We start from the raw sequence: 54,727 nt of genomic DNA, 5'->3' as shown, positions 1-54,727 counted from the left end.
TCCGTACCAGGGGTCTGCCCGCACAATAGATGCGATGCCGGAATACGAATTCATCGACGTGTACGTGCCGCGCGGGGTGTCCCGCAAGGAGGCGGCCCGCCTGCTGACCGACCATGCCGAGTACGGGCACTGGGAGTTGGACCGGCTGACGCTGCGCCGTGACGGCAGCCGCCGGGTGCGGCTGCGCCGCCGCATCATCCGCCAGCTCCGGCCCACCTGGTAGGACGGAGCGGGTTCCGCGCGCGCGGAACCCGCTCGTCGTGCCGATGGCGCCGTGCCGATGCCGTCGTGCCGCTATGCGGCGCCGCGCGAACGCCGGTACAGGACCGTGCCCGCACCTGCGAGCATCAGGCCCGCGCTCGCCGGAATGAGCAGGCCGAGGCCGCCCCCACCGGTCTGCGCGAGCTGCTCGCCCGGCACGAGCTGGGTCTCGGGAGCGGGGGGCGCGTCCGGGGTGACCGGCCGCTCGGGGGTGTGCGGCGTCTGCGGCACGACGGGCGGCGGGGCTGTCTCCGTGTCGTTCTCGCAGGAGTTGCCGAAGACCGGGTTGAGCAGTCCGCCGACGGTGACGCTGTTGCCGCAGAGGTTCAGGGCGATCTCCACCGGGACCTGCACCTGGTTGCCGGAGAGGATCCCGGGGGAACCGGTGGTCTCCGCCTGGGCCGAGGTGCCTGAGGCGCGGTGCCTGCCCGTCCCCGCCCCGCCGTCACGCCCGCCGTCGTGCCCGGACGCGTGGCTGCCCGATCCGTCGTGCCCGGACCCGTGACCGCCGTGCCCGCGGCCGGACTCCTCACGGCCGGAGTCGTGCCCGGACGAGGAGCGGTCGTCCGAGGTGTGTCCTCGGCCGGAGTCCGAAGATCCGTTTCCGCAGTCGTTTCCGCTCGTGGGGTTGAGCAGACCGGCAACGTCCACGGAGTTTCCGCACACGTTGACGGGTACATCGATCGGGACCTGGATCGAGTTCCCCGAGACCACGCCCGGTGAACCCGACGCGGCGCCGGCCGCGCCCGCGTCGGCGTGCGCGTAGCCGCTACCGAGCGCGAGCACTCCGCCCGCCGCTGCCATGGTGATCAGGCCTTTACGTGTGACCTGTCGCATAGGTTGTCTTCCTGCCTTCTGCATACCGAAATGCCCCGGACACAGCGGTGAGGGGGCCGAATGCCCAGAGGCCCCGGAGTGCATGGCGCGCACTCCGGGGCCGACCGGACTCACACCCTTACGGGTTGGTGCTCAACGTCAGTCGTTGACGCAGGCGTTGCCGAAGGCGGGGTTCAGCAGCCCGATCACGGAGATCGTGTTGCCGCACACGTTCACCGGAACGTGGACCGGAACCTGGATGACGTTGCCCGAGAGCACGCCGGGGCTGCCGATGGCGGCACCCTGGGCACCGGCGTCGGCGGAAGCCATACCCGCACCCGCGAGCACGAGACCACCGGTAGCAGCCGCGATTGCGACGACCTTCTTGATCATTATTCCTCCTGGTTGGAAAGTGCGGTCCCAGCCGCGGACCGCATCACCTGTAACGAGGAGGGAGTGCCGGGGCTACGAGTGCGTGATCGCTTTCACCCTTTCCGGTGAGGTCCGTACAGGCTGGCGATTCCGGCCGTGCGTGGGGTCAGGAGTGATCGATGAACCGGTCGAGCACCCGGGCCCCGAACTTCAGGCCGTCCACCGGCACCCGCTCGTCCACGCCGTGGAACATGCCGGCGAAGTCCAGCTCCGGCGGCAGCTTCAACGGGGCGAAGCCGAAGCAGCGGATGCCGAGGTCGTCGAAGGACTTCGCGTCGGTGCCGCCGGAGAGCATGTAGGGCACGGCTCGCGCGATGGGGTCCTCCGCCTTCAGCGCGAGCTGCATCGCGTCCACGAGGGACCCGTCGAAGCTGGTCTCCAGGGCCTTGTCCCCGTGCACGTCCTCGCGCTTGACCCGCGGGCCGAGGATCCGGTCCAGATCGGTCAGGAACTCGTCCTCGAAGCCCGGCAGGAAACGGCCGTCCACATGGGCGGTGGCCTGCCCCGGAATCACGTTCACCTTGTAGCCGGCGCCGAGCATCGTGGGGGCGGCGGAGTTGCGCAGGGTCGCGCCGATCATCTTGGCGATCCCGCCGAGCTTGGCGAGCGTCGCTTCCATGTCCTCGGGGTCGAGCGGGGTGCCGAGCGCGTCGGAGAGCTCGTCGAGGAAGGACCGTACGGTCTTGGTCACCCTGACCGGCCACTGGTGGCGTCCCAGCCTGCCCACGGCCTCGCAGAGCTCGGTGATGGCGTTGTCGGTGTTGGTCATGGAGCCGTGCCCGGCGGTGCCGTCCACGGTGAGCCGCATCCAGTGCATGCCCTTCTCCGCGGTCTCCACCAGATAGAGGCGCAGGTTCTCGTTGACCGTGAAGGAGAAGCCGCCGACCTCCCCGATCGCCTCGGTGACGCCGTCGAAGAGGTCCCGGTGGTTGTCGACGAGGTGACGTGCCCCGTAGGTGCCGCCCGCCTCCTCGTCGGCGAGGAAGGCCAGCACGATGTCGCGCGGCGGTTTGCGGCCGCTGCGCATGCGGTCGCGCACGACCGCGAGGGTCATCGCGTCCATGTCCTTCATGTCGACCGCGCCGCGTCCCCATACGCAGCCGTCCGCGATCTCCCCGGAGAACGGGTCGTGCGTCCAGTCCGCCGCGTTGGCCGGGACGACGTCGGTGTGCCCGTGGATCAGGAGCGCCGGCTTGGAGGGGTCCTCGCCCTCGATCCGGGCCACGGTGGAGGCGCGCCCCTTGTGGGACTCGATGATCTGCGGCTCCAGCCCGACCTCGGCGAGCTTCTCGGCGATGTACTCGGCCGCGGCCCGCTCCCCCGGCCCCGAGTGGTCGCCGTAATTGCTGGTGTCGATCCGGATCAGGTCACGACAGAGGTCCACGACCTCGTTCTCGGCGGTCCCGCCGATGCCGGCCCGGGCCGTGTTGGTCTCGCTCACGCTGCTTCCTTCCACTGACGCGGTGGTGCTCCCCCTCATCCTCGCGCGCCCGCCCCCGCGCACCCAAGACCGCCCGTACCCGTCATGCGCCTTTCACATGTCCGGCCGGCCGGGCGGCCGGACCGGGGGCGTGATCGAGCACCCCCGAATGTTTGCTATGGTTTTCCACGTCGGAACGGGCAGGGCCCAGACGACAGACACCCGGTCCGGGTGGCGGAATGGCAGACGCGCTAGCTTGAGGTGCTAGTGCCCTTTATCGGGCGTGGGGGTTCAAGTCCCCCCTCGGACACAGCGGAAAACCCCCAGGTCACCCACCCTGGGGGTTTTCGCTTGTTCAGGCCTTACTCCTTACCTGTGCCCGGACCGGCCGGTACGCGCCCTCACGGGTGCACGGGGGCTCCGAGGCCGGGAGTGCCGTCCGCTCGCCGGCCGAACGGCTGGACGCGGGTGCGGCGGTCGGGTCGTGCGGCGGATCGCCGGTGATCTCCTCGTACGGCCGGGCGTGGTGGACGAGCACGTCGGCACGCCCGTCCTCGGCGACGGTGAAGGAGTTGCGGCCGGGGCCCCTCAGCACGGTCCTGCGGCTGGGCACTTCGGCTCGACGCATGAGTACCGCTTTCAGCGGTGAGTCCGGCGTGAAGCGGGACTCACCGGACCGCGCGCGCCGGGACCAGCCCCTGCGCCCGCAGTTCGCCGAGGACGAGCGCGGCGTACTCGTCCGCGCCGCGTGCCGAGGTGTGGGTGTTGTCGCGCTTCTCGTCGTAGAGGTAGAGAGCCTTGGACCCCTCGGGGCCGAGCTCCTCGACCCGTGCCCTGGTGAGGGCGGTGAGGTCGACGACCGGGGTGTCCTGCTCGGCGGCGAGGCCGCGCATCTCGGCGGGCAGGTCCACGCCCAGACCGTTGACGATCAGTGCGGTGCCGTTGTCGAGCGTGCCGTCGGCATTGAACCAGCGGCGGACGACCGGGGTGACGAGCACGGGGCGCCCGCCCTCGGCGCGCACGTCCTCGATCATCGCGGTGAGGTTGGCCCGGTAGGTGTCGCGGTCGGTCTGCTTGTCGTTGTGGGCGAGCTGGATGAGGACGAGGTCGCCGCGGTGGATACGGGCCCGGAGGGCGGGGAACAGGGCCGGGTCGTCCCGGAAGGTCTGCGAGCTCTCCCCGGAGTCGGCGTAGTTGGCGACGGAGAGCCGGTCGGTGAGGTATTGCGGAAGCTGCTGACCCCAGCCCGAGTAGGGGTCACCCGGCTGGTCGCAGACGGTGGAGTCGCCGGCGAGCAGGATCTGCGGCACCCGGGCACGCTCGATGTGCAGCGAGGCGAGCTGCGGGGCGGCGCCACCGAAGGTGAGGTCGAGTCCCGGGCTGCCGGTGGCACCGGTGGGCTCGCCCTCGGGGTCGCGCACGTCCACGGTGAAGGTGCGGCGGACGGTCCCGCCGGGGGCGTTCGGGGTCTCGGCGAGCACGGATCTGCGGGACTCCGCGGTGACCGCCGTGGAGCCGGCCTCCGCACCGCCCCCGAGGACGGCCCGGACACGGTAGGTGCCGGGGGCGACGTCGAAGTGGCAGACGACGGGGGCGGTACCGGTGCAGTGGTCCGGCCCGGCCGCGACGCGGCCCTCGGCTCCGGCGGGAGCGGCCGCCAGGGTGGTCAGGGCCGCGGCGGCGGTGCAGGCGGCCAGCAGTACGGATCCGGCTCGGCGCATGGCGGGTCTCCCGGGTTGAATGGATTCAGCGGGGCCAGACCATACGCGTTCCCGCAAGCGCTTTCTACGGGGCGGACGTCTTTCTCCGCACCCCTTGACGGGGGTCGTCGGCAGCCCTAGCGTCGGTCCGATTCCACGAACGCAGCCCGGCATTTCGAACGAGCCGCTGGGGAGAGTCATGCGCCCGCACCTCACCGGAAGAGCCTTCGGCCCTCTGCTCGCGGGACCTCACGTCCCCCTCGTACGAGTTCGTCGCCGACTGCGTGGGCAAGGGCTCGGTCGACCGCGGCGAGGGCCCGGCGGTCTTCCGTTCCGACACAGAGGAGAAGTGGTATCTCCTCATCGACGAGTTCGGCGGCCGGGGCTACGTGCTGTTCGAGACCGACGACCTCGGCTCGGGGAAGTGGACGGTGTCGGCGGAGTACGAGCTCCCGCCGGGCGCCCGGCACGGGTCGGTGCTCCCGGTCACGCAGGAGGAGTACGAGCGTCTGCTGGGGGCCTACGCGATGGGATGATGGAGGGCCCTGCCCGTCCTTTCCGGGCCCCTCCGGCGACAAGGACCGACGCGATGAGAGGACGGGCGAAGCCTCCCGCCGCCCCGCTCCCCCAGCGCGCGGGCGTCGACCCGGTGCGAGTGCGGCTCCCGGCGGACCCGGAGGGGGTGTGGGCGACCGTCGGGGACCATCTGCTGGACCGGTTCGCCGGGGCGGTCGGCGCCGCGCGGGTGGGCACCATGCTGGCGGAGGGCAGGTTCGTCGGGGCGGACGGCGGCGCCGTGCGGGCGGACGAGCCGTACACGGCCGGGCGCCACCTCTGGTTCCACCGGGATTTCGCGCCGGAGGAGCCGGTGCCGTTCCCGGTCGGTGTGGTGTACCGGGACGAGCACCTCGTGATCGCGGACAAGCCGCACTTCCTCGCGACGACTCCGCGCGGCAGGCACATCACCGAGACCGTGGCGGCCCGGCTGCGCAGGGAGCTGGACCTGCCCGAACTGCAGCCCGCGCACCGGCTGGACCGGCTGACGGCGGGCCTGGTGCTCTGTGTCGTACGGGCCGGGGACCGCGGCGCCTACCAGACGCTGTTCCGGGACCGGCTGGTGCACAAGGAGTACGAGGCGGTCGCTCCGTACGATCCGGAGCTCACGCTCCCGCGCACCGTGCGGAGCAGGATCGTGAAGGAGCGCGGGGTCATCGCCGCGCGCGAGGAGGCGGGGACCGCGAACAGCGAGAGCCGGATCGAGCTGCTGGAGCACCGCGGCGGCACGGGCCGCTACCGGCTGTCGCCCGCCACCGGCCGGACCCATCAGCTGCGGGTCCACATGAACACGCTGGGGCTGCCGTTGGTGAACGATCCGGTCTATCCGGTGGTGGAGCCCGAGCCGGAGCACGCGGACCACCGGCGGCCGTTGCAACTGCTCGCGAAGGTCCTGGAGTTCACCGATCCGGTCACGGGTGAGCCGCACCGCTTCGAGAGCGGGCTGCGGCTCTCCGCGTGGCCGGACCGGTGAGCCCCTCCGAGGTCAGTGGCCGCGGTTGATCCAGTCCTCCAGCTGCGGGGCCTCCGCGCCGATGGTGGTGGAGTCCCCGTGACCGGTACGGGCGGTGGTCTCCGGCGGGAGCGCCAGCAGCCGGTCCCTGATCGAGTCGATGATCGTCGGGAAGTGGGAGAACGACCGTCCCGTGGCACCGGGGCCACCCTGGAAGAGGGTGTCGCCGGTGAAGACGGTACCCAGCTCCGGGGCGTAGAGGCAGACGGCTCCGGGCGCGTGGCCCGGGGTGTGCAGCACCGTCAGACGTGTCCCGGCGACCTCGATCTCCTGGCCGTCGGCCAGTTCGGCGTCGGGGGCCCGGTGGGGGTGGGTCTGCTTCCAGAGCGGCAGGTCGTCCGGGTGCAGCAGGATCGGCGCGCCGGTCGCCTCGGCGAGGGCGGGGGCCGCGTCGATGTGGTCGTTGTGCGCGTGGGTGCAGATGATCGCGCGCAGCGTACGGCCGCCGAGTGCCGCCTCGATCGCGGCGGCGTCGTGCGCGGCGTCGATGACGACCGCCTCGGTGTCGTCGCCGACGATCCAGACGTTGTTGTCGACGTCCCACTCGCCGCCGTCGAGGGCGAAGGTGCCGGAGGTGACCAGGTGGTCGATGCGGGCGGCCATCAGAAGACCACCACCGAGCGCAGGACGTCGCCGTCGTGCATCCGGGCGAAGGCCTGCTCGATCTCGCCGAGCCGGATGGTCTCGGTGACGAAGGCGCCCAGGTCGAGGCGGCCCTGCTGGTGCAGATCGACCAGCATCGGGAAGTCGCGCGAGGGCAGGCAGTCGCCGTACCAGGAGGACTTGAGCGAACCGCCGCGGCCGAACACGTCGAGCAGCGGGAGTTCGAGCCGCATCTCCGGTGTGGGGACGCCGACGAGGACGACGGTGCCGGCGAGGTCGCGGGCGTAGAAGGCCTGCTTGTACGTCTCCGGGTGGCCGACCGCCTCGATGACGACGTCGGCGCCGTTGCCGTCGGTCAGCGCGCGGATCGCCTCGACGGGGTCGTCCGAGCGGGAGTTGACGGTGTGGGTGGCGCCCATCTTCTTCGCCGTCTCCAGCTTGCGGTCGTCGATGTCGACCGCGATGATCTTCGCCGCTCCCGCGAGCCGGGCACCGGCGATCGCCGCGTCGCCGACGCCGCCGCAGCCGATGACGGCGACGGAGTCGCCGCGGCCGACCTGGCCGGTGTTGATGGCGGCACCGATGCCCGCCATGACTCCGCAGCCGAGCAGCCCGGCGACGGCCGGGGAGACCTCGGGGTCGACCTTGGTGCACTGGCCGGCGGCGACGAGGGTCTTCTCGGCGAAGGCGCCGATGCCGAGCGCCGGGGAGAGCTCGGTGCCGTCCAGCAGAGTCATCTTCTGCTTCGCGTTGTGGGTGTCGAAGCAGTACTGCGGGCGTCCGCGCAGACAGGCACGGCACTGGCCGCACACCGCACGCCAGTTGAGGACGACGAAGTCGCCCGGCGCGACGTCGGTGACGCCGTCGCCGACGGACTCCACGACACCGGCGGCCTCATGGCCGAGCAGGAAGGGGAAGTCGTCGTTGATCCCGCCCTGCTTGTAGTGCAGGTCGGTGTGGCAGACGCCGCACGCCTGGATCGTGACCACGGCCTCGCCGGGTCCGGGGTCCGGAATCACGATGGTCTCGACCCGTACCGGCTCGTTCTTTCCCGGAGCGATGACCCCTTGTACGTGCTGCGGCATTCCCGTGGACTCCCTTTCCCGACATTCCTCTGAGATCGATCACCGACAACCGTACGCCGTGCGGGGCGGCCGCGGTGGCGCACCACGGGTGGCGGCTCCCCCCGCCGTGCACGCCGTGTTGCCCAGGTCCCCTTGCACCCGGCGGCCACCCGTGTCAGGCCGGCCCGGATGCCGCCGGTGTCGTCCAGGTGGTTCGCGTACGCCGAGCCGGACGGGTACGCGGTGAGCGCTTCGGCCGGGGGACGCGCCGGTCAGGGAGGAAGGCGAACGCGCCACCGGGCGCGACGCGGCGGCCGGGGCGGCTCGGAGTCCGCGCCGACGCGGCGGCCGGGGCGGCTCGGAGCCCGCGTACGGCCGGCCGCTGAGGGCCCGTCAGGGCGCGAGCACGTCCAGTTCGTGCAGCGCGCCGACCGCGATCTCCGTCGTCAGTCTTTCCGCACCCGCCGCGTCCCCCTCGCGCACGGCTTCGGCGAGCCGGACGTGGAGCGTGACGGCGGCGGGATCGGGGTCCTCGAACATCACCTGGTGGTGGGTGCGCCCGGCGAGGACCTCGGCGACGACGTCACCGAGACGCGCGAACATCTCGTTGCCCGACGCGTTGAGCACGATGCGGTGGAAGGCGATGTCGTGCCGGAGGTAGCCCTCCAGCTGCTGGCCTCGCGAGGTCGCCACCATGCCGAGGGCGCATTCCGTGAGCGCGGCGCACTGCTCGGCCGTGGCGTGCCGGGCCGCGAGTCGTGCGGCGACGGGTTCGACGGCGGACCGCAGCACGGTCAGGGAGCGCAGCTGCCGTGGCCTGTCGGCGCCGGCGAGCCGCCAGCGGATGACCTGGGGGTCGTAGACGTTCCACTCCTCGGTGGGCCGCACGGTCACGCCGACCCTGCGCCGGGACTCGACCAGGTGCATGGACTCCAGGACGCGGACCACCTCGCGTACGACGGTGCGGGACACGTCGAAGCGCTGGGCGAGCTCGTCGGTGCGCAGGACCAGGCCGGGCGGGGACTCCCCCGCGGCGATCTCCAGGCCCAGGGTGTCCAGCACATGGGTATGGAGGCCCTGGGCAGGTGTGGTCATGCCCACAAGCCTACGGGGAGGCCTTGGGGAACAAAAAGTACGACGTTTATGTCACAGCCCCTTGAATAAGTCATATGTAATGGGTTTCAGTAGCGCGACGGACCGATGTCGCGGACCGATGTCGATGAAGACAGCGAGGCACCAATGAGCACCCCCCACGTCGTCGTGGTGATGGGCGTAGCAGGGACCGGCAAGACCACGATCGGCCCCCTGCTCGCCGACGCCCTGGGCGTCCCCTACGCCGAGGGCGACGACTTCCACCCGCCGGCCAACATCGCGAAGATGTCCGCCGGCACGCCCCTGGACGACGACGACCGCTGGCCCTGGCTGGACGCGATCGGGCAGTGGGCACACGGCCGGGCGGGGCTCGGCGGCGTCGTCAGCAGCTCGGCTCTCAAGCGCGCCTACCGCGACCGGCTGCGGGCCGAGGCCCCCGGTGCCGTCTTCCTGCATCTGACCGGCGACCGGTCCCTCATCGAACGCCGCATGGCGGACCGTAAGGGCCACTTCATGCCGACCGCGTTGCTCGACTCCCAGTTCGCCACCCTGCAGCCGCTGCAGGAGGACGAGGCGGGCGTCGCCGTCGACGTGTCCGGCACCCCCGAGGAAATCACCGATCGGGCCGTCGCCGCGCTGCGCCGGCTCGCGAACTAAGGATCACCACCGTGACCGGTCTCAGCGTCGAGATGCTGGCAGCGGACGCCGTCGAACCCATCACTTCGGCCGGTAACGCACAGCTGGGCATCGCCGTCCTGGCGGGCATCGCCGTCATCGTCCTGCTCATCACCAAGTTCAAGATGCACGCGTTCCTCGCGTTGACCATCGGCTCGCTGGCGCTCGGCTCCTTCGCCGGGGCCAACCCGGCGAAGACCATCGCGAGCTTCACCGCGGGCCTCGGTTCGACCGTCGCGGGTGTCGGTGTCCTCATCGCCCTCGGCGCCATCCTGGGCAAGTTGCTCGCCGATTCCGGCGGCGCCGACCAGATCGTCGACACGATCCTCGCGAAGGCGAGCGGGCGTGCGATGCCGTGGGCGATGGTCCTGATCGCCTCGATCATCGGGCTCCCGCTGTTCTTCGAGGTCGGAATCGTGCTGATGATTCCGGTGGTGCTGCTGGTCGCCAAGCGCGGCAACTACTCGCTGATGAGGATCGGCATCCCCGCGCTCGCCGGTCTCTCCGTGATGCACGGGCTGATCCCCCCGCACCCCGGCCCGCTGGTCGCGATCGACGCGCTGGGCGCCAACCTGGGTGTCACGCTGGCCCTCGGTGTGCTGGTGGCCATCCCGACCGTGATCATCGCGGGTCCGGTCTTCTCCCGCTACGCCGCCCGCTGGGTGGACATCCAGGCGCCGGAGAAGATGATCCCGCAGCGCCCGTCCGAGGACCTGGACCGCCGCCCCAGCTTCGGCGCGACCCTGGCGACGATCCTCCTGCCCGTCGTGCTGATGCTGATCAAGGCACTCGTCGACATCGTGGTGGACGACCCGGAGAACCACGTCCAGCGGGTCACCGACGTCATCGGCTCGCCCCTGATCGCCCTGCTCGCCGCCGTGATCGTCGGCATGTTCACCCTGGGCCGGGCGGCCGGCTTCACCAAGGACCGGCTCGCCGGCACCGTCGAGAAGTCGCTCGCCCCGATCGCGGGCATCCTCCTGATCGTGGGCGCCGGCGGCGGGTTCAAGCAGACCCTCATCGACGCCGGTGTGGGCCAGATGATCCTGGAGTTCTCCGAGAACTGGTCGATCCCCGCCCTGCTGCTCGGCTGGCTCATCGCCGTCGCGATACGCCTGGCGACGGGCTCGGCGACGGTGGCCACCATCTCGGCGGCCGGTCTGGTCGCCCCGCTGGCGGCCGACCTGTCGACCTCGCACGTCGCGCTGCTCGTCCTCGCGGTCGGTGCGGGCTCGCTCTTCTTCAGCCACGTCAACGACGCGGGGTTCTGGCTGGTGAAGGAGTACTTCGGCATGGACGTCCCGCAGACGATCAAGACCTGGTCGGTGATGGAGACGATCATCTCCGTCGTCTCGCTGGGCTTCATCCTGCTGCTGTCGCTGGTGCTGTAGGCGGGGCTACTCCTCCGGCTCCCGCCACAACGGGTGCTCGGAACGGGCCCAGGGGCGCTCGACCGACCCGGTGCGCATGCCACGGCGTGCCTCCGGGTCGGCGAGCGCCTTCGCCATGTGCCCGGCGAGGACGATGCCGATCGCGAGCGCGAGCCAGTCGTGCACGAAGGTCGCTCCCGTACGCCACGCCAGCGGGGCGAGCCCGGTGAACCACATCAGCAGTCCGGTGCCCAGCATCACGAGCACGGCGCCCGCGATCCACGCGGCGTAGACCTTCTGGCCCGCGTTGAACTTCCCGGCCGGCCGGGAGCCCGGTGTGCGGTCGCGGCGCAGCGCGGCACACAGCCACTGGCGGTCGTGCGGACCGAAGCGGTTGAGCCGCGAGAGGTCGGCGCGCAGAGCCCGCGAGACCAGCCCCGCCAGGAGCGGTACGGGGATCAGGAGCCCGGACCACTCGTGCACGGTCACCACGAGGTGGCGGCGGCCGACGAGTTCGGCGAGCTGGGGGACGTACAGGCAGGCCGCCGTGGCCACGCAGAGCAGCACCAGCCAGGCGGTGGTGCGGTGCACCCAGCGTTCGGCGGCCGTGAAGCGCCGGACCCTCGGTCCGTGTTCAGGCAGTAGGGGTGTCGTCCCGTCCGTTGGAACGGCCCACCCAGGCGTCGACGTCATAGCCGAGTTCCTCCCAATAGCCGGGGCGCACGGAGTCGGTGACGGTGATCCCGGAAAGCCATTTCGCGGACTTGTAGAAGTACATGGGGGCGACGTAGAGCCGGACCGGGCCGCCGTGGGCGTGGGCCAGGTCCTTGTCCTGCATGCGCAGGGCGACCAGGACGTCGGGCCGGCGGGCCTGTTCCAGGGTGAGGCTCTCGCTGTAGGCCCCGTCGAAGCAGGTGAAACGGATCGCCTTCGCTCCGGGCCGTACCCCTGCCGCGTCCAGCAGCGCCGAGAGCGGGACGCCCTCGAACGGGGTCTCGGGCACCCGCCAGCCGGTGACGCACTGCACGTCCCGTACGAGGCGGGTCTGCGGCAGCGCCTTCAGACCGTCCAGTGTGTACCTCGCCGGGTGGTCGACCAGGCCGTCCACGGTCAGCTCGTAGTCCGCGGAGGTCCTGCGCGGCACCGAGGAGGTGACGGAGTAGTAGCGGAAGCCTCCTCCGTTGGGCAGCAGGCCGCTGAGCCCGGTGGGGTCCTTGTCGGCGACGGCGCCCAGGCCTCTCTCGACCGCCCCCTGCAGGAGGGGGGCCGCCGCCACGCCGGCGGCGCCGAGGCCGAGCATGGTGAGGACCAGACGGCGTCCGACGGGCGTGCCGCCGGCGTCGGGAGGGGGTCCGGGAGGGGGACTGTTCACCCGCTCATTCGAACACCCGCGGCCGCCCTTCACCAGGGGCCGCGGGTGCGCGTCATGCTTCGGTAAGAATCGGGACGTCAGCGGGGCGCGGTCGTGCCCTCCGCGGCCTTCTCCAGCTGGAACGCCTCGTTGCCGAGACCGATCCGCGCGTGGACCTCCGGCCTGGTGCGGCGCAGCACCGCCCCGTAGGCCAGGCCGCCGGCGAGGGCCAGGACGATGACACCGGGCAGCAGCCAGTTCAGCGAGGATCCGGGTCCCGAGCCGACCAGGACGTCGAAGTCCCGGACGGTGAGGACGGCGATGGCCAGCAGCGCCAGGCCCGCGAGACCGGAGGCCACCAGGCGGGGCGCCTGGACCCGCCCGGCGCCGCGTCGCACGAAGAACGCGATGACGGCGAAGGAGGCCGCGGCCATCAGCACGATGACCCCGAGCGCGCCGACGTTGCCCATCCAGGTGAACAGGTGCAGGACGGGCGCGGTGGGGTCGCCGGCCGGGTTGTCGTCGGTGAGGGCGAAGGCGAGCACGATCACGGCGGACAGCGCGGACTGGAGCATCGAGCCCGTGGCGGGGGCGCCGCTCGCCTTGTTGGTGCGGCCGAAGGCCGCGGGCAGCAGTCCTTCGCGGCCCATGGCGAACGCGTAGCGGGCGACCACGTTGTGGAAGCTGAGCAGTGCCGCGAACATGCCGGTGACGAAGAGGACGTGCAGGACGTCCGTGAAGGTGGCGCCGAGCCGCTCCTCGGTGAGGCCGAAGAGCATGCCCGGCCCCTCCTTGAGCGACAGGTCGGCGATGGAGGAGGGGCCCGCCGCGACCGTCAGGGCCCAGGAGCTGACGGCGAGGAACAGCGCGGCGTAGCCGACGGCCAGGAACATCACGCGGGACACGACGACCTGCGGGCGGCTGGTCTCCTCGGCGTACACCGGGGCCTGCTCGAAACCGACGAACGCGGCGATGCAGAAGCAGAGCGCGGTGCCGAGGCCCGCCCCGGTGAGGGTCTCGGGGTTGAACGCGTGGAAGGACAGGCCTTCGGGGCCGGGCTTGCCGACGGCGGCGATGTCGAAGATCACGACCAGGGCGCACTCGATGACCAGCAGCACGCCGAGGACCTTGGCGTTGAGGTCGATCTTCAGCCAGCCCAGCGCGCCGACGACGGCCACGGCGAACAGGGCGGGGATCCACCACCGGAGGTCGATGTCGAGGTAGGTGGCGAAGAGGCCGGAGACCTCGAATCCGAGGATGCCGTAGATCCCGACCTGCATGGCGCTGTAGGCGACCAGCGCGACGAACGAGGCGCCCGCGCCGGCCGTGGCGCCGAGGCCGCGTGCGATGTACGCGTAGAAGGCCCCGGCGTTGTGGACGTGCCGGCTCATCTCCGCGTAGCCCACGCCGAACAGCATGAGGACGACGCCGAGGATGACGTAGAGCAACGGCTGCCCGACGATGCCCATCACGCCGAAGACCGTCGGCATCACCCCTGCCACGACCATCAGGGGGGCGCTCGCCGCGAGGACGGAGAGGAGCAGTCCGGGGGTGCCCAGCCGGTCGGCGCGCAGGGCGCGTTCCTCACCCTTGTAGGTATGGATCCCGCCGGTGTCGCCGGTCGTCCCGGTGGTGCCGGTCTCGCTCGTATCTGTTCTGCCCGTCGACATGGCGGGGATGGTCCCTTCGTCGATAACAACGTGCGTCAGGGGGCACCGAGCGCGAGGCCGCGCGCGGCGAGGAATGCGGGGTAGGGGTCGCGGCCCGCGTACGACCACGGCGCCTCGGTCGCGTGGGAGCCGATGCGGTGGAACAGCGCGGCGGCCTCCGCGGGCCGGCCCTCGCAGGTCTTGGCGTGGGCGAGGAAGTTGAGGTCGGCCCGGTGGCGGGGGTGGTCCTCGCGTTCCCATTCGAGCCACCAGTCGAAGGCGGCCTTCATCACCTGTCTTGCCCGGCGTCCCGACCAGTGGCCGGAGGCCGCCGGGTCGTCGGACACGGCGCCGGCGGCGGCCAGGACGCGGTAGCGCTCGGCGTGGGCGACGACGGGGAGGACGGCGAGCGGCGAGTCCGCCGGGGCCTGTTCGGCTGCCCACGCGGCGAAGTCGTAGACCTCGTGCAGCGGATCGCTCTCGGGGCGGGCCTCGGCGAGCGCCGCCGTCATGAGGTGGTGGGCGTGGTGGTGCTCGGGGTGGCGCGCCCGGATCTCCTCGAAGTGCCTGGCGGTCTCCTCGGGGGTGCCGTGCGTGCGCTCCAGGGCCATCAGACCGAGCCAGGGCGTGGGGTCGGCGGGGTGCAGCGCGGCGGCGGCCAGGCAGGCCTCGCGGGCCGGTCCGGTCTCGTCGGCGGCGGCCTTGGGGCGCTGGGCGCGCGCGACGGTGGCGCAGGCGAGGAGCGTCGTGGCGTCGGGACTTCCGGGTTCGGCGAGCAGCCAGTCGCGGGCCCAGCCCGCGGCGGACGGGACGGCGGCGAGCGCGAGGACCCGATGCCCCCGCCGGTCCCAGTCCGCACCCGTCGCGACGAGCAGGGAGCGGGCCCGGGTCCAGCGTCCCTGCGCGAACTGGTCGCGGACGTCGATGAGTTCGGTGTCGTCGAGAGCCGGGTCGAAGGCGTGGTCCGAGCGACCGCCCTTGCGGCGGGAACGGCCCAGAGGCGGCGGAGGCGGAGACATCCGCGGGCTTCCTTTTCGACTTCGGCATGAGATCGGCACATTTCGATGCCCTGTGCGAGCAAACGATCGCGCACAGCAAAGCGGTAGGCATGGCTCTCCGTCAAGCGGCACCCGGCCCCAACTGTGTTCACATTGCAGGCAGTTGGCCGCCCCGGAGGGCTTCCCGCACGATTCACGCAGTTCGCGTACGCGCTACGGGAGTGGCGCCTGAGGGAAGAGTGACGCGTGCCACACTGCCGCCATGGAGAACCGCGAACCGCTCAAGCCCTTCCTCCTCGCCTTCCCCGGCCCTCTGCGCGACCGGCTGGTGGCCGCCGTGCTCTCGGGCGAGAAGGTCTCCACGTCCGGGCTGCTCCTGGAGTACGAGGTGGAGCGCGAGGAGCTCCCGCCGGTGGGCGAGCGGTCCGCGCTCATCGACTCCGCCGGACGGGAGGTCGCCGTGGTCGAGCTCACGGAGGTGCGGGTACTGCCGCTGGGGTCGGTGGACCTGCGGCACGCGCTCGACGAGGGCGAGGGACACGCGTCGGTGGCCGAGTGGCGGGCGGGGCACGAGGAGTTCTGGCACAGCGAGGAGATGCGGGAGGCGCTCGGGGACCCGCTGTTCACCGTGGACGACTCGACGATGATCGTCGCGGAGCGGTTCCGGGTGGTGGAGCGGCTCACCTGACAGCGCCTCAGGGTTTGGGGAGCGCCTGAGCGTCCGCACGGGCTCCTCGAACAGCACCTCGGGGTCCGGGGAGCGCCTGGGCGTCCGCACGGGCTCCTCGCACCTGGAGCGGGACGCCCCGTTCCGCTCCGGCGGCCCGTCGGGGGACCTTCAGCCGATGGCCTTCGCCGCGGCCCGGCCCGCCGCACGGCCCGAGAAGATGCAGCCGCCGAGGAAGGTGCCCTCCAGGGAGCGGTAGCCGTGCACCCCGCCGCCGCCGAAGCCCGCCGCCTCCCCCGCCGCGTAGACCCCGGGCAGCGGGGTGCCGTCCTCGGTCAGGACGCGGGAGGACAGGTCCGTCTCCAGCCCTCCGAGGGACTTGCGGGTCAGGATGTTCAGCCGTACGGCGATGAGCGGGCCCGCGGCCGGGTCGAGGATGCGGTGCGGCTTCGCCGTGCGGATCAGCTTGTCACCGAGGTAGGAGCGGGCGCCGTTGATCGCCGTGATCTGGAGGTCCTTGGTGAAGGGGTTGGCGATCTCGCGGTCCCGGGCCGTGATCTCGCGGCGCAGGTCCTCCTCGTCGATGAGCCCTTCACCGGTGAGCGCGTTCATTCCGCGCACGAGGGCGCCGAGGTCCTTCTCGACGACGAAGTCGACGCCCTTGTCCATGAACGCCTTCACCGGCCCGGGGACGTCGGCGCGGGCCCTGCCGATCACGTCGCGCACCGACTTCCCGGTCAGGTCGGGGTTCTGCTCGGAGCCGGAGAGCGCGAACTCCTTGCCGATGATCCTCCGGTCGAGGACGAACCAGGTGTAGCCGTGTCCGGACCCCATGATGTGTTCGAGGGTGCCCAGGGTGTCGAAGCCCGGGAAGAGCGGGACGGGCAGCCGCTTGCCGCGGGCGTCCAGCCAGAGGGAGGACGGGCCGGGGAGGATCCGGATGCCGTGCTTGTCCCAGATCGGACTCCAGTTCTCGATGCCCTCGGTGTAGTGCCACATGCGGTCGCGGTTGATGTGGTGGCCGCCCGCCTTCTCCGCGATGCCCAGCATCAGCCCGTCGACATGGGCGGGGACCCCGGAGAGCATCTTCTCCGGCGGGGTGCCCAGCCGCTCGGGCCACTGGGCGCGCACGAGGTCGTGGTTGCCGCCGATGCCCCCGGAGGTCACGATCACGGCCTGGGCCCTGAGCTCGAAGGTGCCGGTGACCTCGCGGCTGCTCGCGGTGCCCCGCTCCGCTCCGCTCTCCTCGAGGATCTCGCCGGTGACCGTGTCGACCGCTCCGGCCGAGCGGCCGAGGCCGGTCACCCGGTGGCGGAAGCGCGCCCGGACGAGACCCTTGGCCATGCCTTCGCGGACCCGCCGTTCGAACGGGGCGACGACGCCGGGCCCGGTACCCCAGGTGATGTGGAAGCGGGGGACGGAGTTGCCGTGGCCGTTGGCGTCGTAGCCTCCGCGTTCGGCCCAGCCGACGACGGGGAAGAACCGCAGCCCCTGGGCGTGCAGCCAGGACCGCTTCTCCCCGGCGGCGAAGTCGACGTACGCCTCCGCCCACTTCCGCGGCCAGTGGTCCTCGTCGCGGTCGAAGCCGGCCGTCCCGTACCAGTCCTGGAGGGCCAGGTCGTGGCTGTCCTTGATGCGGAACCGGCGCTGCTCGGGCGAGTCGACGAGGAAGAGCCCGCCGAAGGACCAGTGCGCCTGGCCGCCGACCGACTGCTCGGGTTCCTGGTCGAGCAGGATCACCGAGCGGCCCGCGTCGACGAGTTCGGCGGTGGCCACCAGCCCCGCGAGTCCTGCCCCGATCACGATCACGTCAGCGTCGTACGCCATGGGTTCCATCCTTCGGGGCGGTGCGGGGCAGCGCGGGCGGGGCGGGCGAAGTTACCTGTGGGTCAGATCTTCGGTACGGGCCGCGCCCACGTCAACCTTCCGGCGGCGGCGCCCTCACCGATCCTGTGCGGCCGCCGGGCTATCGTCGGAACGTGTCGGTGCTGGTAATCCTGCTGTCCGTGGGCGCCGCCTGCTGCCTGGGCTTCGGCTTCGTGCTCCAGCAGGACGCCGCCCGCCGTGCTCCCCTGAGCGACTTCCTCTCGCCCCGGCTGCTGCTCGACCTGATGCGGGTGCCGAGCTGGCTGGCCGGGCTGGGCCTGATGGTCTGCGGGATGGTCCTCGGGGCCCTCGCCCTCGGTCAGGGCGAGGTGTCCGTCGTGGAACCCCTCCTGGCGACCAATCTCCTCTTCGCGATGGCCCTCTCGCGCCACCGCACGGGCCAGAGCCTCGGGCGGCAGGGGTGGGGAGGGCTCTGCCTGCTGGCGGGCGGCGTCACCGCGTTCCTGCTGGCGGGCGAGCCGCAGGGCGGCGAGGCGGAGACGTCGTCCCTGAGGCAGTGGCTGGTGATCGGGGTGGTGGCGGGTCTGGCCCTGGTCCTGACCGCCTGCGCCAGACACCCCCGGACGCGGGGCACCCCGGTCTTCCTCGGCCTGGCGGCGGGTCTGCTCTACGGTCTGCAGGACGCCCTGACCCGGCTCAGCGGGGAGCGCCTGACGGACGACGGCTGGGACGCGCTGCTGACGAGCTGGTACCCGTACGCGGTCCTCGTCCTGGGGGTGACCGGGCTGCTCCTGGTCCAGAGCGCGTTCGAGGCGGGGCCGCTGCGGATGTCCCTGCCGGCGCTGACCGCCGCGCAGCCGCTGTCGGGGATCCTCTGCGGGATCGGCTTCCTCGGCGACCAGGTGCGCACCGACACCGGCGCCCTGGCCTGGCAGGCCGCCGGGCTCGCGGCGATCGTGGCCGGGATCGTGCTGCTGGGCCTGCATCCGGCGATGCCGGAGGGCAAGGACAGACACGGTTCCACCGCCGCGGACCGGTTGATGTTGGATGGGCCCCATGAATCCGGCTGACGAGATCCTGGACATGGTCGACGAGAACGACGAGGTGGTCGGGCAGACGTCCCGCGGCGAGGCCACCGCGCGCGGCCTGCGCCACCGCTGCGTCTTCATCGAGGCCAGGGACCCGGAGGGCCGGCTCTTCGTCCACCGCAGGACGGACACGAAGCTGGTCTTCCCCTCGCACCACGACATGTTCGTCGGCGGGGTCGTCGGCGCGGGCGAGTCGTACGACGAGGCCGCGCTGCGGGAGGCCGAGGAGGAGCTGGGGGTCTCCGGTCTCCCCCGCCCCACGCCCCTGTTCAAGTTCCTCTACGAGAGCCCGGCGCACAGCTGGTGGTCGTACGTGTACGAGGTGCGCTGCCCGGTGCCGGTGGATCCCCAGGCGGAGGAGGTCGCCTGGCACGCCTTCCTGACCGACGCCGAGGTGGAGGAACGTCTCGGCGCGTGGACGTGGGTGCCCGACGGGCTGGAGACCTACCACCGGCTGCGGGAGTTCCGGGCGGCGGGCGGGGCGGGTGCCGGCTCGTGAACGACTTCGTACGGGGTCTGCGGCTGTGGTTCGCGCCGGAGCGGATCCGCGAGGAGGGCGACACGCCCGACTACCGCTTCTCCCTCGCCAACGAGCGCACCTTCCTCGCCTGGATCAGGACGGCCCTCGCCCTCATCGGGGGCGGCTTCGCCGTCGACCAGTTCCTGCCCGGACTCGGCTGGGGCGTACGCGCCGGGCTGGCTCTCGGACTGCTGGCGGCGGGGGTGCTCTGCTCTCTGCGGGCCGTCAACCACTGGGTCCGGTGCGAGCGGGCGATGCGGCGCGGGGAGGACCTGCCGGCGTCACGCTTCCCCGCGCTGCTCAGCCTGGTGGTCGCGGTGGTGGCGCTCGCGATGGTGGTGGTGGTCCTGTTCGGCTGGGAGGGCCGGTGACCCCCGCGGAACGCGACCCCGGCCTCCAGCCCGAGCGGACGCGGTTGGCCTGGCGGCGCACCACCCTGTCGTGCACGGTGGTGGCCCTGCTCGCGGTGCGGCAGGCGCTGCACGGCGGAGCGACCATGGCGGGGATGATCGCGGTGGCGCTGAGCCTGCTGGCCTGGCTGGGCTTCCTCGCGGTGGCGCACCGCAGGGTGACCGGCATGGGCAGCACCGAGCCCGCCCCGCTGTCGGCGCGCCGGGCGCTGGCAGCGGCCGCGTGCACCGTGGCGCTCGCGGTGTTCGCCGCCGCGATGCTGTTCTGACCCGGCCACCTCTCCGGCGGGCCGGCTGCGGCTCTCAGTCCTCCCACTCCACGGAGACGACGATCTTGCCCCGGGTGCGGCCCTCCTGGTTGAGCCGGTAGGCGTCGGCGGCCTGTTCCAGGGGGAACACCCGGTCCACGTGGACGGAGACGATGCCCTGCTCGGCCAGGCCCGCGAGGTGGGCGAGGTCCGCGGCGTCGGGCCGTACGAAGGCGTAGCGCCCGCCGTAGGAGAAGACCTCGCCGTCGGCGATGGACGCGAGCCGGCCTCCGGGGGCGAGGGTCTCGGCGGAGATCCGGAGCGCCTCCCCGCCGACGGTGTCGAACGCCGCGTCGAAGCCGTCGGGGGCGAGCTCCCGCAGCCGGGCGGTCAGGCCCTCGCCGTACTCGACCGGTTCGCCGCCCAGCCGGCGCACGTAGTCGTGGTTGTGGGGCCCGGCGGTGCCCACGACCCGGCAGCCCGCGTGCCGGGCGAGCTGGACGGCGAGCGAGCCGACCCCGCCGGCGGCCGCGTGGACGAGGACGGTCTCGCCCTCCCGGATCTTCAGGGTGTGGTGCAGCACCTGGTAGGCGGTGAGGCCGCACAGCGGGAGGCCCGCGGCCTCCTCGAAGCCGATGCTCAGGGGCTTGCGGGCGAGGGTGCGTACGGGTGCGGCGACGTACTCGGCGAAGGTCCCGCGCGACAGGAAGTCCTCGCGGACGTAGCCGATGACCTCGTCCCCCACCGCGAACTCGTCCACGGCGGCTCCGGGCTGGACCACGACACCGGCCACGTCCCAGCCGGGGATGACGGGGAACACCGCTTCGAGCCCTGCCTGGAGATGGCCCTCACGGGCCTTCCAGTCGACGGGATTGACGGCGGCGGCCCGCACCTTCACCAGGACCGAGTCGGGGCCGACCTTCGGGTCGGGCCGTTCGCCGTACTCCAGGACGTCGGCCGAGCCGTACCTGCTGTAGCTGATCGCCTTCATCCTCCGACGATCGGCGCGCCCCGGGGTCCCCGCAACTCAGGCCGTGACCACGTCGTGGGCCGGCAGCGGCGTGCGCGGGTCGTGACCGGAGTGCCGGAGCCCGATGAGGAGGGCTGGGGTCGTCTCCCCCCTGTACGGCCGGGCGACGAGCCGTGTGCCGGGGAGGAGCCGGAGATCACTTCTCGGATTCCGGGCGGACACTGGACGACATACCGACTGGTCGGCATCATGGTGCCGACCGTTCAACCGCCCCGGAGGTGCGCCCCATGAGCCCAGTCCACCCGCCAGGTCTCGATCTCGACCTGCTGCGCGGCCATCTCGACCGCGAGCGGCCGGGGCTGGTGACGGGACCGCTCGACGCCCGGGTGATCGAGGGCGGCCGGTCGAACCTCACCTACATCGTCACCGACGGGACCGGGCAGTGGGTCGTGCGCAGGCCTCCCCTGGGCCATGTGCTCGCCACCGCGCACGACATGAAGCGCGAGCACCGGGTGATCAGCGCCCTGCACCCGACGGCGGTCCCGGTGCCGGAGACCCTTCTGCTCTGCGAGGACGACACCGTCATCGGCTCGCCCTTCTACGTCATGGAGTACGTCGAGGGAACCCCGTACCGCACCGCCGAGCAGCTCGCCCCGCTCGGCGCCGAACGCACCAGGGCCGTCGTGCTGGGGCTCGTCGACACCCTGGTGGACCTGCACGCCGTGGATCCGGCAGCGGTCGGCCTCGGCGACTTCGGGCGGCCGGAAGGTTTCCTGGACCGGCAGCTGCGGCGCTGGGGCAAGCAGCTGGACGCCTCCCGCAACAGGGAGCTCGCCGGGATCGACGAGCTGCACTCGGCGCTGGGCCGTGAGCTCCCCGTCTCCCCCGCGCCCACCGTCGTCCACGGCGACTACCGCCTGGACAACGTGCTGATCGGTCAGGACGACCGGATCAAGGCGGTGCTGGACTGGGAGATGTCCACGCTCGGCGACCCGCTGACCGATCTCGGCCTGCTGGTGATGTACAGCTCCGACCTGGACCTGCCCGCGTCGCCGGTCTCCACCACGAGCGGCGCTCCGGGCCACCCCAGCCCCGCCGAGCTGATCGAGCGCTACGCGGCCCGCTCCGGCCGCGACACCTCCGCCATCTCCTGGTACACGGCCTTCGCGTGGTTCAAGCTCGCCGTGATCCTCGAGGGCATCCACTACCGCTACACGCTGGGCCAGACCGTCGGCGCCGGCTTCGACCGCATCGGCGACCTGGTGCCCGTCTTCATCGCGCACGGCCTCACCACCCTCAAGGAAGGCTGATCCCCCCTATGGACTTCGCATTCGACGCCCGTACCGAAGAGCTGCGCACGAAGCTGCTCACCTTCATGGACGAGCACGTGTACCCGGCCGAGCAGGTGGCCGAGGAGCAGCGCGCGGCTCTGGCGTCGCCGTGGGACACCCCGCAGATCGTGGAGGACCTCAAGGCCGAGGCGCGCAGGCAGGGGCTGTGGAACGTCTTCCTCCCGGACGCGGAGTACGGCGCCGGGCTGACGAACCTCCAGTACGCCCCGCTCGCCGAGATCACCGGCCGCAGTCCGCATCTGGCGCCGACCGCCCTGAACTGCGCCGCCCCGGACACCGGGAACATGGAGGTGCTCTTCCAGTTCGGGTCGGACGAGCAGAGGAAGCAGTGGCTGGAGCCGCTGCTCGCCGGCGAGATCCGCTCGGCGTTCGCGATGACGGAGCCCGAGGTGGCCTCGTCGGACGCGACGAACATCGAGACGCGGATCACCCGGGACGGCGACGACTACGTCATCAACGGCCGCAAGTGGTACATCTCCGGGGCGATGAACCCGGACTGCGCGGTGTTCATCGTGATGGGCAAGACGGACCCGGACAGCGAGGACATCCGCCGCCAGCAGTCCATGATCCTCGTCCCCCGCGACACACCAGGGCTCGAAGTGCGCCGCGCGATGCGGGTGTACGGCTACGAGGACCACTCCCACGGCGGCCACGCCGAGGTGGTCTTCACCAACGTGCGCGTGCCCGCCGCGAACCTGATCGGCGAGGAGGGCGGCGGCTTCGCCATCGCGCAGGCGCGGCTGGGTCCGGGCCGGATCCACCACTGCATGCGGCTGATCGGGATGGCGGAGCGTGCGATCGAGCTGATGTGCCGCCGCGCCGTGGCCCGTACGGCCTTCGGCAAGCCGCTGGCCCAGCAGGGCGTGGTCCAGAACTGGATCGCGGACGCCCGGGTGACGGTGGAGCAGCTGCGGCTCCTGGTCCTGAAGACGGCCTGGCTGATGGACACGGTCGGCAACCGCGGGGCGCACACCGAGATCCAGTCGATCAAGATCGCCACCCCGCGCGCGGTCGTCTCCATCCTCGACCAGGCGGTGCAGCTGTACGGTGCCGGCGGTGTGAGCCAGGACTACCCGCTGGCCGAACTCTGGTCGTCGGCACGGACGCTGCGTCTGGCGGACGGGCCGGACGAGGTGCACCAGCGGTCGCTGGCCCGGCGCGAGATCAAGAAGTACCTCTGACCCCGGTGCGGGGAGGCGCCCTGAGGGCGCCTCCCCGGCGGGTCCCTCATGCAGGTCAGAAGGTGAGCTGCCAGCTGTCGATGTAGCCGGTGTCCTGCGCGGCGACATCCCTGACCTGGAGCCTCCAGGTGCCGTTGGCGGTCTCGCTCGACGCGTTGACCGTGTACGTCGCGATCACGTTGTCGGCGGAGTCGCTGCTGCTGGAGTTCTTCAGGCGGTAGGCGGTCCCGTCGGGCGCGAGGAGGTCGACGACGAGGTCACCGCGGTAGGTGTGCTTGATGTCGACGCCCACCTTGAGCGCGGAGGGGGCGTTGCCCGTGCGTCCGGTCACCGCGACCGACGAGGTCACCGCGGTGCTGTTGTCGGGCACGTTGACGTTGGTGGCGTTGCTGAAGACGGTCCCGGTGGGCGGGGTGACCGTCCCGGCGGACAGGGTCCAGACGGCGTGGGCGACCGCGTCGCTGTTGCGGTCCAGGGCCGTGTCGTTGATGTTCGACGTCGTGTCGCACGACGAGTGGTAGCAGCGGTCGAAGGACTGGCCCGCCGTGCCGCCCCACTTCTGCGCCTGGGCGCTGGACTTGGTGTTGCTCGCCCCGGTGAACAGGCCTCCGACGGGCACGCCCGCACTCTTGAAGGGGGCGTGGTCGGAGCGGCCGTCACCCTCGGTCTCTATCTCGGTGGGTACCGACAGGCCCGCGAAGTAGTCCTTGAAGGTCTGCTCGATGACCGGGTCGTCGTCGTAGACGAAGTAGCCGGCGTTGGGCGAGCCGATCATGTCGAAGTTGAGGTACCCCGCGAGCTTGGCACGCTCCGTGGACGCCAGGTTGTTGACGTAGTACTTCGAGCCGACGAGGCCCAGCTCCTCGGCTCCCCACCAGGCGAAGCGCAGGTGCTTGTCCGGGGCGAGCTGCGCCCGCGAGACCGCGAGGGCGGTCTCCAGGACGGCGGCCGATCCGGAGCCGTTGTCGTTGATGCCCGCGCCCGAGGTCACCGAGTCCAGGTGGGACCCGGCCATGAGGACCTGGTTCGGGTCACCGCCCGGCCAGTCGGCGATCAGGTTGTACCCGGTGGCGCCGCCGGAGGTGAACTGCTGGAGCGCGGTGGTGTATCCGGCGGCGTCCAGCTTGGCCTTCACGTAGTCGATGGACGCCTTGTAACCGGCCCTTCCGTGGGCCCTGTTACCGCCGTTGGCGGTGGCGATCGACTGGAGCTGGGTGAGGTGCGCCTTGACGTTGGCGAGCGGTATGTCGGGGGCTGCCGCGACCTTCGCGGGCGCGGCCTGGACGGCCGGCGCGGCGGTGGCCAGCAGGGCCGCGACGGCGAGTGCGGCGGCGGGCAGGGATCTGAGTCGGACGGTTCTCATATGGGGCTCCGGATTCCGTTCGGGGACTGACGGAACGTGCGGGGGGTCCCAGGGCAGTGCACGGCCCTGGACCTGGAGCGGTGGGGCTGGAAGCGCGCACCCGATGCTGGGGTAGATGACCGAGCACCGTCAAGGGTGGAATCCGGACAGCCGTGTTCGCTTACCGGACACCGCATCTCCTGGAGGCTGCTCACGCGTGTGCCGGAGCGCCTGACGGCAGGACACGCGCCGGGGGCGCTCGTTCGCGGTGTCCTGCCTGCTCAGAGCGATTCGCGCGCCGTGGTCCGGCCTCTTGGCGGGGTGTGCCGGTGGCCGCACACTCCGAAGGGGCTGCCGGCCGGGAGCCCCGCCCATGACGTCCACGTAGCGTGAAACGAGAGGTCCTCCATGCTCCCGCTCCGCCTGTCCGTCGCGTCCCTGACCACCGCGGCCCTCCTGCTGGCCGCCGCCTCCGCCACCGCGTCGGCCCACCCGCACGGCACGAGGGCGCACGACGCCCGGACGCACGACACGCAGACGCACGGCACGCAGACGCACACCACCGTGCCGGAGATCTCCGGCGGAGGTTTCGAGACGCCTGTCGTCCCGTCTCCGTCCCCCTTCACCAGCCACCTCGGCGGGCAGGCCGTCGGCCCCTGGACGGTCGGCGGCCACAGTGTCGACCTGACCTCCGACCGACTGTGGGACGCCGCCGAGGGCAGCCAGTCGCTGGACCTCAACGGCAGTTCGTCCGGCAGCGTCTCGCAGGAGATACCGACGCATCCCCTGACGTCGTACGTGGTCAGCTTCGAACTGGCGGGCAACCCCGCGTGGGCTCCCGCCCTGAAGACGGGTGAGCTCAGAGTCGACGGCGTCCCGGTGAAGACGTTCGCCTTCGACATCACGGGCCGCGGTTTCCGGAACATGGGCTGGACCCGGCAGACCGCCGTCTTCACCAGCCTCCTGAAGAACTCGGTCACCCTCACCTTCGCCGGCACCAGTCCCGGGGTCGGCGGCCCGGTCATCGACGACGTGCGGGTCCGGAGCTGCCTGCTGGTGCTCTGCCCGCCCGTTTCCTGATGCCGGACGCACGGGTGACCGACAGAGCCGTCCCGTAGGTTCCGGGCATGGGGAATTCTGGTGGATCAGTGACGACCCGGTCCGTGGCCGGCCTGCGCGGCCTCATGGAGTCGGCGGGTTTCACCGAGGTCGAGGAGCGGGAGTCACCGGCCGAGGGCTGGCAGGTGGCCGACTTCGCGGAGTGCGGCCGACGCAGCCTGACGGATCTCGTACGGGCAGCCGGCGCCCCGGCCCTCCTGGTGTCCTACCTGGACAGTGACGTCGGCTTCGTCGAGGCGGCAGCCCCGGGGAGTGGAGCCTGGCAGGCCGTGCTCAACCGCGCGACGGCCGAGGAGTACGGGATACCGCTGGAACACTTCCCGGTCGAGCGGGCCGTGAGGGAGGCGACAGCCTGGGCGGTCGCGGCCGGGCTGTCGCCTGACGAGGAGCGTGCCCTCCGGGCGCTCACCGGCTCGGCGGTCTTCGCCGAGGAGATCGCCTCGCTGCTGCTCGCCGCGCTGGGAGTGCCGGAGGGGAGCTGAGGCGGCCTTGCGGCCCCGCAGGCCGTCAGGGGCGCAGCGCCTTCAGCAGCAGGTCCGCCAGGTGGTCGGCGACCTCCCGCTGGGTGAGCTGGCCCTCGGGGCTGTACCAGGTCGACAGGTGGTGGATGGAGCCGAAGTGGTAGTCGACGACCAGGTCGGCCGGGGTCGCCGAGGAGAAGACCCCGGCCCGCTGCCCCTCCTCGATCAAGGAGCGGAAACGCTCGTGGTAGCGGCGTCTCTCCAATCTGACCTGCTTGTTCTTCTCCGGGCTCAGGTGGTGCATCGAGCGGAAGAAGATCGAGGCGTCGTCGAGGTTGTCGATGGTCGTGACGACCACGTCGGCCGCCGCGTCGCGCAGCCGCCGCTCGATCGGCGCCTCGGCGTTCGCGAAGGCGTCGAGCCGCTCCTGCTGGAGCCGCAGCACCCGGGCGTAGACCTCCTGGAGGAGGTCCTCCTTGGAGCCGAAGTAGTGGTAGAGCGCACCCTTGGTGACGCCCGCCGCCTCGACGATCTCCTGCACCGAGGTGCGGTCGTAGCCCTGCTCCGCGAAGAGCCGGGTGGCGGCGGCCAGCAGCCTCTGGGGGACGGGAGCCCCGTTCCCGTCCGTCGCCTTGGCCATGTGCCGCCACCTGCCCTCTCGTACCGTGCGTGAACTGTTCTAACGGGGGGAACGCAGTTCCCGCCTGAGGATCTTCCCACTCGCCGTCTTCGGGAGCTCGGCCAGGATCTCCACTTCGCGCGGGTACTTGTACGCGGCCAGCCGCTCCTTGCAGTAGGCGCCCAGCTCGCCGTCGCCCACCTCGGCTCCCGGGCGCAGGCTGACGTAGGCACGGACGCTCTCGCCCCGGTAGGCGTCGGGGACGCCCACGACGGCCGCCTCGCGGACCGCCGGATGGGTGTAGAGGACGTCCTCGACCTCCCGGGGCCAGACCTTGAAGCCGGAGGCGTTGATCATGTCCTTCTTGCGGTCCACGACGTAGAGCCAGCCCGCCGTGTCCATGAAGCCGATGTCGCCGGTGCGCAGCTCCCCGTCCGGGAAGCCGGCGGCGGTGGCTTCCGGGAGATTCCAGTAGCCGGAGACGACCTGCGGTCCCCGTACGGCGATCTCGCCCAGCTCACCGAAGGGGACGTCGTCACCCTGCTCGTCGATGATCCGCACCACGGTGTCGGGTCCGGGCACACCGACGGAGAGCGTCCCCGAGACGGGGTCGACGGGCGCCTCGTGCTCCGGCGGTACGGCGGCGCAGGGCGCGGTGCACTCGGTGAGTCCGTAGCCGTTGCGGATGTACGGGCCGAAGCCCTCGCGGAACTTCTCGACGAGCGCGGGCGGGAGCGGTGCGCCGCCCGACGAGATCACCTCGAAGGAGGCGAAGTGCTCCCGGGTGGCTCCGGGGTGCGCGGCGAGCGCCATGAAGGCCGTCGAAGGGCCCACGGTGTAGGCGGGGCGGTGCTCGGCGAAGGCCTCCAGGACGACGCTCGCCTCGAAGCGGTAGGCGAGGACCAGGGTGCCCGCGTTGGCGACGCAGGTGGCGAGTTGGCACACCATCCCGGTGATGTGGAAGAGCGGGGCCAGCGCGAAGTAGGCGGAGCCCTCGGCGATGGGGTGGCCCGCCCGCTGGCGCTCGGCGTTGATCATGATGTTGCCCTGGGAGTTCATGGCTCCCTTGGGGGTGCCGCTCGTCCCGGAGGTGTAGCTGATGAGGGCGGTGTCCGAGGCCGTGAGCTCACGGCCGGCGGGGGTCTGGTGGCCCTCGCGGGCGACGGCCACCAGGTCCGACGCCCAGTCGTCGGCGCCGGGCGCGGGGAGCCGTTCGAAGCCGAGCACACGCGGGTCGTCGGCCGACTGGAGATCGAGCTCGCAGGCCGTGAGAGCGATCGTCACGCTCGGGGCGGCCTCGGCGGTTTCCCGCAGATAGGACTCCCAGGCCCGGTCGGAGCAGATGAGAGCGGTCACCGCCGCGTCCTTCAGCACGTGCCCGACCTCGCCGGACTTGTACATCGGGTTGAGCGGGACGACGGTGGCACCGGCCTTCCAGGCTCCGAGGAGGGCGATCACGAAGTGCGGGGTGTTCTGCAGCATGATCGCGACGCGGTCGCCCCGCCCCAGGCCCTCGGCGGCGAGGTGTCCCGCCACCGAGTCGGACAGTCCGTCGGTCTCGCGGTAGCTGAGACGTCCGTCGAAGTAGGCGAGCGCGGTGTGGTCCGGAGCCCTCCCGACGGCCTCGCGGAAGGCGTGCACCACGGTCTCGGCGGGATGGGCGGGGGCGAGCTGGGCCTCGCTGAGCAGCGCGGTCCAGGGCTTCGCCGCGTAGATCGACTCGCTCACGCGCCTGCCCCTTCCCACTTCTGCTGAAGGCGGTTCATGTGGCCGATCCACTGGTCGGGGTCCTGGGCCCGGGAGCTGTAGTAACCGGCCACCTCGGGGTGCGGCAGGACCATGAAGCGGTCCTTCTCCATGGCGTCGAACAAGGCGTCGGCGACGGCCTCCGGCTCGATCGCGGTGGGGGCGAGGACGAGGTCGCCCGCGGAGCCGGCCGACGTCAGCATGTCCGTGCGCACGCCCTGGGGGCAGATCGTGTGGACCTTGATCCCCCGGTGCCGGTAGGTCAGCGAGAGCCACTCGGCGAAGGCGACGGCGCCGTGCTTGGTGACGCTGTACGGGGCGGCGCCGATCATCGTCAGCAGACCGGCGGCCGACGCGGTGGACACGAAGCGGCCGCTGCCGCGCTCCAGCCAGTCCGGCAGCAGCGCCTTGGCCGCGCGGACGTGCGCCATCACGTTGACGTCCCAGGCCCTGGCCCAGACGTCCTCCTCCGCGAAGGCGTCGCCGCCCGACGCGAGGCCCGCGTTGGCGCAGTAGACGTCGATGGTGCCGTCGAGCGCGTCGCGTGCGGCGTCCACGATGGTGGAGGCGTCGCCCGCCACGACCGTGCCGCCGATCTCCTCGGCGAGGGCCTCGACCCGGCCGGCGTCGAGGTCGTTGACGGCGACCCGCGCGCCCTCCGCGGCGAATCTGCGGGCCAGGGCGGCTCCGATGCCGCCTCCGGCTCCGGTCACCACTACGCCAGCGCCCTGCACCGTACTCATCGGTCCCGCCTCTCTCAGCCGTTTTCCTCCAGCAGACTAACCAGTCGGTATGTGATCGGGGAAGGGGTTCGGGGCAGGACTGGGAATCTGCCCAGTCCTGGCCGTTCCGTGTGGCCCGCACCCGCGCTAGCGTGCGTGGCCATGGCATGTAAATCGATCATGGAGGTACCGGAATGACCCTGTCCAGGCGTGGTCTGCTGGCTGCCGGCAGTGCGATGGGGGCCCTCGCGGCGACCGCCGCCGGGCCGGGGACGGCCTCGGCCGCCGACCGGGAGCGTGGGGCCGGACACGGCGGTGTCCGTACCGGGTTCGACCGGCTGGCCGCCGACGGCTACCGGCTGCTGGCCGGGCAGAAGGTCGGCATCGTGACCAATCCGACGGGGATCACCTCCGACGTCCGGCACATCGTCGACGTGATGCACCCCGACGACCGGGTGGACCTGACCGCCGTCTTCGGTCCCGAGCACGGCTTCCGGGGAACGGCGCAGGCGGGCGGGTCGGAGGGACGCTACGACGACCCTGCGACCGGGCTGCCGGTCTACGACACCTACCTGAAGAGCGGACAGCCCCTCGCCGACATCTTCACGACGTCCGGTGTCGACACGGTGGTCTTCGACATCCAGGACGCGGGCGCCCGCTTCTACACGTACATCTGGACGCTGTACGACTGCATGGAGGCGGCCGCGCTCGCGGGCAAGCGGTTCGTGGTGCTGGACCGGCCGAACCCGGTGACGGGCAGGGCGGCCCTGGGCCCCGTGCTCGATCCGGCCTTCGCGTCCTTCGTGGGACGCAGGGAGATCTCGCAGGCGCACGGCATGACGGTGGCGGAGCTCGCGCTGCTCTTCAACGAGGAGTTCCTGGCCGACCGGCCCGTGGAGCTGGACGTCGTGAAGATGTCCGGATGGCGGCGCGCGGACTTCTTCGACGCCACGGGCCTGCCGTGGGTGCCACCGAGCCCCAACATGCCGACGCCGGAGACGGCGGTGGTCTACTCGGGGACGTGCCTGTTCGAGGGGACGAACCTCTCCGAGGGGCGTGGGACGACACGGCCGTTCGAGCTGCTGGGCGCCGAGGGCATCGACCACCGGTGGGCGGCCGCGGCGAACGCGCTGGACCTGCCCGGGGTCGCGTTCCGTGAGGCGTATTTCGCTCCGACGTTCTCCAAGTTCCAGGGGAAGACGGTGGGCGGGGTGCAGGTGCACGTCCAGGACCGGGAGTCGTTCGACCCCGTACGCACGGGAATCGCGCTGCTGGTGACGGCCAGGAAGACGTGGAGCGGGTTCGCGTGGCGGGCCGACAACGCCATCGACCGGCTCTCGGGCAACACCCGGGTCCGCACGATGATCGACGCCGGGGCGGACACGGACGAGGTCGTCGGCGCCTGGTCGGCCGACCTCGCCGCGTTCCGGAAGATCCGCCGGGAGCACCTGCTGTACCGGTAGCACCGGTGGTGTGCCCCGGCCGGGGGGGGGGGGGGGGGGGGGGGGGGGCGGCCGGCCGCGGCCCGGGGGGGGGGGGGGGGGCGCGCCGGGGGGGGGGGGGGGCCCCCGGCCCCCCCCCCCCCCGGCCCCCCCCCCCCCCCCCACGGCCGGGGACGGAGTGGGGCCGCCCCGTGCTCAGCGGTGCGAGGGGAACTCCACGACCTGCTGGTAGGTCGGCCGGTTCTGCCAGTGGACCGGCTTCTGCGAGATGCCGCCCAGTGGGCGGTGGACGATCGAGTCCGTGCACCACTGCTCACCGGCAGCGCAGCTGTCGTCGCCGGGGTAGACCTCGGTAGCCGGCTCGGCGGCGGCCTCCTTCAGGGTGCTGAGCAGAGCTGCCCGGCAGGTGCTCAGGTCACCGTTGCCGCAGTACGTCTTCGCCAGCGGCCCCTTGACGGGCTGTCCGAGGACCTGGCGCAGGTCCTTGTCGGCGAAGCCCCACCAGCCGTACTGGAACGCGGACCCGCTGTGCGCCCCGCTCGGCCCGTGGCTCGCGGCAGGCGACTCGTCCGTCGCCAGGCTCGCGGTGAGCGCCGTGTAGAGGCTGTCACCCAGGCCGGGGCGGAACTCCGCGTCGATCAGCTTCGGCCACCACGCGTCCATGATCCGTACCGCGTCCGCGTGGGTGTACGTGTGCGTTCCCGGGCCGGTCTCCTTGCGCTGCGCACCGGCGGAACGCCAGGAGTCCAGCTGCTGCACCACCGTGTCGAGCCCCGGGTCGGTGACCGGCTGGGACCGCAGCACCTTCAGGAGCTCGGGCAGCAACTGCTCGCCCCGCAGGTCGGTGAGGGCCGCCTCGGCCATGGCACGGGTGAGGGAGGCGCGGGTCACTCCGCCTTCGTCGACCAGCTCCGACACCCGGTCGTCGAGCAGATCGCCCCGGTGCACGGCGCCGAAGCCGAACCCGGCGGTGGAGTAGTCCTCGGCCTGGCGGTTGTTCCAGGAGATGTAGTAGTCCTGGCCGGTGGACTGCGGGTGTTCGGCGAACGGGGTGTAGTCGGTGGTGTTGGCCGCCGGGTCGTAGCCGCGCCACAGGTACGCCTTCTCGGCCTTGACCGGGAGCGCGGCGTCCACGCCGGCCGCGCGCACCGGGTTCATGCCGCTGTTGTAGTAGGCCGCGGTGCGCGAATCGGCGTAGAACCAGTTGAAGGCGTAGTCGATGTGGCTCGCCGCCTGCTGGAAGGAGGCCGCGTCCGTCACGTACGCCGGGTCGTTGAGCAGCTGGAAGCCGATGATCGAGTCGGCCTCGTGCCGGTAGGTGGTGCGCAGCGAGGTGTAGGCCACGGGCTTGCCGTCCACCGTGGCGCGGTGGGTGACGATGCCGTAGTCCGTGCGCCACACCTGCATCCGGTAGGAGCCCTTGGCCGTGGAGTCGGCGACGGTCGGCTTCCAGGAGTTGGTGCGCTCCATCTTCTCCATGGCCGTGCAGGCACCGTCGTCGCGGTAGTGCGTGGAGTCCTTGGTGGGTGCGGACCCGTCGGGTTCGCAGAGCTCGACGGCGTAGGTGTCGGTGATGTCCTGGGCCGCCGAGGTGGCGCTCCACGCGTAGTCCTGGCCCCGGCCCATCTGGATGTACATGCCGACCCCGGCGAAGGACACCCCGCGGGCACTGATGCCGGGTCCCTGGAGCTCCTGGAGCATCATCAGCTGCGGCGCGAAGTAGCCGGTCTGGGGGCCCATGACGGCGATCGGGTTGCCGCTCGCGGTGTGCTTCCCGGACACCAGGAGGGCGTTGGACATGCCGCGCTTCTGGGCGCCCTCGCCGGATCCCGGCAGCGAGCCCTCGGGGATGACTCCGTCGTCGTACATGCCCTGCAGCGGTTTCAGTGCCTCCGGTGCCTCGACCGGGGCCTTCCTGCCGGTGCCCGCCGAACCGGTGCGGTCGTGGATCAAGGGCTCGGGGGTGACGGAGCCCGGGTCGGGAAGGGCCGTCCCACGGGCCTCGTCGGGCTTGGTCGCGTAGGGGAACGAGGTGCCGTCGTGGACGGTGAGCACGGCCTCGGGGTCGTTGCGCTGGCGGAAGGACTCCCAGACGCGGGTGCCCTCCTCGACGCCGTACTTCTGCTGGGCGGCGAGCAGCGAGAGCGCGGCCTGGACCTCGCCTCCGCCTCCCCCGCCGAACTGGCCGCCGACGACCGAGGCGATCGAGATGAGGTCCGTCAGCTCGAACGGCTGGATGTCGCCGATGTTGGTGATGGCGTCGATCTTCCCGGTGAGGACGTACTCGCCCGGGAAGTAGCGGCCCTTCTTGGACTTCGACCGGTAGGCGTTGATGCCGTCGACGTAGGCCTGCGCGTCGGCCATCGCCTGCTCACCGCGCGCGCCCTCGGTGGTCCTGATCCGCTCGACCTGCGCCTCGAGGTCCGCCTCGGTGTACGGGGCCTGGGGCCAGAACTGCTGCTCGAGGCCCTGGTTGGCCAGGGCTCCGCCGGCGAAGGAGGTCAGCTGGCCGCGTCCGATGTGCCGGAACAGGTCCATCAGCCAGAGCCGGTCCTGCCCGGCGGCGAACCCGGCGCCGAACTCGGTGCCGTAGCGGGTGGTGCCTTTGATGTGGGGCACGCCGCTCTTCTTGTCCCGCGTGATCGTGACGTCCTCGCGCGGCTTGGTCACGGACTCGACCTGGTCGGCGGCGACCCCGAAGGAGGCGTCGTTGAAGAAGTCGGTCAGCTTCTGGTCGGTGAGACCCGTGTGGCCCGCGACCAGGCCGTTGTAGCGGTCGAGCTGATCGTCGCTGTGGGCGGGGTGCGTGCCGAACGCCTTGTTGCCGAGGATCTCGACGAGCGTGGCGTTGCCGTTCTCGCCGGGCGGCAGGATGTCCGCGCACTGGTTGCCGCAGTGGTCGGTGACGGCGAGGGGCTCCGGCTCCGCCGCTCCGGCGCTGGGCGCCGAGGCGAGCAGGGACGTACCGAGAGCGAGGACGGCCGCGACTGTGGCGGCTCTGAGCGTGCGGGTGCGTGGGGGCATGCGTGCTCCTCCGGGTGGCCGATGCGCCGGAGGTTACTGGCGGTACGCCCCCTCGGTAAGATGAACATCAGTCACTTTTTCCGAATCGCCACACTCCGGCACGCGGCCTCACATGGACCATCTCGGTCCGTGGACGCGAATCACCCTTGGATGGAGCCGAATCGGGCAGTCGTACGTCCATCCCATGACGCCGAAGTACGAGCGACGGAGGTGGCAGTGCCATGGCCGGTTTCCGGAGTCTTGCGAGACAGGTCCGCGATCCACGGGGCGATCTGGCTTTGCGGCGGTACTCGCTGCGCAAATGCCTGGAGAGGTTCGCCCCGTACGGTCACCGGGCGACCTGGGATCATCTGTGCGCCCGGAACGGGATCGAACCCGAGGACCGGGCTCCCGACCCCGTGCGCCTGATCCGCGCACTGGAGGAACTGGAGGAGGCGCGGGCCGTCTGGCTCGCGTACGAGACGGGCTTCGCCGAACGGCGGCGCCGGGAGAAGCACGACGGGCTGCGCCGGCCCGGCACATTCGACGACTGGCACCGGCTGACCTGGGGCGGCAACGGGATCGCGCACTGCGAGGACCCCGGGGTCCATCCCAGCGCCCCCCTCGCCGAGGTGCTGGGACGGCTGATCGCGGCCCTGGGCGGGAAGCCGGGCGCGGCGTGCCCGGTCTGCACGGGGACCGGGATCGTCTGGCGCCAGGACCTGGACCGGGAACCCTGGGCCGGCCCCGTCTGCACCGGGTGCGGAATCGTGGTTCCCCGGCCGGTCCTGACGGCGGGCGCCCTGGCCAGGGCGAGGAGCGTACCGGCGAGGGGTCTGGCGGCTTCGGCGGCCTGAGGGACGCGGGGCCGCGGGGGAACCGGCCGTAGCCGGGGCGCGCCCGGACTCGCCGCCGCCCTCATCGGTTTCACCCAGGCCGCCGTCCCGTAGCCGGGGCGCGCCCGGACTCGCCGGGCCGCGCCCCGCTGGAGCACCCGGAAGGATCCACCGCGCCCTGGCCGGACGCTCAGGATGAATCCACCGCGCCCCGCCTGGACGCTCAGGAGGGACTCGCTGCACTCTGCCCGGACGCTCAGGAGGGACTCGCCGCGCCCCGCTCGGGCATCAGGCGCGAGCCGGTCATCCGGTCGCCGAAGACGTCGTCCGGGTTGGACAGCACACAGGTCTCCAGCGACAGGCAGCCGCAGCCGATGCAGTCGGTGAGGTGGTCGCGCAGGCGCCCGAGCTGTTTGATGCGCTCGTCCAGCTCCGATCGCCACGCCCGGGAGAGCCGGGCCCAGTCCTCATGGGTCGGCGTACGCTCCTCCGGCAGCTCCGCCAGCGCCTCCCTGATGGTGGCGAGCGGGATTCCCACTCGCTGGGCCGCCCGCACGAAGGCGACCCGGCGCAGGGCGTCCCTCGCGTAACGGCGCTGGTTGCCGCTGGTGCGGCTGCTGCTGATCAGGCCCTTGGACTCGTAGAAGTGCAGGGCGGAGACCGCCGCGCCACTACGGGCGGAGAGCTGACCGACGGTGAGTTCCTGGTATGTCTGCGGGATCTGCGGCACTCCCCCAACCCTAATGGCCGCACCTCGGCCCCTGCCCCCACTTCGAGAACCCGGGCGGCCGTCGTTGACAGGGACGCGCGGCCCAACCATGCTGAGCAAGCGCTTAGACACCGCCCCGGAGAGGGCGACCGACAGCCGGAAGGCAGGGACCAGCACCATGGCAGAGCCGAAGATCTTCACGTCCGCACAGGAGCTCCGGGACGGCGTGGGCGAGGAGCTCGGGCACAGCGACTGGCTGGAGGTCGAACAGAAGAGGATCGACCAGTTCGCCGAGGCCACGGGCGACCACCAGTGGATCCACGTGGACCCGGAGCGGGCCGCGAACGGTCCCTTCGGGACGACGATCGCGCACGGCTATCTGACCCTGTCGCTGCTGCCGGTGCTCGTGCCGCAGATCCTGCGGGTCGAGGGCGCGAAGATGGGCATCAACTACGGCACCAACAAGGTCCGCTTCCCCTCGACCGTCCCGGTGGGTTCGCGGCTGCGCGCCACGGCCGTGCTCAAGAACGTCGAGGAGGCGGGCGGCGGCGTACAGGTGACCGCGCTCGTGACGATCGAGCGCGAGGGCGGCGACAAGCCGGCCTGTGTCGCGGAGTCGGTGTCGCGCTACTACTTCTGAGCCGCTCACACGCGGGAGCCGCGCGGTCCGGTGGACCGCGCGGCTCCGTCACGCGCTACTTCTGGGCGCCCACCATGCGCAGGACGAGGTCCGCGTAGAGGTCGCCGACCTCCTCGGGGGTCCGGCTGCCCTGCGCGTTGAACCAGCGCGCCACGTCGATGCAGAGCGACAGCACGGCGAGCGTGGTGCCGGGGACGTCGGGGACGTCGAACTCACCGGCCCGGACACCCTCGCCGATGATGCGGCGGACCACGGCGTCGCTCCGGCGGCGCAGCGCCACGATCTCGGTGCGGTGCTCGTCGCCGAGCGCCTCCAGCTCGTACTGCACGACACGGGCGGTGGTGTGCCGCTCGGCGTGCCAGCTGACGAAGGAGCGGACCGCGTCGGCGAGCCGCTCGGCGGCCGTCCCGTCCCGGCCGGCCGCCGTCTCCAGGAGGCGCAGGGCCCGGTCGTGGCCGATCCTGCTGATCCGGTGGAGCAGCTCTTCCTTGGTCTTGTAGTGGATGTAGAGCGCGGCCGGGCTCATCCCCGCCCGGCCGGCGATGTCACGCGTGGTGGTCGCGTGGTAGCCGCGCTCGGCGAACGCCTCGACGGCCGCGATGAGCAGCCGCCTCGCCGCTTCGGGCGTGACCTCGCTCCACGGCGTGCTGTCGCCGTCGGTCTCCTCCGCCGTGCTCATCGCCACGTGCCCCTTTCGCATGCAGGACGAACACCATATCGCGAACCTGAGCAAGCGCTTAGAGCGCTCGGTGGGTGAGATCGTCAGAGCTTCTGGAAGGGGTCGTGCTCGGCGAGGATCTTCTCCAGTCTGGCCTGGTCGACCCGGCTGACGATACGGCCCTCCTCCTGCCGGTCCCTGATGACCTTGGCGAGGGTGAAGCACGAGGTGACGAGGTAGAGGACGCCGATGGCGAGGAAGGCCCGCACCCAGGCGTCGGCGTCGAGGAAGAAGATGCCGAGGGCCACCGCTCCCAGCGCCAGCCCGAAGGAGAGGACGGCCTGGGCGTGGTAGGCGCCGGTGCTCTGCTGCTTGACCGATGTCGTGTCACTCATGCGCACAGCATCCGGCGCGGCGGAGCACGCCGGTATCCGTCGGCGTACTCACCCGGTACTCAGACGGCGGCGCGTTCGGGCCACGGGACACGCGTGCCGCGGGAATGTCCGGCCCGCCGGCCGCGAGCCACCGCGGCCGGTGCCGCCCCCTCGGCGGGCGAGAGCCGCCGGGAAGGCCCTAGAAGGCGGAGACCCCGGTCAGCGCCCGGCCGATGATCAGCTTCTGGATCTGGCTGGTGCCTTCGTAGAGGGTCATCACGCGGGCGTCCCTGACCAGCTTGCCGACGGGGTACTCGTCGATGTAGCCGTAGCCGCCGAAGACCTGCAGGGCGTTGTTGGCTGCGCGGACGGCGGCCTCGGAGGCGAAGAGCTTCGCCGTGGACGCCGCCGTGGCGAAGTCCTGGCCGCGGTCGATGAGGTCGGCGACGCGCCAGGTCAGCATGCGGGCGGCGTCGACGTCCACGGAGATGTCGCTGATGAGCTCCTGGACGAGCTGGTAGCTCGCGATGGACTTGCCGAACTGCTCGCGCTCACCGGCGTAGCGGACAGCCGCGTCCAGGGCGGCCTGAGCGATGCCGACGCAGCCGGCCGCGACCGACATGCGGCCCTTGGCCAGGGCCGACATGGCGATGGAGAAGCCCTTGCCCTCGGGGCCCATGAGGGTGGAGGCGGGGACGCGCACGTCCTCCAGCACCAGCTCGGCCGTGGCCTGGCCGCGCAGTCCGAGCTTGCCGTGGACGGTGCGCCGGGTCAGACCGGGGGCGTCGGCCGGCACCAGGAAGGCGGAGACGCCCCGGTGACCGGGGGTGTCGCCGGTACGGGCGAACAGCAGCACGACATCGGCCCAGGTGCCGTTGGTGATGAACATCTTCGAGCCGTTGATGACGTAGTCGTCGCCGTCGCGCACGGCCCTGGTCGTCAGGTTCCCGGCGTCGGAGCCCGTGCCCGGCTCGGTGAGGCCGAAGCAGCCGACGGCCTCGCCCGCGGTGAGCTTCGGCAGCCACTGCCGCTTCTGCTCCTCACTGCCCCAGGACGCGATCGTCTTGGCGACCAGGCCGAGGGACACCGACACGATGCCGCGCACCGAGGAGTCACCGCGGCCGAGCTCCTCGGTCACCAGGCAGTACGCGAGGTGGTCCCCGCCGGAGCCGCCGTACTCCTCCGAGACCGTCAGGCCGAGGAAGCCGAGGGCGCCCAGCTTCTTCACGATCGACTTGTCGACACTCTCGGCGCGGTCCCACTCCACGACGTGCGGGGTGATCTCCCGCGCGACGAAGTCCTCGGCGAGCTTCCGGACGGCGTCCTGCTCCTCGCTCAGCTCCAGGTTCATCCTGCGACACCCCAACTTTTAATTAGCACTGCTAGTTTTATGGTTGCAGGCCCTACTATGTGCCGCATGGCCCGACCGCGCAAGCCCCTCCTCAGCAGAGACCGCATCGTCGGGGCGGCGAGCTCGCTCGTGGACGCCGAAGGGCTGGACGCCGTCTCGACCCGGCGTCTGGCGGCCGAGCTGGGAGTCAGCGGGCCCTCGCTCTACAACCACTTCCGGAACAAGGACGAGATCCTCGACGCGGTGGCCGACGCGGTGTCCGCACAGGTCGACCTGTCGATGTTCGAGGAGTCCGATCCGCGTGACTGGCCCGCGGCGCTGCACGACTGGGCCGTCTCCTACCGCGCCGCGCTCGCCGAGCACCCGCACATCGTCCCGGTGCTCGCCCGGGGGCCCGGACGCCGTCCGGCAGGCCTCCGGGTCGCCGACGCGGTCTTCGGGGCCATGGTCAGGGCCGGCTGGCCGCCCGCCCAGGCGACGTACATCGGCGCGCTGATGCGCTACTTCATCACCGGGTCGGCGCTCGGTTCCTTCGCGCGCGGATTCGTCGACGACGAGACGGCGTACGACCCCGCCGACTACCCCCACCTCGGCCAGGCCCACCTGCTGGCCGACCGCCGCCAGCAGGTGGACGAAGGCGCCTTCGAGACGGGGCTGCGCGCCCTGCTGGACGGTCTGGCGCTCCAGTACGAGCAGGCGGCCGCCGGCCGCACCGTTCGGCACGCGCCGAACGGTGCCTGACGCATCCTGTCCGTATGGCCCGTACGACACCGCACGATCCGGCAGCGCCGCGCCTCGCCGCGCTGGCGTCCCTGCTCGCCGACGAGACCCGCGCCTCCTTCTGTCTGGCCCTGCTCGACGGCCGGGCCTGGACCGCCGGCGAACTGGCGCGCTCCGCCGGGGTCGCCGCCTCCACGGCCAGCGAGCATCTGGGCAAGCTCGTCGCAGGCGGGCTGCTGGCGGAGGAACGCCAGGGCCGCCACCGCTATGTGCGGCTCGCCGACGGGCGGACCGCCCAGCTGGTCGAGGAGCTGGCCGCCCACGCCCGGCCCGGCGCGCGGGCACCCGTGCGCACCCTGCGTGAGGCGGGCCTCCAGCAGGCGCTGGCGCGAGGGCGTACCTGCTACGACCATCTCGCAGGACGGCTCGGGGTCCTCGTCACCGACGCGATGACCGGACGCGGACTCCTGCGCCAGGACACCGGCTTCGCGCTCACCGAGGACGGTCTGGAGTGGTTCGCCGCGCTCTCCGTCCCGCTCGGTACGGCGTCACGGCGCCCTCTGGCCCGCGGCTGCCTGGACTGGACCGAGCGGCGCCCGCACCTGGCCGGAACCTCGGGTGCCGCCCTGTGCCGGCACGTGCTGGACGCCGGATGGTGCGAGCGCGTCGGGTCGGGCAGAGCCGTCCGGGTGACGCCCGTGGGGCTGGGCGCGTTCTCCGAGCACCTGGGCATCGAACCGGCGGACCTCACCGCGAGCTGACAATTCGGTGGGCCCCGAAGCGTCACCCGCATACCGTCGTGGCCATGACGACGACACCCACAGCGCGCCCCGCCGCGCCTGCCACCCCGGGACGCGACTGGCGCGCCCCGGCCGCCGCGTGCACCACGGTCATCCTGTGGGCCTCGGCGTTCGTCTCCATCCGCAGCGCGGGGGAGGCCTACTCACCGGGGGCACTGGCGCTCGGCCGGCTCCTCGCGGGCACCCTGACCCTCGGTGCGTTCCTGCTCGTGCGCCGGGAGGGGCTGCCGTCCCGGGCGGCATGGCCGGGGATCGTGGCATCGGGACTGCTCTGGTTCGGGCTGTACATGGTGGTGCTCAACTGGGGTGAGCAGCAGGTCGACGCGGGCACCGCGGCGATGGTCGTGAACATCGGACCGATCCTGATCGCACTGCTGAGCGCCGGACTCCTCGGCGAGGGCCTGCCCCGCCGGCTGCTGGCCGGCATGGCCGTCTCGTTCGGGGGCGCGGCCGTGGTCGGGCTCTCGATGTCGGGGCACGGGAGCTCGTCGGTGCTCGGCGTCGTGCTGTGCCTGGTGGCCGCGGTGGCGTACGCCGGCGGGGTGGTCAGCCAGAAGCCGGCCCTCCGGCACGGTTCGGCTCTGCAGATCACCACGTTCGGGTGCCTGATCGGCACGGTCGCCTGCCTGCCGTTCACCGGCGTACTGGTCTCCGAGGCGGCCGGCGCCCCGCTCCCGGCCACGCTGAACATGATCTATCTCGGGGTGTTCCCGACGGCACTGGCCTTCACCACCTGGGCCTACGCACTGGCGCGGACCACCGCGGGCCGGATGGGCGCGACGACGTACGCGGTGCCCGCCCTGGTGGTGCTGATGTCCTGGCTGCTGCTCGACGAGGTCCCCGCGCTGCTCACCGTCGCGGGCGGGCTGCTCTGCCTCGCGGGTGTGGCGGTCTCCCGGACCCGGACGCGGAACAGGGGCACGCTGCCTCCGGTGACGACGGACGCCGGGCAGGTGACGGCCGAACGGCCCTGAGCCGCGCCGGGAGACGGGACCGAAGTCCTTCCCGCAGGTGACCTGTGTCCCTCACGCCTGCCGCGCCGAAGCCGCAAGCTGGGAGATACGTCACATCCCGTGTGGACGGCCCGGCCCGTCCGCACGGCCGAACCCGCGGGAGGTCACGAGACATGCGGCACACCGGCCATGTCACGCTCAATGCTTCGGAACAGCTCGTCGTGGCAGCCGCCGCGGCTGCCGCCCCCTCGGTGTTCAACACCCAGCCATGGTCGTTCACCTTCACGGAGGACGGCATGGAGGTGCACGCCGATCCGCACGACGCCTGGATGCCGACGGCGTCCGCTGCCCGCGATGTGCGTCTGTCGTGCGGTGCCGCGGTGTTCAACGCCCGGGCGTCCCTCGCGCGCCGGGGCCACGGATCCCGGGTGTCGGTGCTTCCCGACGCCGGGGACCCGCTGCTCGTCGCGCGGATCGCGGTGACCGACGCCGCCCCCGACCCGGTGCTGGACGAGCTGTACCGCTGGGTGGACAGCCGGCGTACGAACCGGTACCCCTTCCGCCCGGAGGGGGTCCCCGCCGACGTGCTGGCGCTGCTGCACGACGCCGCCCGGCGCGAGGGGGCGACGCTGCGGCTGCTGGAAGCGGAGCCGGAGTACCAGCGCATGCTGACCTCGATACGGCACGCGACCTGGACCGAGGACGAGGACGTCCGCGAGGACCGGGACGCACGGCTCTCGCCGCGTGCCGAAGAGCCAGCCATTCCGGTCGGCAACCTCGGCCCGGTGCCCCGGGGCGGTCGTCCCGACGATCCGCCGGTACGGGACATGGCCGTGGGTCTCGACCTGCCGGGACGCGGGAGTGCGGCCTTCGAGCCGCACCCGGACCTGGCCGTCCTGGAGACGTCGGACGACGACGCGGGATCCTGGATCGCCGCCGGCCAGGCGCTGCAGAGGCTGCTGCTCGAAGCCACCGGACACGGCATCGCGGCCTCGTTCGCCAACCAGCCGCTCGAGGACGCCGAACTCCGGCCCGACGTCTCCGGAGGCGCCGCCCACTACGGGTACCCGCAGATGGTGCTGAGGCTCGGGTACGCGACCGAACAGCCCCCGGCCTCGCCCCGCCGGCCGCTGAGCCAGGTGATCCGCCGGACGGCTGCCTGAACGGGCGGCGGACCGCTCACGGCGGGGCCGTGCCCGCACGGCCCCGCCCGCCTGCGCCGGCCGTCCTAGAAGACGACCAGCGCCCGCCCGCCCTTGCCCGCGATCATGTTCTCGAACGCCGCCGGGATGCCGTCCAGCGAGATCCGCTCGGTCACCAGCATGGAGAGGTCGAACCGTCCGGCCCGGATGTGCTCGGCGATCACCGGCAGGTCGCGGGCCGGGTCGCTGTTCCCGTAGACGCAGCCGGTGAGGGAGCGGCCCCAGTGGAAGATCTCCAGGGCGTTGAAGGTCACCTGCTGGTCCTTGGCGCCGATGCCGACGACCGTGGTGCGGCCGCCCCGGCGGGTCGACTCCCAGGCCCCGCGGATGGTGGCGGGGCGGCCCACGCACTCCACGGCGACGTCCGCGCCCTGACCGCCCGTGAGCTTGCGGACGGCACGGGGTGTGGTGTCCGAGGCGACGACGTAGTCGGTGGCACCGGCCCGGCGGGCGAGTTCCTCCTTCTCGGGTGACACGTCCACGGCGATGATCTTCGACGCGCCGGCGATACGGGCGGCCTGCAGGACGGCGAGGCCGACCCCGCCGATCCCGAAGACGACGACGCTCTCGCCCTCACGCACCCGGGCGGAGTGATGGACGGCCCCGTATCCGGTGAGGACCGCGCAGCCGAGCAGGGCGGCGTCGTCGAGCGGGACGCCGGCCGGCGCGGGCAGCACACAGTTCGCGGCGACGACGGTCTCCTGGGCGAAGGCCGCGACGTTCAGGCCGGGGTGGAGCTCGGTGCCGTCGGCCGTACGGGCGTGGATGTTCGCCGCGCCCTTGAGCGCGTCGGCGCAGAGCCACACCTCGCCGATCCCGCAGTGGAAGCACGCTCCGCAGGACGGCGCCCAGTTGAGGACGACCGGGTCGCCCACGCCGACGTGGGTGACACCCTCGCCGACGGCGAGCACCGTGCCGGCGCCCTCGTGGCCCAGGACGGCGGGGACGGGCAACCGCATGGTGCCGTTGGTCAGGGACAGGTCGGAGTGGCAGACACCGGCGGCGGCGAGGCTGATGCTCACCTGGCCGGGGCCGGGCTCCGGGAGTTCGATGTCGGTGATCTCCAGCGGAGCTCCGACAGCGGGCAGTACAGCGGCGCGGACCACGAACAGACTCCTCGGTGGATCGGCTGGGGGATCAGAACTGGAGGGACTTGGTCTGGAGGTACTCGGAGAGGCCGTGCGGGCCCAGCTCGCGGCCCACCCCGGACTGCTTGTAGCCGCCGAAGGGCGCCAGGGGGTTGAAGCGGCCTCCGTTGATGTCGACCTGCCCGGTGTCCATGCGGCGGGCGAAGGCCACGGCCTCCTCGTCGTCCGCGCCCCAGACGGCGCCGGCCAGCCCGTACACGGTGTCGTTGGCGATCCGCAGGGCGTCGTCCACGTCCTCGTAGCGCAGGATCGAGAGGACCGGGCCGAAGATCTCCTCCTGCGCGATGGTCATGTCCGGCGTCACGTCGGCGAACACGGTGGGGCTGACGTAGTAGCCCTGGTCCCTGGGCGCGTCGGGGCCGCCCGCGACGAGCCGGGCGCCCTCCTCGATGCCCTTCTCGATGTAACCCCGCACCCGTGCCTGCTGCCTGGCGTTGACGACGGGGCCGACGCGCTCCCCCGGCACATACTTGGCCACGGCCGCCGCGGCGAGGCCCACGGCCTCCTCGTACCGCTCGGCGTCGACCAGCATCCGGGTCCACGCGCTGCACGTCTGGCCGGAGTTGGACATCACGTTGGCCACACCGACGTTGACGGCCTTCGCGAGGTCGGCGCCGGGAAGGATCACGTTGGCGGACTTGCCGCCGAGCTCCAGGGCGACCCGCTTGACCGCCGCTCCCGCGGTGGCCCCGATCTGCCTGCCGACGGCCGTGGAGCCGGTGAACGAGACGAGGTCCACGCCCTCGTGCTCGGCGAGTGCCTGGCCGGCGACCGCGCCGATGCCGGTGACCAGGTTGAAGACGCCGGCCGGCAGCCCCGCCTCCTGGGTCGCCTCGGCGAAGAGCTGCGCGGTGAGCGGGGTGTCCTCGGCGGGCTTCAGGACGACGGTGCAGCCGGCGGCCAGGGCCGGGGCCACCTTGGCGACGATCTGGTGCAGCGGGTAGTTCCAGGGCGTGATCGCGCCGACCACGCCGACGGGCTCGAGCAGGACGGTGGAGTTGCCCAGCTTCTCCTCGAAGGCGTACGAGCCGGCCAGCTCGGCGTACGAACCGGCCACCAGCACCGGTACGCCCGCGTGCACCATCTGGGAGAGCGGCAGCGGGGAGCCGAGCTCCGCGGTGACGGTCTCGGCGATCTCGTCCTTGCGGGCGGCGAGCACGTCGCGCAGGGCGGCGATCCGGGCCGCGCGCTCGGCGGGCGGGGTGGCCGCCCAGCCGGGGAACGCGGCGCGCGCGGCGCGTACCGCGGCGTCGACGTCCTCGGCGGTGCCCGCCGGGACGTGGCCGATGACCTGCTCGTCCGCCGGGTTCACGACCGCGATCGTGTCCTGGCCCGAGGCGGGCCGCCACTCCCCGCCGATGTACATCCCGTCATGCGCCTTCATGGCTGTTCCTCCCGGGCTCGCTGTGCCTGCCGCCGAAGCCGTGCGTCGTACGGACGGATGCCGTCCCGGCTCCAAACTAGCGCTGTTAGTTTTTCGGCGCCAGGGAACGGCCGGAGACACAGATCACGCACGGATCCCGGCCGGCGGTCACACGTCGAGCCCCGGAACGTCCTTCGGCAGGGGACAGATCCTGCGCCCGGAGTGGTCGAAGACGTACAGGTGGGCGAGGTCGACGAGGAGCGGCACCTGTCCACCGGTGCGAAGCCGCATGTCGGGGCCGGTGCGGACCACGAGGTCGCTCGCCGTGACGGCCGGGCGGTCGGGACTGCGCACGGCGTACGGCTCCGGGGCCGGGGGGTCGAGTACGGCGACGGAGCCGGTGGCACGCTGTCTGAGGCGTCCCAGCACCCCGGCCCCGCCGCCTCCGGCACGGCGGCGCTGGGGCGTCTGCGGGCGGGCGGACTCCAGGTCGGGCACCACGGCAGGCCGCGAACCGGTGTTGAGGTGGACGAGCGCCTCGTGCCCCTGGTACTCGACGTGCTCGACGATGCCGCTGAGCGCCACCTCGCCGGGGCGGGCATGGCTGCGCGGGGCGATCCGGACGGCCTCGGAGCGCAGGCCGACGATGATCGGGCGGCCCTGCTGGATGCGGAGCAACTGGTGGTCGGGGCTGAGCGGTTCGGGCAGCGGGAGGCGCTGCCGGCCGAGGTCGATCGACATCCTCCCCTCCAGCGGGGCGTGGACGACGGCCTGGAGGAGATTGATCCTCGGGGTGCCGATGAACGCGGCGACGAACACGTTGTCAGGCAGCGCGTAGACCTCCCGCGGGGTGCTGACCTGCTGGAGGACCCCGCCGCGCATCACGGCCACCCGGTGGCCGAGCGACATCGCCTCGGCCTGGTCGTGCGTGACGTACACGGTGGTGACGCCCAGCTCGGCGGTGAGCTGGGCGATCTCGGCGCGCAGGTGGTTGCGCAGTTTGGCGTCGAGGTTGGAGAGCGGTTCGTCCATGAGGAAGGCGGACGGCCGCCGCGAGATGGCCCGGCCCATGGCGACCCGCTGGCGTTCGCCGCCGGAGAGCTGGCGGGGGTAGCGGTCCAGCACGCCCTCGATGCCGAGCATCCTGGCGGTGGACTCCACACGCTCGGTGTTGTCGCGGCGGGGGTTCTCCAGCTTCAGCGGGAAGCCGATGTTGCCCCGATTGGTCATGTTCGGATAGAGCGCGAAGTTCTGGAAGACCATGGCCATACCGCGCTCGCGCGGCGACAGTTCGTTCGCCGGCTCGCCGTCGAGCAGCAGTTCCCCCTCGGAGATCTCCTCCAGCCCCGCGATCATCCGGAGCACGGTCGACTTGCCGCAGCCCGAGGGGCCCAGCAGCACGACGAACTCGCCGGGGGCGACCGAGAGCGAGAACCGGTCGACGGCGCGCGAGGAGCGTCCGTACGTCTTGCTCACACTGTGCAGGGAGATGGTACGAGACATGGTTCCGCCCGGGAAGGAGGGAGGGATTCGCGTGGGGAGCGGCTGCGTGGCCTGAAGCTAACCCACCGGGCGGGGCGTGGGAACGTCTTGTGCGGGACTGATGGGTTCCGGGAAGTGTCAGGCGGAGTTCCGGTTCGTGCAGGGCTTGTCGGCACGGCGGGCGGGCCCGGCGGGGGCAGGGTCCTCCATGCGGGAGGCGGGCCCGGCGGGGGCAGGGTCCTCGACGCGGGAGGAGGGACCGGCGGGGGCAGGGCCCTCCCTCTCGGTCCGGACCCCCCGCAGAGCGAGCCCGGCCGCCCCGATCAGCAGTGCGCCCAGCATCACGAACGGCGCGGCGGTGCCCGCCACCCCGGCGATCAGCCCGGCCGAGGCGGGGGCCGCGACCTGGCCGAGCCGGTTGCCGGTGAGCCTGAGGGCGAGCGCGGTGGAGCGGGCCGCCGCGGGGGCCGCCTGGACGACGGTGGTCATCGAGAGCGGCTGACCGGCCCCCAGGCAGAAGCCCAGCGCGGCGAGCATCACCGCGAGCACCCACACGGGGACGGGCAGGGCGACGGCCGCGCAGAGGAGACCGCCGAGCAGACAGGTCGTGGAGAGCAGGGCGGCCCGGCCGGTCCTGCGCAGCAGGGGCGTCATGACGAGGCGGCAGGCGATGGTCGCGGCGGCCCGCAGGCTGAGCAGCAGGCCCACGGTGGCGGGCGCGATGCCCCGGTGCTCGCCGACGACCGGCAGGTAGGCGGTGAGGATGTCGGTGGCGGAGAGCACGGCGAGGCTGACGAAGATGCCGGCCGGGACGCCCCGGGTGCGCAGGATGCCGCCCACCGGCACCTTCCCGGCGGATCGGCGGGGCGGGCCGGCCGCACCCCGGTGCTCGATGCGCCACAGCGCGGTGAAGGACACCGCGGCGACGACCGCCGAGACGAGCAGGGCGAGGGTGCTCGTACGGGCCATCGCGCCGTCCCGCTCGGAGATCAGGCAGCCCGCGGCGATCGGCCCGACGAGCTGACCGAGGGAGGCGCCGATGGTGAAGTGACCGAAGTTGCGGTCCTGTTCGGCCGGTGCGGACTGCCGGGCGACGAGCGACTGGGCACCGATCACGAAGCAGAGGTGGCCGAGGCCCATGACCCCGCTCCACACCGCCAGCGCGGTGAGGGAGCCCGCGGTGCCGCTGAGCACGCAGCCGCCGCCGATCAGGACGACCCCGGCGGGCAGAAGGGGGGCGCAGCGGCCGTGGTCGGTCCTCCGGCCGAGCGGTACGGCGGCGAAGAGCGGCAGCAGCGCGTACACACCGGCGATGACACCGATCGCCCGCTCGTCGGCGCCCAGCGAGAGGGCCCGGTAGGAGACGGCGGGCCGCGCCATCGACACCGCCCCCTGCGCGAAGGCGAAGGCGATGACGAGGCGCAGCAGCCAGCCCCTGCCGGGCCGTGGTTCCGGAGGCATCAGATGATTCCGAAGAGGATGCCCGCGCCGAGGACCACCAGCGAGGTGAGCACGGCCCACTTGACCGTGAACCGGGTGTGGTCGCCGAACTCGACCTTGGCCATGCCGACCAGGACGTAGACGGCGGGCACGAGGGGCGACGACATGTGCAGCGGCTGTCCCACGATGGAGGCGCGGGCGACCTCCAGGGGGGAGACGCCGTGGGCGGCGCCGGCCTCGGCGAGCACGGGAAGCACTCCGAAGTAGAAGCCGTCGTTGGACATGAAGTAGGTGAGCGGGAGGCTCAGCACACCGGTGACGACGGCCATGTGCGGGCCCATGGCGTCGGGGATCGTCCCGACGAGCCAGTCCGCCATGTGTTCGACCATGCCCGTGCCCGTGAGCACGCCGGTGAAGACGGCCGCGGCGAAGACCATGCCGGAGACGTTGAGGACGTTGTCGGCGTGGGCCGCGATCCTGGCCCGCTGGTCCGGCATGTGGGGGAAGTTGACGGTGAGGGCGAGGGCCGCACCGAGCAGGAAGAGCACCGGGATCGGCATGAGTTCCAGGATCATCGCGGCCAGCAGGGCGACGGTGAGGCCGGCGTTGAACCAGTAGAGCCGGGGGCGCAGCGTGGACCTGTGGGGGTCGAGCCCCCTGAACTCCTCGCCGGCCTCGCCACCCTCACCGCCGTCCGCGGTTCCCGTACCGCCGGTGCCGGCCCCCTCCGGGGCCTTGGCGAGCCGGTCGTTGCCGCCGCCCGCGCCGACGAGGACGGTCTCGGGCTCGGTCACCAGTGCCTCGTCGAGGGTGAGCATGCCGAGGCGCCTGCGCTCGCGGCGGCCCAGGACACAGGCGAGGAGGATGACGGCGAGGAGGCCGACGGCGAGCGCCGGGATCATCGGGACGAAGATGTCGGCCGCGTCCACCTTGAGCGCCGTGGCGGCTCGGGCGGTGGGGCCGCCCCAGGGCAAGGTGTTCATGACGCCGTTGGCCGTGGCCGCGACACCGGTCATGACCACGAGGCTCATCTTCAGCCGCTTGTAGAGCGGGTACATCGCCGAGACGGTGATCATGAAGGTGGTGGAGCCGTCGCCGTCCAGCGAGACGACCGCGGCGAGCAGCGCCGTACCGACGACGATCCGCATCGGGTCGGCCCTGCAGAAGCGCAGGATGCCCCTGACGATCGGGTCGAAGAGGCCGACGTCGATCATCACGCCGAAGTAGACGATGGCGAACATCAGCATCGCGGCGGTCGGCGCGAGGGTGCCGACCCCTTCGATGACGTAGTCGCCGAGTTGCGCGCCCTGTCCCACGGCCACGCAGAACAGGGCGGGGATCAGGACCAGGGCCGCGATCGGCGACATCTTCTTCATCATGATCAGGACCAGGAAGGTCGCGATCATGGCGAAGCCGAGAATGGTCAGCATTGGGGATACCTCACGTTCACCTTTGAACTCTCACCGGTGCCGGCGGTCCGGATGACGTTAGGTGCCGTGAAGCGGCGTCAACAAGGGGTCGACCCGTGAGCAATACGAGCAAAACCCCAGGTCAACGTGTTGGTGCCACGGAGACCGGCACGGCGTTGAGCACCGCGGTGCCGGACAGCGGGTCCAGGAGGGTGCCGTCCAGGAGCTGGTTCACGTTGACGCCCGGCTCCGCCCCCGCGACCGACATACGGGTGCCGGGACGGCTGTGGCCCCAGCCGTGCGGAAGGCTGACGACCCCGGACCGCACCGAGTCGGTGACCTCGGCGGGAGCCTCGACCTCGCCGCCGGCCGCGGTGATCCGGGCCGTGTCGCCGTCGGCGAGCCCGATCCTGGCCGCGTCGTCGGGGTGGATCTGCAGGGTGCAGACGTTCGAGCCGCCTCGCAGGGAGGCGACGTTGTGCATCCAGCTGTTGTTGGAGCGCAGATGCCGCCGGCCGACGAGGACGAGTCCGGCGGGACGCGCCCCGAGCGACGCGCGGAGCCGTGGCAGGTCGGCGGCGATCGGCGCCGGGAACAGCTCGATGCGGCCGCTGCGGGTCCTGAGCACCTGCGGGACGCGCGGCTTCAGCGGGCCGAGGTCGATCCCGTGGGGCTGCTCGACCAGTTGCTCGAGCATGAGGCCGTACGGGCCGAGGCGCAGCATCAGGTCGAGGCGCCGCTCGGCGCCCGTGCGGCCGGTCAGCTCGGCGGCGAGCGCCTCGGGGGCCCCCGCCCTGGTGAGCGCGGTGGCGATGGCCAGGTCGTCGACGGCCTCGGGCGGCGTGCCGTGCCTGCCGCCGACCGCGAGGACGAGCCGGGCGAGGATCTCGCTCTCGTCCATGCGTCCCTCCTCCAGCGGGACGGCGGGGCGGCTGTAGCGGACCTGGTTGCGGACGGCCAGCGAGTTGAGCGAGAAGTCGAAGTGGGCACTCTGCGAGGGCGGCGGCGGGGGCAGCACGACGTCCGCGTGGCGGGCGGTCTCGTTGAGGTACGGATCGACACTGACCATGAAGTCGAGGCCCCCGGCGAGGGCGCGGTCCAGGCGGTTCCCGTCGGGGGCGGAGAGCACCGGGTTGCCCGCGACGACGATCAGGGCCCGGATCCGGCCCTCCCCCGGCGTCTCGATCTCCTCGGCGAGCGCGGCGACGGGCAGTTCGCCCTTGGCCTCGGGGTGTCCGGAGACCCGGCTCCTCCAGCGGCCGAGGGAGAAGCCCTTCCCCGGCGCGGCCGCGCGCGGGGCGCGGGCGGTGGCGGAGAGCGGGAAGAGCGCGCCGCCGGGGCGGTCGAGGTTGCCGGTGAGGATGTTGAGCACGTCCACGAGCCAGCTGGCCAGGGTGCCGTGCTCGACGGTGCAGCTTCCGATGCGCCCGTAGACGGCCGCGGCCGGTGCGGCGGCCAGTTCGCGGGCGATCTCCCGGATGGTGTCCGTGTCGAGGTCGCAGGCGGCCGACACCGCTTCGGGTGTGAAGTCGGCCATCGCCTCGGCCAGTTCGTCGTATCCGTCCAGGTGTCCGGCGAGCGCACCGGGGTCGGCGAGCTTCTCCTCCAGGAGCACCTGGGTGAGCGCGGCGAGCAGCAGGGCGTCGGTGCCGGGCCTGATGGCGGCGTGCCGGTCGGCGAGGCGTGCGGTGCGGGTGCGGCGCGGGTCGATGACGGTGAGGGTGCCGCCGCGCTTGCGGAGCGCCTTGAGCTTGCCGGGGAAGTCGGGGGCGGTGCACAGGCTGCCGTTGGACTCCAGCGGGTTGGCGCCGATCAGCAGCAGGTGGGCGGTGCGGTCCAGGTCCGGCACGGGGATGGCGTGGGCATCGCCGAAGAGCAGGCCGCTGGAGACGTGCTTGGGCATCTGGTCCAGGGTGCTGGCGGTGAAGACGTTGCGGGTGCCGAGCGCGGAGAGCAGCAGCGGGGGATAGAGCCCGCCCGCCGTCGTGTGCACGTTGGGGTTGCCGAGGAAGACCCCGACGGCCTGCGGGCCGTGCTCCTGGACCAGGGCCGGGATCCTCTCGGCGATCAGGTCGAAGGCCTCGCTCCAGGTCGCCTCCCGCAGGACGCCGCCGGTGCGGACGAGCGGGGTGCGCAGCCGGTCCGGGTCGGCGTCCAGGCCCCCGAAGGAGGCGCCCTTGGGGCAGATGAAGCCCTGGCTGAAGATGTCGTCGCGGTCACCGCGGGCACCGGTGACCCGGGTGCCCTCGATGGTGAGAGTGAGTCCGCAGGTGGCCTCGCAGAGCGGGCAGACACGCAGAGCGGTACGGGAGTCGTGGGACATGGGCCCTCCCCGGGGCGGCTGTGGCGCGCGGGCGTGATCGGGCCTCCCGCGGCACGCTCGGCGGGTGCGGGCTCCCGGCGCACCGAGCATACCGACCGGTACGGATGCTGGCGAGGGTCTGGGGCGGCCGGTTGGACCCGCCGCGCCCCGTCCCCTACTCCAGGACGTGCGCGAGATACGCCCGCAGCAGGATCCGGGTCTCCGCCACCAGGCCGGGATCACCCTCCGGGTCGGCACGGAAGGCGAGTTGGAGCAGGGCGTCGGCCGCCTGCACGCAGACCAGGACCGTGCGGAGCAGACCGTCGTCGGAGGCGGCCCCGTCGTGCCCCCGGCCGAGGTGGCCGGAGAGCAGTTCGGCCAGGCGCCCCGCGACGAGCCGGTTCACCTCCTCGTCGAGGGGGCCGGCGGCGGGCACGGGAGGGCCGAAGTCGACGAGGGCGAACCCGGGGACGGAACGCTTCATCGCCAGGTACTCGTCGAGCACGGCGTCGATGGCCGCGCGCCACTCCCGCTCGGGGATCACCTCGAGTCTGGCGACGATCCGCTCGGCGTAGGTCTGCAGGTTGCGCTCGGCGAGGGCGTCGACCAGCGCCCTCTTGTTGGGGAAGAAGCGGTAGACGGAGCCGATGGGCACACCGGCACGGTCGGCCACCGCGCGGGTGGAGAGCTGCTCGTAGCCGGTCTCGTCGAGCAGGGAGGCACCGGCGTCGAGGATGCGGGCCAGCCGGTCCGCGCTGCGCTGCTGGACGGGGACGCGTCGGAGGTTCGTATGAGCGTGGGACACGGCTCCATGATGCCCGTATGCCGTTGACGGGCCATGATTCGATTCCTACGGTGGTACATAGGATTCTTCGTCAGGGGATCCACGGGACTCCTCATCCACCAGGAGCGCATGAATGAGCGGCATCGAGCAGGCGAGGAAGACGGCGGAGAGCCTCGCCCACCAAACCGGCTTCGGCAACGAGCACAGCTCGGAGGCGGTCCCGGGCGCGTTGCCCCACGGCCGGAACTCGCCCCAGCGCGCACCCCTCGGGCTCTACGCGGAGCAGCTCAGCGGCTCGGCCTTCACCGAACCCCGGGCCCGCAACCGCCGGTCCTGGCTCTACCGGATCCGCCCCTCGGCCGCCCACCCCGCCTTCGTCCGCGTCGACAACGGCGGTCTGCGCACCGCGCCGTTCACCGAGACGGTCCCCGACCCCAACCGGCTGCGCTGGGACCCGCTGCCCGACCCCGGGCCCGGCACGGACTTCCTGACCGGCCTGTGGACACTGGGCGGCAACGGAGACGCCGCGCAGCGCACCGGCATGGCCGTGCACCTGTACAGCGCGAACGCCTCCATGACCGACCGGGTGTTCAGCGACTCGGACGGGGAGCTCCTGATCGTCCCCGAGCGCGGAGGCCTCCTGCTCCGCACCGAGCTGGGGATGCTCGCGGCCGGTCCGGGCCAGGTCGCGCTGATCCCCCGGGGGATCCGCTTCCGTGTCGAGCTCATGGACACCGCGGCCCGCGGCTACGTCTGCGAGAACTACGGCCAGCCCTTCGTCCTGCCCGACCTGGGGCCGATCGGCGCCAACGGCCTGGCGAACGCCCGGGACTTCCTGGCGCCCGTCGCCGCGTTCGAGGACCGCGAGGGCCCGGTCGAGGTGGTCAACAAGTTCTGCGGGAACCTCTGGTCGGCGACGTACGGGCACTCTCCGCTCGACGTGGTCGCCTGGCACGGCAACCACACCCCGTACGTCTACGACCTGCGCCGCTTCAACGTCCTCGGCACGATCAGCTACGACCACCCGGACCCGTCGATCTTCACCGTGCTGACCTCACCGTCCGACACCCCCGGGCTGGCGGGCGTCGACTTCGTCGTCTTCGCCCCGCGCTGGCTGGTCGGGGAGGACACCTTCCGCCCGCCGTACTTCCACCGCAACGTGATGAGCGAGTACATGGGCCTGATCGAGGGGGCGTACGACGCGAAGGCGGGCGGGTTCGTCCCGGGCGGCGGCTCGCTGCACAACATGATGTCCGCGCACGGCCCGGACCGTGAGACCTTCGACCGGGCGAGCGCGGCCGAGCTGGAGCCGCAGCGGATCGACGACGGCCTTGCGTTCATGTTCGAGACCCGCTGGCCGGTCACGGCGACCGCACAGGCCGCGGGCGCCGGACATCTCCAGCGCGGATACGACGACGTGTGGCAGGGTCTGAGCCGCAACTTCCGGCCGTGAGACCCCGCGGCCGGCCGCACCGCAGAGAGATCGGGTGAACCGGATGGATCAGGTGAACGAGGCGAGCCGGCCCGGCTTCGCCCCCGACTCCCTGGTGCTGAACCGGAAGCTGCCCCTCTGGTACCAGGTCTCGCAGTCCCTGCGTGCCTCCATACTGGGCCGGCCCCAGGACGCCTCGACGCGGCTCCCCACCGAGGAGCAGCTCGCCACGCACTACGGCGTCAGCGTCCTGACCATGCGCCAGGCCCTGAAGGAGCTGGAGAGCGAGGGGCTGATCAGCAGGCACCGGCGGCGCGGCACCTTCATCGAGCCGCGCGCCAGGCGGGTGTCGCCGGTCCGGCTGATGGGTTCGATCGACGCGATCGTCGCCCAGCAGTCGGGGGAGCTGACGACCGTGCTCGGCCACGGCCGTACACCCGTTCCCGGCGATCTCGCCGAGTACTTCCCGGGCTGCCCCGACGTGGTCAGCTACCGGCGGCTGCGCTGCGACGACGGGACGGGCGAGCCCACCAACTGGGCGGAGAACGCGGTGCGTCCGGAGATCGCCGCCGCGATCGACGTGGCCGATCTGGAGCGGTGGCCGATGACGAAGGTCCTGCGCGACGCCGTCGGCGTACGGATCTCCCGGATCACGGACACCGTCGAGGCGCGCCTCGCGGACCCCGTCACGGCGGAGCTGCTCCAGGTCCCGCTGCTCAGCCCGATCCTGCACTACACCGGCGTGACGTACGACGACGACGGCACCGTGGTGGACGTGGCGCGCATCCGCTACCGGGGCGACCGCTTCTCGTTCTCCGTGACCGTCGACGCGCACTGACGGCGGGGCCGCGGCGCGCGGTCGTTACGATGCCGGGGGCGGCGGACGTGGCGACGGGGAGGACGACACGGTGGCAGCACGGGTGGCGGCCGGGACCGGCGGGGGCGACGCGCTCCCACTGCTGGACGACCTCATGCCCTGGTCGGTGCGGCCCCTGAGACCGGGCCGCCCCTGGGTGACGGCCCCCGACGCCCCCTCGCTCCGGGCCCGCTGGGACCTGCTGGCACGGGCCGAAGGAGCCGAGCAGGAGAGGCTGTTCCGGCCCAGCCGCTCCCGTACACCGCTGACCCCTGCCGCGTCGCTGCCGGGCAGGCCCACCGGGACGAGCGCGTTCGCCCGGGACCCCGGGCCGTATCCCGAACCGGTGCGGATCCTGCACGGCCCCTTCGACGAGCAGTGGCTGATCCCCGACCAGCGGCTGCTCGACGCCGCCCGGCCCGAGCTGTGGCGGGTCGCCGACGGACAGCAGGTGTTCGCCGTGGAGCACGGGTACGTCCCCCAGGACGACGGGCCCGCCCTGTCGGCGACCGCCCTGCTCCCCGACGGGCACTCTCCGGCGGGACGGCCCGGC

General features: G+C 72.0%; 54 protein-coding genes and 1 tRNA gene (1 of these 55 running past the window's edge). 25 read left to right on the top strand and 30 right to left on the bottom strand.

The features are described 5' to 3' along the window. The first annotated feature begins 34 nt into the window (after nt 1–34). Nucleotides 35–223 (top strand): DUF5703 family protein, encoded by a 189-nt coding sequence (locus tag ACIRJR_RS28745; protein WP_053930948.1) that lies wholly within the window; start codon nt 35–37, stop codon nt 221–223. A gap of 71 nt (nt 224–294) precedes the next feature. Here ACIRJR_RS28745 and ACIRJR_RS28740 read toward each other — a convergent pair whose 3' ends face one another. From ACIRJR_RS28740 to ACIRJR_RS28730, 3 genes are all read right to left on the bottom strand, one after another. Beyond that, on the bottom strand, nt 295–1,098 hold the full coding sequence (locus ACIRJR_RS28740; protein ID WP_403785905.1) for a chaplin family protein: 804 nt from the start codon (nt 1,096–1,098) through the stop codon (nt 295–297). Nucleotides 1,099–1,236: 138 nt separating this feature from the next. Next, the gene (chpH, locus tag ACIRJR_RS28735) at nt 1,237–1,470 is read right to left on the bottom strand and encodes a chaplin ChpH (RefSeq protein ID WP_329212748.1); all 234 of its coding nucleotides are present in this window, start codon (nt 1,468–1,470) and stop codon (nt 1,237–1,239) included. A 145-nt stretch (nt 1,471–1,615) separates the two neighbouring features. Continuing rightward, nucleotides 1,616–2,950: a M20/M25/M40 family metallo-hydrolase gene (locus ACIRJR_RS28730; RefSeq protein WP_403785903.1), complete on the bottom strand. Its 1,335-nt coding sequence runs from the start codon at nt 2,948–2,950 to the stop codon at nt 1,616–1,618. A gap of 204 nt (nt 2,951–3,154) precedes the next feature. Here ACIRJR_RS28730 and ACIRJR_RS28725 point away from each other — a divergent pair. Then, nucleotides 3,155–3,239 (top strand) — tRNA-Leu (locus ACIRJR_RS28725). A gap of 45 nt (nt 3,240–3,284) precedes the next feature. On the opposite strand, the gene ACIRJR_RS28720 is transcribed toward ACIRJR_RS28725, so the two are convergent. Together ACIRJR_RS28720 and ACIRJR_RS28715 are read right to left on the bottom strand one after the other, a co-directional pair. Next, nucleotides 3,285–3,557 carry a hypothetical protein gene (locus ACIRJR_RS28720; RefSeq protein ID WP_403785901.1) on the bottom strand — a complete coding sequence of 91 codons (273 nt, stop codon included), beginning with the start codon at nt 3,555–3,557 and terminating at the stop codon, nt 3,285–3,287. 40 nt (nt 3,558–3,597) lie between these two features. After that, nucleotides 3,598–4,650 (bottom strand): rhamnogalacturonan acetylesterase, encoded by a 1,053-nt coding sequence (locus ACIRJR_RS28715; protein ID WP_403785899.1) that lies wholly within the window; start codon nt 4,648–4,650, stop codon nt 3,598–3,600. Nucleotides 4,651–4,913: 263 nt separating this feature from the next. On the opposite strand from ACIRJR_RS28715, the gene ACIRJR_RS28710 reads away from it, so the two are divergent. Beyond that, nucleotides 4,914–5,165, top strand: coding sequence for a hypothetical protein (locus ACIRJR_RS28710; RefSeq protein ID WP_403785897.1), 252 nt, complete (start codon nt 4,914–4,916; stop codon nt 5,163–5,165). Between the two features lie 53 nt (nt 5,166–5,218). Beyond that, nucleotides 5,219–6,157 carry a pseudouridine synthase gene (locus ACIRJR_RS28705; RefSeq protein ID WP_403785895.1) on the top strand — a complete coding sequence of 313 codons (939 nt, stop codon included), beginning with the start codon at nt 5,219–5,221 and terminating at the stop codon, nt 6,155–6,157. 12 nt (nt 6,158–6,169) lie between these two features. Here the strand turns inward: ACIRJR_RS28705 and ACIRJR_RS28700 are convergent, their stop codons facing one another. The 3 genes from ACIRJR_RS28700 to ACIRJR_RS28690 form a co-directional block, all read right to left on the bottom strand. Then, nucleotides 6,170–6,799, bottom strand: a complete 630-nt coding sequence (locus tag ACIRJR_RS28700) for an MBL fold metallo-hydrolase (RefSeq protein ID WP_403785893.1) — start codon at nt 6,797–6,799, stop codon at nt 6,170–6,172. Continuing rightward, entirely contained in the window at nt 6,799–7,884 is a 1,086-nt protein-coding gene (locus ACIRJR_RS28695; protein WP_403785891.1) for an S-(hydroxymethyl)mycothiol dehydrogenase, read from the bottom strand. Before ACIRJR_RS28695 ends, ACIRJR_RS28700 begins: the two co-directional genes overlap by 1 nt. A gap of 372 nt (nt 7,885–8,256) precedes the next feature. Continuing rightward, nucleotides 8,257–8,958, bottom strand: a complete 702-nt coding sequence (locus tag ACIRJR_RS28690) for a FadR/GntR family transcriptional regulator (RefSeq protein WP_403785889.1) — start codon at nt 8,956–8,958, stop codon at nt 8,257–8,259. A 144-nt stretch (nt 8,959–9,102) separates the two neighbouring features. On the opposite strand from ACIRJR_RS28690, the gene ACIRJR_RS28685 reads away from it, so the two are divergent. Then, on the top strand, nt 9,103–9,612 hold the full coding sequence (locus ACIRJR_RS28685) for a gluconokinase (RefSeq protein WP_403785887.1): 510 nt from the start codon (nt 9,103–9,105) through the stop codon (nt 9,610–9,612). Between the two features lie 11 nt (nt 9,613–9,623). Beyond that, entirely contained in the window at nt 9,624–11,021 is a 1,398-nt protein-coding gene (locus ACIRJR_RS28680; protein ID WP_403785885.1) for a GntP family permease, read from the top strand. A 6-nt stretch (nt 11,022–11,027) separates the two neighbouring features. On the opposite strand, the gene ACIRJR_RS28675 is transcribed toward ACIRJR_RS28680, so the two are convergent. The 4 genes from ACIRJR_RS28675 to ACIRJR_RS28660 form a co-directional block, all read right to left on the bottom strand. Beyond that, entirely contained in the window at nt 11,028–11,693 is a 666-nt protein-coding gene (locus ACIRJR_RS28675) for a cytochrome b/b6 domain-containing protein (RefSeq protein WP_403785883.1), read from the bottom strand. Next, nucleotides 11,635–12,300: a molybdopterin-dependent oxidoreductase gene (locus ACIRJR_RS28670; protein WP_403785953.1), complete on the bottom strand. Its 666-nt coding sequence runs from the start codon at nt 12,298–12,300 to the stop codon at nt 11,635–11,637. The genes ACIRJR_RS28675 and ACIRJR_RS28670 overlap by 59 nt, the downstream gene beginning before the upstream one ends. A 149-nt stretch (nt 12,301–12,449) precedes the next feature. Next, nucleotides 12,450–14,021: an APC family permease gene (locus ACIRJR_RS28665; RefSeq protein WP_403785881.1), complete on the bottom strand. Its 1,572-nt coding sequence runs from the start codon at nt 14,019–14,021 to the stop codon at nt 12,450–12,452. 35 nt (nt 14,022–14,056) lie between these two features. Further along, a complete protein-coding gene (locus ACIRJR_RS28660) occupies nt 14,057–15,019 on the bottom strand; it encodes a hypothetical protein (RefSeq protein ID WP_403785879.1) in 963 nt (320 codons plus the stop codon). 241 nt (nt 15,020–15,260) lie between these two features. Between ACIRJR_RS28660 and ACIRJR_RS28655 the strand changes: the two genes are divergently transcribed. After that, the gene (locus ACIRJR_RS28655; protein WP_403785877.1) at nt 15,261–15,686 is read left to right on the top strand and encodes an ASCH domain-containing protein; all 426 of its coding nucleotides are present in this window, start codon (nt 15,261–15,263) and stop codon (nt 15,684–15,686) included. 150 nt (nt 15,687–15,836) lie between these two features. Here the strand turns inward: ACIRJR_RS28655 and ACIRJR_RS28650 are convergent, their stop codons facing one another. Continuing rightward, nucleotides 15,837–17,492, bottom strand: coding sequence for an FAD-binding dehydrogenase (locus ACIRJR_RS28650; protein WP_403785875.1), 1,656 nt, complete (start codon nt 17,490–17,492; stop codon nt 15,837–15,839). Between the two features lie 152 nt (nt 17,493–17,644). On the opposite strand from ACIRJR_RS28650, the gene ACIRJR_RS28645 reads away from it, so the two are divergent. The 4 genes from ACIRJR_RS28645 to ACIRJR_RS28630 are packed head-to-tail and all read left to right on the top strand — an operon-like array spanning nt 17,645 to nt 19,779. Continuing rightward, nucleotides 17,645–18,562 carry a DMT family transporter gene (locus ACIRJR_RS28645; RefSeq protein WP_403785873.1) on the top strand — a complete coding sequence of 306 codons (918 nt, stop codon included), beginning with the start codon at nt 17,645–17,647 and terminating at the stop codon, nt 18,560–18,562. After that, nucleotides 18,549–19,079 (top strand): NUDIX domain-containing protein, encoded by a 531-nt coding sequence (locus ACIRJR_RS28640; RefSeq protein WP_403785871.1) that lies wholly within the window; start codon nt 18,549–18,551, stop codon nt 19,077–19,079. Before ACIRJR_RS28645 ends, ACIRJR_RS28640 begins: the two co-directional genes overlap by 14 nt. After that, nucleotides 19,076–19,471 (top strand): YidH family protein, encoded by a 396-nt coding sequence (locus ACIRJR_RS28635; protein WP_403785869.1) that lies wholly within the window; start codon nt 19,076–19,078, stop codon nt 19,469–19,471. The genes ACIRJR_RS28640 and ACIRJR_RS28635 overlap by 4 nt, the downstream gene beginning before the upstream one ends. Further along, nucleotides 19,468–19,779 carry a DUF202 domain-containing protein gene (locus ACIRJR_RS28630; protein ID WP_403785867.1) on the top strand — a complete coding sequence of 104 codons (312 nt, stop codon included), beginning with the start codon at nt 19,468–19,470 and terminating at the stop codon, nt 19,777–19,779. Before ACIRJR_RS28635 ends, ACIRJR_RS28630 begins: the two co-directional genes overlap by 4 nt. A 34-nt stretch (nt 19,780–19,813) precedes the next feature. On the opposite strand, the gene ACIRJR_RS28625 is transcribed toward ACIRJR_RS28630, so the two are convergent. Then, nucleotides 19,814–20,749 (bottom strand): NADP-dependent oxidoreductase, encoded by a 936-nt coding sequence (locus ACIRJR_RS28625; RefSeq protein ID WP_403785865.1) that lies wholly within the window; start codon nt 20,747–20,749, stop codon nt 19,814–19,816. Between the two features lie 266 nt (nt 20,750–21,015). Between ACIRJR_RS28625 and ACIRJR_RS28620 the strand changes: the two genes are divergently transcribed. Beyond that, entirely contained in the window at nt 21,016–22,038 is a 1,023-nt protein-coding gene (locus ACIRJR_RS28620; RefSeq protein ID WP_403785863.1) for a phosphotransferase family protein, read from the top strand. Nucleotides 22,039–22,046: 8 nt separating this feature from the next. Next, nucleotides 22,047–23,261: an acyl-CoA dehydrogenase family protein gene (locus ACIRJR_RS28615; RefSeq protein ID WP_403785861.1), complete on the top strand. Its 1,215-nt coding sequence runs from the start codon at nt 22,047–22,049 to the stop codon at nt 23,259–23,261. Between the two features lie 55 nt (nt 23,262–23,316). On the opposite strand, the gene ACIRJR_RS28610 is transcribed toward ACIRJR_RS28615, so the two are convergent. After that, on the bottom strand, nt 23,317–24,624 hold the full coding sequence (locus tag ACIRJR_RS28610) for a M28 family metallopeptidase (protein ID WP_403785859.1): 1,308 nt from the start codon (nt 24,622–24,624) through the stop codon (nt 23,317–23,319). A gap of 387 nt (nt 24,625–25,011) precedes the next feature. On the opposite strand from ACIRJR_RS28610, the gene ACIRJR_RS28605 reads away from it, so the two are divergent. Both ACIRJR_RS28605 and ACIRJR_RS28600 read left to right on the top strand, forming a co-directional pair. Then, a complete protein-coding gene (locus tag ACIRJR_RS28605; protein WP_403785857.1) occupies nt 25,012–25,683 on the top strand; it encodes a DUF642 domain-containing protein in 672 nt (223 codons plus the stop codon). 47 nt (nt 25,684–25,730) lie between these two features. Beyond that, nucleotides 25,731–26,204, top strand: coding sequence for a hypothetical protein (locus ACIRJR_RS28600; RefSeq protein ID WP_403785855.1), 474 nt, complete (start codon nt 25,731–25,733; stop codon nt 26,202–26,204). 25 nt (nt 26,205–26,229) lie between these two features. Here ACIRJR_RS28600 and ACIRJR_RS28595 read toward each other — a convergent pair whose 3' ends face one another. Genes ACIRJR_RS28595 through ACIRJR_RS28585 form a run of 3 tightly spaced genes read right to left on the bottom strand, consistent with a single transcriptional unit; the run spans nt 26,230 to nt 29,291 of the window. Further along, nucleotides 26,230–26,823 (bottom strand): TetR/AcrR family transcriptional regulator, encoded by a 594-nt coding sequence (locus ACIRJR_RS28595; protein ID WP_403785853.1) that lies wholly within the window; start codon nt 26,821–26,823, stop codon nt 26,230–26,232. A 39-nt stretch (nt 26,824–26,862) separates the two neighbouring features. Beyond that, nucleotides 26,863–28,530 (bottom strand): AMP-binding protein, encoded by a 1,668-nt coding sequence (locus ACIRJR_RS28590; protein ID WP_403785851.1) that lies wholly within the window; start codon nt 28,528–28,530, stop codon nt 26,863–26,865. Continuing rightward, the gene (locus ACIRJR_RS28585; protein WP_403785849.1) at nt 28,527–29,291 is read right to left on the bottom strand and encodes an SDR family oxidoreductase; all 765 of its coding nucleotides are present in this window, start codon (nt 29,289–29,291) and stop codon (nt 28,527–28,529) included. The genes ACIRJR_RS28590 and ACIRJR_RS28585 overlap by 4 nt, the downstream gene beginning before the upstream one ends. Nucleotides 29,292–29,464: 173 nt before the next feature. Here ACIRJR_RS28585 and ACIRJR_RS28580 point away from each other — a divergent pair, with 173 nt between their 5' ends. Further along, nucleotides 29,465–30,733 (top strand): exo-beta-N-acetylmuramidase NamZ domain-containing protein, encoded by a 1,269-nt coding sequence (locus tag ACIRJR_RS28580; RefSeq protein ID WP_403785847.1) that lies wholly within the window; start codon nt 29,465–29,467, stop codon nt 30,731–30,733. Nucleotides 30,734–30,907: 174 nt separating this feature from the next. Here the strand turns inward: ACIRJR_RS28580 and ACIRJR_RS28575 are convergent, their stop codons facing one another. Then, entirely contained in the window at nt 30,908–33,736 is a 2,829-nt protein-coding gene (locus tag ACIRJR_RS28575; protein WP_403785845.1) for a penicillin acylase family protein, read from the bottom strand. Nucleotides 33,737–33,957: 221 nt separating this feature from the next. Between ACIRJR_RS28575 and ACIRJR_RS28570 the strand changes: the two genes are divergently transcribed. Further along, nucleotides 33,958–34,572, top strand: coding sequence for a hypothetical protein (locus tag ACIRJR_RS28570; protein WP_403785843.1), 615 nt, complete (start codon nt 33,958–33,960; stop codon nt 34,570–34,572). Nucleotides 34,573–34,807: 235 nt separating this feature from the next. On the opposite strand, the gene soxR is transcribed toward ACIRJR_RS28570, so the two are convergent. Next, on the bottom strand, nt 34,808–35,281 hold the full coding sequence (gene soxR / locus ACIRJR_RS28565; RefSeq protein ID WP_403785841.1) for a redox-sensitive transcriptional activator SoxR: 474 nt from the start codon (nt 35,279–35,281) through the stop codon (nt 34,808–34,810). A 157-nt stretch (nt 35,282–35,438) separates the two neighbouring features. On the opposite strand from soxR, the gene ACIRJR_RS28560 reads away from it, so the two are divergent. After that, a complete protein-coding gene (locus ACIRJR_RS28560; protein ID WP_103517463.1) occupies nt 35,439–35,900 on the top strand; it encodes a MaoC family dehydratase in 462 nt (153 codons plus the stop codon). 55 nt (nt 35,901–35,955) lie between these two features. Here ACIRJR_RS28560 and ACIRJR_RS28555 read toward each other — a convergent pair whose 3' ends face one another. The 3 genes from ACIRJR_RS28555 to ACIRJR_RS28545 all read right to left on the bottom strand — a co-directional run bounded on the left by ACIRJR_RS28555 (nt 35,956) and on the right by ACIRJR_RS28545 (nt 38,283). Next, a complete protein-coding gene (locus ACIRJR_RS28555) occupies nt 35,956–36,579 on the bottom strand; it encodes a TetR/AcrR family transcriptional regulator (RefSeq protein ID WP_403785839.1) in 624 nt (207 codons plus the stop codon). 83 nt (nt 36,580–36,662) lie between these two features. Beyond that, nucleotides 36,663–36,953, bottom strand: a complete 291-nt coding sequence (locus ACIRJR_RS28550) for a YiaA/YiaB family inner membrane protein (RefSeq protein ID WP_403785837.1) — start codon at nt 36,951–36,953, stop codon at nt 36,663–36,665. 178 nt (nt 36,954–37,131) lie between these two features. Next, nucleotides 37,132–38,283 carry an acyl-CoA dehydrogenase family protein gene (locus ACIRJR_RS28545; RefSeq protein WP_403785835.1) on the bottom strand — a complete coding sequence of 384 codons (1,152 nt, stop codon included), beginning with the start codon at nt 38,281–38,283 and terminating at the stop codon, nt 37,132–37,134. Nucleotides 38,284–38,349: 66 nt separating this feature from the next. Here ACIRJR_RS28545 and ACIRJR_RS28540 point away from each other — a divergent pair, with 66 nt between their 5' ends. The 4 genes from ACIRJR_RS28540 (at nt 38,350) to ACIRJR_RS28525 (ending at nt 41,919) form a co-directional block, all read left to right on the top strand. After that, the gene (locus tag ACIRJR_RS28540; RefSeq protein WP_403785833.1) at nt 38,350–39,024 is read left to right on the top strand and encodes a TetR/AcrR family transcriptional regulator; all 675 of its coding nucleotides are present in this window, start codon (nt 38,350–38,352) and stop codon (nt 39,022–39,024) included. 14 nt (nt 39,025–39,038) lie between these two features. After that, nucleotides 39,039–39,764: an ArsR/SmtB family transcription factor gene (locus ACIRJR_RS28535; protein ID WP_403785831.1), complete on the top strand. Its 726-nt coding sequence runs from the start codon at nt 39,039–39,041 to the stop codon at nt 39,762–39,764. Nucleotides 39,765–39,808: 44 nt separating this feature from the next. Continuing rightward, nucleotides 39,809–40,777, top strand: a complete 969-nt coding sequence (locus ACIRJR_RS28530; protein WP_403785829.1) for a DMT family transporter — start codon at nt 39,809–39,811, stop codon at nt 40,775–40,777. A gap of 152 nt (nt 40,778–40,929) precedes the next feature. Beyond that, nucleotides 40,930–41,919: an Acg family FMN-binding oxidoreductase gene (locus ACIRJR_RS28525; RefSeq protein ID WP_403785827.1), complete on the top strand. Its 990-nt coding sequence runs from the start codon at nt 40,930–40,932 to the stop codon at nt 41,917–41,919. 65 nt (nt 41,920–41,984) lie between these two features. Here the strand turns inward: ACIRJR_RS28525 and ACIRJR_RS28520 are convergent, their stop codons facing one another. The 7 genes from ACIRJR_RS28520 to ACIRJR_RS28490 form a co-directional block, all read right to left on the bottom strand. Continuing rightward, nucleotides 41,985–43,064: a Zn-dependent alcohol dehydrogenase gene (locus ACIRJR_RS28520; protein ID WP_403785825.1), complete on the bottom strand. Its 1,080-nt coding sequence runs from the start codon at nt 43,062–43,064 to the stop codon at nt 41,985–41,987. Between the two features lie 31 nt (nt 43,065–43,095). Further along, nucleotides 43,096–44,490 (bottom strand): aldehyde dehydrogenase family protein, encoded by a 1,395-nt coding sequence (locus tag ACIRJR_RS28515; protein ID WP_403785823.1) that lies wholly within the window; start codon nt 44,488–44,490, stop codon nt 43,096–43,098. A 147-nt stretch (nt 44,491–44,637) separates the two neighbouring features. Further along, nucleotides 44,638–45,972: an ABC transporter ATP-binding protein gene (locus ACIRJR_RS28510; RefSeq protein ID WP_403785821.1), complete on the bottom strand. Its 1,335-nt coding sequence runs from the start codon at nt 45,970–45,972 to the stop codon at nt 44,638–44,640. A gap of 117 nt (nt 45,973–46,089) precedes the next feature. Further along, the gene (locus ACIRJR_RS28505) at nt 46,090–47,412 is read right to left on the bottom strand and encodes an MFS transporter (RefSeq protein WP_403785819.1); all 1,323 of its coding nucleotides are present in this window, start codon (nt 47,410–47,412) and stop codon (nt 46,090–46,092) included. Beyond that, entirely contained in the window at nt 47,412–48,821 is a 1,410-nt protein-coding gene (locus tag ACIRJR_RS28500) for a CitMHS family transporter (RefSeq protein ID WP_403785817.1), read from the bottom strand. Before ACIRJR_RS28500 ends, ACIRJR_RS28505 begins: the two co-directional genes overlap by 1 nt. Before the next feature lie 121 nt (nt 48,822–48,942). Next, nucleotides 48,943–51,123 carry a molybdopterin oxidoreductase family protein gene (locus ACIRJR_RS28495; RefSeq protein ID WP_403785815.1) on the bottom strand — a complete coding sequence of 727 codons (2,181 nt, stop codon included), beginning with the start codon at nt 51,121–51,123 and terminating at the stop codon, nt 48,943–48,945. Between the two features lie 154 nt (nt 51,124–51,277). Further along, nucleotides 51,278–51,907, bottom strand: a complete 630-nt coding sequence (locus tag ACIRJR_RS28490; RefSeq protein ID WP_403785813.1) for a TetR/AcrR family transcriptional regulator — start codon at nt 51,905–51,907, stop codon at nt 51,278–51,280. A 112-nt stretch (nt 51,908–52,019) separates the two neighbouring features. Between ACIRJR_RS28490 and hmgA the strand changes: the two genes are divergently transcribed. From hmgA to ACIRJR_RS28475, 3 genes are all read left to right on the top strand, one after another. Beyond that, nucleotides 52,020–53,339, top strand: a complete 1,320-nt coding sequence (gene hmgA / locus ACIRJR_RS28485) for a homogentisate 1,2-dioxygenase (protein WP_403785811.1) — start codon at nt 52,020–52,022, stop codon at nt 53,337–53,339. A 43-nt stretch (nt 53,340–53,382) separates the two neighbouring features. After that, nucleotides 53,383–54,156: a GntR family transcriptional regulator gene (locus ACIRJR_RS28480; protein WP_403785809.1), complete on the top strand. Its 774-nt coding sequence runs from the start codon at nt 53,383–53,385 to the stop codon at nt 54,154–54,156. A gap of 70 nt (nt 54,157–54,226) precedes the next feature. Beyond that, nucleotides 54,227–54,727, top strand: the 5' portion of a protein-coding gene (locus ACIRJR_RS28475) for a type ISP restriction/modification enzyme (RefSeq protein ID WP_403785807.1). It continues 723 nt past the right edge of the window; 501 of the gene's 1,224 nt are visible here — the first part of the coding sequence; the start codon lies at nt 54,227–54,229; its stop codon lies beyond the right edge, outside the window.

Origin of the sequence: Streptomyces sp. NPDC102402 (assembly GCF_044765765.1) — a bacterium.
Lineage (GTDB): Bacteria > Actinomycetota > Actinomycetes > Streptomycetales > Streptomycetaceae > Streptomyces.
Note: the sequence above shows the minus strand (reverse complement) of the source record. Positions and strands in the feature narration are given on the sequence as shown.

Coding starts and splice junctions, on each gene's coding strand:
- ACIRJR_RS28745 (WP_053930948.1), top strand. CDS start 35: ATGCCGGAATACGAATTCATCGACGTGTACGTGCCGCGCGGGGTGTCC.
- ACIRJR_RS28740 (WP_403785905.1), bottom strand. CDS start 1,098: ATGCGACAGGTCACACGTAAAGGCCTGATCACCATGGCAGCGGCGGGC.
- chpH (WP_329212748.1), bottom strand. CDS start 1,470: ATGATCAAGAAGGTCGTCGCAATCGCGGCTGCTACCGGTGGTCTCGTG.
- ACIRJR_RS28720 (WP_403785901.1), bottom strand. CDS start 3,557: ATGCGTCGAGCCGAAGTGCCCAGCCGCAGGACCGTGCTGAGGGGCCCC.
- ACIRJR_RS28715 (WP_403785899.1), bottom strand. CDS start 4,650: ATGCGCCGAGCCGGATCCGTACTGCTGGCCGCCTGCACCGCCGCCGCG.
- ACIRJR_RS28705 (WP_403785895.1), top strand. CDS start 5,219: ATGAGAGGACGGGCGAAGCCTCCCGCCGCCCCGCTCCCCCAGCGCGCG.
- ACIRJR_RS28700 (WP_403785893.1), bottom strand. CDS start 6,799: ATGGCCGCCCGCATCGACCACCTGGTCACCTCCGGCACCTTCGCCCTC.
- ACIRJR_RS28695 (WP_403785891.1), bottom strand. CDS start 7,884: ATGCCGCAGCACGTACAAGGGGTCATCGCTCCGGGAAAGAACGAGCCG.
- ACIRJR_RS28690 (WP_403785889.1), bottom strand. CDS start 8,958: ATGACCACACCTGCCCAGGGCCTCCATACCCATGTGCTGGACACCCTG.
- ACIRJR_RS28685 (WP_403785887.1), top strand. CDS start 9,103: ATGAGCACCCCCCACGTCGTCGTGGTGATGGGCGTAGCAGGGACCGGC.
- ACIRJR_RS28675 (WP_403785883.1), bottom strand. CDS start 11,693: ATGACGTCGACGCCTGGGTGGGCCGTTCCAACGGACGGGACGACACCC.
- ACIRJR_RS28670 (WP_403785953.1), bottom strand. CDS start 12,300: ATGCTCGGCCTCGGCGCCGCCGGCGTGGCGGCGGCCCCCCTCCTGCAG.
- ACIRJR_RS28665 (WP_403785881.1), bottom strand. CDS start 14,021: ATGTCGACGGGCAGAACAGATACGAGCGAGACCGGCACCACCGGGACG.
- ACIRJR_RS28660 (WP_403785879.1), bottom strand. CDS start 15,019: ATGTCTCCGCCTCCGCCGCCTCTGGGCCGTTCCCGCCGCAAGGGCGGT.
- ACIRJR_RS28655 (WP_403785877.1), top strand. CDS start 15,261: ATGGAGAACCGCGAACCGCTCAAGCCCTTCCTCCTCGCCTTCCCCGGC.
- ACIRJR_RS28650 (WP_403785875.1), bottom strand. CDS start 17,492: ATGGCGTACGACGCTGACGTGATCGTGATCGGGGCAGGACTCGCGGGG.
- ACIRJR_RS28640 (WP_403785871.1), top strand. CDS start 18,549: ATGAATCCGGCTGACGAGATCCTGGACATGGTCGACGAGAACGACGAG.
- ACIRJR_RS28625 (WP_403785865.1), bottom strand. CDS start 20,749: ATGAAGGCGATCAGCTACAGCAGGTACGGCTCGGCCGACGTCCTGGAG.
- ACIRJR_RS28620 (WP_403785863.1), top strand. CDS start 21,016: ATGAGCCCAGTCCACCCGCCAGGTCTCGATCTCGACCTGCTGCGCGGC.
- ACIRJR_RS28615 (WP_403785861.1), top strand. CDS start 22,047: ATGGACTTCGCATTCGACGCCCGTACCGAAGAGCTGCGCACGAAGCTG.
- ACIRJR_RS28610 (WP_403785859.1), bottom strand. CDS start 24,624: ATGAGAACCGTCCGACTCAGATCCCTGCCCGCCGCCGCACTCGCCGTC.
- ACIRJR_RS28605 (WP_403785857.1), top strand. CDS start 25,012: ATGCTCCCGCTCCGCCTGTCCGTCGCGTCCCTGACCACCGCGGCCCTC.
- ACIRJR_RS28600 (WP_403785855.1), top strand. CDS start 25,731: ATGGGGAATTCTGGTGGATCAGTGACGACCCGGTCCGTGGCCGGCCTG.
- ACIRJR_RS28595 (WP_403785853.1), bottom strand. CDS start 26,823: ATGGCCAAGGCGACGGACGGGAACGGGGCTCCCGTCCCCCAGAGGCTG.
- ACIRJR_RS28585 (WP_403785849.1), bottom strand. CDS start 29,291: ATGAGTACGGTGCAGGGCGCTGGCGTAGTGGTGACCGGAGCCGGAGGC.
- ACIRJR_RS28580 (WP_403785847.1), top strand. CDS start 29,465: ATGACCCTGTCCAGGCGTGGTCTGCTGGCTGCCGGCAGTGCGATGGGG.
- ACIRJR_RS28575 (WP_403785845.1), bottom strand. CDS start 33,736: ATGCCCCCACGCACCCGCACGCTCAGAGCCGCCACAGTCGCGGCCGTC.
- ACIRJR_RS28570 (WP_403785843.1), top strand. CDS start 33,958: ATGGCCGGTTTCCGGAGTCTTGCGAGACAGGTCCGCGATCCACGGGGC.
- ACIRJR_RS28560 (WP_103517463.1), top strand. CDS start 35,439: ATGGCAGAGCCGAAGATCTTCACGTCCGCACAGGAGCTCCGGGACGGC.
- ACIRJR_RS28555 (WP_403785839.1), bottom strand. CDS start 36,579: ATGAGCACGGCGGAGGAGACCGACGGCGACAGCACGCCGTGGAGCGAG.
- ACIRJR_RS28550 (WP_403785837.1), bottom strand. CDS start 36,953: ATGAGTGACACGACATCGGTCAAGCAGCAGAGCACCGGCGCCTACCAC.
- ACIRJR_RS28545 (WP_403785835.1), bottom strand. CDS start 38,283: ATGAACCTGGAGCTGAGCGAGGAGCAGGACGCCGTCCGGAAGCTCGCC.
- ACIRJR_RS28540 (WP_403785833.1), top strand. CDS start 38,350: ATGGCCCGACCGCGCAAGCCCCTCCTCAGCAGAGACCGCATCGTCGGG.
- ACIRJR_RS28535 (WP_403785831.1), top strand. CDS start 39,039: ATGGCCCGTACGACACCGCACGATCCGGCAGCGCCGCGCCTCGCCGCG.
- ACIRJR_RS28530 (WP_403785829.1), top strand. CDS start 39,809: ATGACGACGACACCCACAGCGCGCCCCGCCGCGCCTGCCACCCCGGGA.
- ACIRJR_RS28525 (WP_403785827.1), top strand. CDS start 40,930: ATGCGGCACACCGGCCATGTCACGCTCAATGCTTCGGAACAGCTCGTC.
- ACIRJR_RS28515 (WP_403785823.1), bottom strand. CDS start 44,490: ATGAAGGCGCATGACGGGATGTACATCGGCGGGGAGTGGCGGCCCGCC.
- ACIRJR_RS28510 (WP_403785821.1), bottom strand. CDS start 45,972: ATGTCTCGTACCATCTCCCTGCACAGTGTGAGCAAGACGTACGGACGC.
- ACIRJR_RS28505 (WP_403785819.1), bottom strand. CDS start 47,412: ATGCCTCCGGAACCACGGCCCGGCAGGGGCTGGCTGCTGCGCCTCGTC.
- ACIRJR_RS28500 (WP_403785817.1), bottom strand. CDS start 48,821: ATGCTGACCATTCTCGGCTTCGCCATGATCGCGACCTTCCTGGTCCTG.
- ACIRJR_RS28495 (WP_403785815.1), bottom strand. CDS start 51,123: ATGTCCCACGACTCCCGTACCGCTCTGCGTGTCTGCCCGCTCTGCGAG.
- hmgA (WP_403785811.1), top strand. CDS start 52,020: ATGAGCGGCATCGAGCAGGCGAGGAAGACGGCGGAGAGCCTCGCCCAC.
- ACIRJR_RS28480 (WP_403785809.1), top strand. CDS start 53,383: ATGGATCAGGTGAACGAGGCGAGCCGGCCCGGCTTCGCCCCCGACTCC.